The sequence below is a fragment of the Kineococcus vitellinus genome (assembly GCF_009906315.1).
Lineage (GTDB): Bacteria > Actinomycetota > Actinomycetes > Actinomycetales > Kineococcaceae > Kineococcus > Kineococcus vitellinus.
In genome coordinates, this window is record NZ_JAAALL010000001.1 from 1 (window position 1) to 56,314 (window position 56,314).

The following is a 56,314-nucleotide window of genomic DNA, read 5'->3' on the forward strand; positions in this document are numbered from 1 at the left end:
CTACCCCGGTCCCGACGCCCACCACGCCGCCCACCACCGCGCCCACCGGCTCCCTCACGAGCACGCCCACGCCCACGTCCACGCCCACGTCCACGCCGTCCACGAGCGCACCCGCCCCGTGCCCCCCGCGGGGCAACGGCAACGGCAACGGGGGCGTCGGCAACGGCAACGGCAACGGCAACGACCACTGCTGACCCCCCGGCGCGGCACGTCCTCGGGCGACCGCAGCTGGTAGTGCCACTACCAGCACCGGCGCCGTCTTCCCCGCGCGCCGGTCGTCGCCGACAGTGCTCCCGTGCCTCCCCTCAGGTCTCGGACCGTCACGCACGGCCGCAACATGGCCGGCGCCCGCGCGCTGCTGCGCGCCGCCGGTGTGGCGCGCGAGGACTTCGGCAAGCCGATCGTCGCCGTCGCCAACAGCTTCACCGAGTTCGTCCCCGGCCACACCCACCTGCAGCCGGTGGGCCGCATCGTCTCCGCGGCGGTCCAGGCCGCCGGCGGCATCGCGCGCGAGTTCAACACCATCGCGGTCGACGACGGCATCGCGATGGGCCACGACGGGATGCTGTACTCGCTGCCCTCGCGCGACCTCATCGCCGACTCCGTGGAGTACATGGTCGAGGCGCACCGCGCCGACGCCCTGGTCTGCATCAGCAACTGCGACAAGATCACCCCGGGGATGCTCATGGCCGCGCTGCGGCTGGACATCCCCACCGTGTTCGTCTCCGGCGGCCCGATGGAGGGCGGGCGGACCGTCCTCGTCGACGGCACCGTGCGCAGCCGGCTGAACCTCGTCTCCGCGATCGCCGACGCCGTGGCCGACGACGTCTCCGACGAGGACATCGCCCGCATCGAGGAGGCCGCCTGCCCCACCTGCGGCTCGTGCTCGGGCATGTTCACCGCGAACTCGATGAACTGCCTCACCGAGGCGCTCGGCCTGGCGCTGCCCGGCAACGGTTCCGTCCTGGCCACCCACACCGCGCGCCGCGCCCTCTACGAGGACGCCGGGCGCACCGTCGTGCAGATCGCGCAGCGCTGGTACGAGCAGGACGACGCGAGCGTGCTGCCGCGCAACGTCGCCTCCCGCGCCGCGTTCGACAACGCCATGTCGCTGGACATCGCGATGGGCGGGTCCACCAACACGATCCTGCACCTGCTGGCCGCCGCGCAGGAGGCGGGGCTGGACTACACGCTGCACGACGTCGAGCAGCGCTCGCGGCAGGTGCCGTGCCTGACGAAGGTCGCCCCCAACGGCACGTACCTCATGGAGGACGTGCACCGCGCCGGCGGGATCCCCGCGATCCTCGGCGAGCTGGACCGCGCGGGCCTGCTCGACCACGACGTCAGCACCGTGCACTCCGCCTCGATGGCCGAGTGGCTGAAGACGTGGGACGTGCGGGGCGGTTCGCCCTCCCCCGAGGCCGTCGAGCTGTTCCACGCCGCCCCCGGCTGCGTGCGATCGGCGACGGCGTTCTCGCAGTCCGAGCGCTGGGAGTCCCTGGACACCGATGCCGCGGGCGGCTGCATCCGCGACGTCGGGCACGCCCACTCCACCGACGGCGGCCTGGCCGTGCTGCGCGGGAACCTCTCCCCCGACGGCGCGGTGGTCAAGACCGCCGGCGTCGACGAGTCGATCTGGACGTTCTCCGGCCCGGCCGTGGTGGTGGAGTCCCAGGAGGACGCCGTCGAGGCGATCCTCACCGGGCGCATCAGCGCCGGCGACGTGGTGGTCATCCGCTACGAGGGCCCGCGCGGCGGCCCGGGCATGCAGGAGATGCTCTACCCGACCTCCTACCTCAAGGGCCGCGGGCTGGGGAAGGTGTGCGCGCTGGTCACCGACGGGCGCTTCTCCGGGGGCACCTCGGGGCTGTCCATCGGGCACGTCTCCCCCGAGGCGGCCGCCGGCGGCACCATCGCGCTCGTCGAGGACGGCGACACCGTCGTCGTCGACATCCCGAACCGCGTGCTGCGCCTGGACGTGCCGCCGGAGGAGCTGCAGCGCCGGCGCGCCGCCCTCGAGGCCGGCCGCGGCTACCGGCCGGCCGCACCGCGCCCGCGCAGGGTGTCCACGGCGCTGCAGGCCTACGCGGCCCTGGCGCTGTCGGCCGACAAGGGCGCCGTGCGCGACGTCGGCCGCTTCAGCGGCGGGTGAGGCGTCCCGTCAGGTGCACCCTGGAACCGTCGCGGCTGCGCACCGCGGTCTCCCAGCCGCCGGGGACCTGCCGCGCGACGTGCCGCACGGTCGAGGGCAGCAGCAGCGGCGCGCCGAACGCGACCTCGAAGCGGGCCGCGGCCGGGGCCGGGCCGCCGAGGGCGGCCAGGCTGCGCGAGGCGGTCCAGACCCCGTGCGCCAGCGCTCGGCGGAAACCCAGCAGCCGGGCGGTGGGCCGGGACAGGTGGATGGGGTTGACGTCGCCGCTGAGCGCCGCGTACTCACGGCCGGTGTCGGCGGGCACCCGCCACAGCGTCCCCTCGCCCTCGGGCGCCGGCAGCCGCTCCTCGGCCACGGGCGTCCCCGGCATCCGCACCCCGCGCGCCAGGTAGCGGCTGCGCCCGGACCAGACGACCTGCGCGGTGCCGGCCCGGCTGACCTCGGTCAGCAGCTCGACGGTCGCGCCGCGCTGGTGCGCGCGCATGCCGACCGCCCGCACGAACACGTCGAGGGGGGCGTCGACCGGCAGCGGCGCGGACTGCTCGAAGCTCTGGCGCACGTGCACCAGGCCCAGCAGCCGGAAGGGGAACGGCTCGCGCACGAGCAGGTCCACCTGCAACCCGAAACCCAGCAGGTGCGGCACCGGCAGCGGCAGCACGTCGCGCACGGGGAACCCGGTGGCCCGGCAGAACGCCGCCACCCGCTCGACGTCGGCGCGCACGCCCTGCGCGCGCACGGTCGTGCGGGGGAAGTCGACGGCGCGCCGCGGGCGGCGCAGCAGCGAGCGCGCGTACAGCGGCGCCAGCGGCGGCGGGCCGTCGACCGTGCGCACGCCGGCGGCCTGCGAGGAGGCGGGGCCGGTGCCCGCGCGGCCCGTGGAGCGGCCCATCACGCCCCCAGCACGCTCTGGCCGCAGACCCGCAGCACCTGGCCGTCGATCCCGGCCGCGTCCGGCTGGGCGAGCCAGGCGACGGCCTCGGCGACGTCGACCGGCAGCCCGCCCTGCAGCAGGCTGGAGGCGCGCCGGCCCACCTCGCGCGGCACGGGCGGCATCGCGGCCGTCATCGGCGTCTCGACGAACCCGGGGGCGACCGCGTTGACGGCCATCCCGCGCTCGGCCAGCGGGGCGGCCAGCGCCTCGACCATCCCCACCAGCCCCGCCTTGCTCGTGGCGTAGTTCGTCTGGCCCTTGGCCCCGGCCACGCCGTTGATGGAGGACAGGCACACCAGGCGCGCCCCGGGCGCCAGCGCGCCGGTGCGCTCCAGCAGCCCGGCGGTCAGCCGCAGCGGAGCCAGCAGGTTCACGCCCAGGACGGCGTCCCAGGCGGCCGCGTCGAGCTTCACGAACGAGCGGTCGCGGGTGACGCCGGCGTTGTGGACGACGACGTCGGCGCCGTCGAAGCGGACGGCGAGGTGGTCGGCGAGGCGGGCCGGGGCGTCGTCGGCCGTGACGTCCAGGTGCAGCGTCGAGCCGTGGACGCGGTTGGCGACGGCGGCCAGGCGCTCCCCGGCGGCGGCCACGTCGACGCAGACGACGTGGTGGCCCGAGCGGGCCAGGACCTCCGCGCACGCCGCGCCGATCCCCTGCGCCGCACCGGTGACGACGGCCACGCGCCGCTCGCGCGCGGGCACGGGGACCCCCGGGCCGACGACGAGCGGCTGGCCGTCGACGAACGCCGAGCGCGCCGAGCAGAGGAACTCCAGCGCCGAGCGCAGCGCGGTGCCCGCGCCGGTGGCCACGCGCAGCAGGTTCACGGTCGTCCCGCCGCGGGCCTCCTTGCCCAGGGAGCGGGCGAAGCCCTCCAGCCCGCGCTGGACGGCCCGCGCCTCGGGGTCGGGGAACTCCTGCGGCAGGCCGGTCAGCAGGACGACGCGCCCCGAGGGCGCCGTCCGCGCGAACGCCGGGGCCAGCTGCTCGCGCAGCGCCGCCAGCTCGGCGACCCGGCGCACGCCGGTGGCCTCGACGACGACCGCGCCGAGGCGGTCCTCGCCGGCGGCCGCGAGGTCGTCCAGGACCCGCGCACCGGCCTCGCGCAGCCAGCCGGCGACCTGCGCGGAGCGCGTCGCCCCGGCGAGCTCGACGACGAGCGCGGGACCGGTCAGCAGCTCCTGGCCGGGTTCGAAGCGGCGCAGCCGCGGCGGCCGGGGCAGCCCGGCGCGCGCGGCCAGCAGCGCTCCCGGCCCGGAGCGCACGAACGCGCCGTAGGGGTCCTGCCCCAGCGGGTTCGGAACCTTCGGCAGGTTCGGCATCACGCCTCCACCAGGGCCGCGATGCCCTGGCCGCCGGCGGCGCAGATCGAGATCAGCGCCCGGCCGCCGCCGCGCTCGGCGAGCAGCTTGGCCGTCGTGGCGAGGATGCGGGCGCCGGTCGCGGCGAACGGGTGGCCGGTCGCCAGCGAGGAGCCGACGGGGTTCAGCCGGGCGCGGTCGACGCTGCCCAGCGGCTTCTCCAGCCCGAGCCGGTCGCGGCAGAATTCCTCGTCCTCCCAGGCGGCGAGGGTGGCGAGCACGGTGGAGGCGAACGCCTCGTGGACCTCGACCACGTCGAGGTCGTCGAGCGTGAGCCCGTTGCGCTGCAGCAACCGCGGTACCGCCCACACGGGCGCGGTGAGCAGGCCCTCGCCGTGGACGTGGTCGACGGCCGCGGTCTCGGCGTCCACGAGGTGGGCGAGCACCGGCAGCCGGTGCTGCGCGGCCCACTCGTCGCTGGCCAGCAGGACGACCGCGGCGCCGTCGGTGAGCGGGGTGGAGTTCCCGGCGGTCATCGTCGCAGGCTGCTCGAGGTCGCGGCCGAACACCGGCGGCAGCGCCGCGAGCTTCTCCAGCGAGGTGTCCGGGCGCAGCAGGTCGTCGCGGCGCACCCCGAGGTAGGGGGTGAGCAGGTCGTCGAGGAAACCGCGCTCGTAGGCCGCGGCGAGGTTGCGGTGGCTGGCCAGCGCCAGCTCGTCCTGCGCCTGGCGGGAGACCTCCCACGCCGCCGCCGTGCGGGCCGCGTGCTCGCCCATCGACAGCCCCGTGCGGGGCTCGGCGTTGCGCGGCGGCACCGGCCGCAGCTGGCCGGGGCGCAGGCGCGAGAGCGCCGCGAGCCGGGCCGCGGGGGTGCGGGCGCGGCTCAGGTCCAGCAGCACCCGGCGCAGGCGGTCGTCGAGGGCGATGGGCGCGTCGCTGGCCGAGTCCGCGCCGCCGGCGATCCCGGACTCCACCTGCCCCAGGGCGATCTTGTTGGCGAGCAGGACGGCGGTCTCCAGACCCGTCGCGCACGCCTGCTGCACGTCGTAGGCGGGGGTCGCGGCGTCCAGGGCGGTGGACAGCACCGCCTCGCGGGTGAGGTTCAGGTCGCGGCTGTGCTTGAGGACGGCGCCGGCGACGACCTCGCCGAGGCGTTCCCCGGCCAGCCCGCAGCGGGCGACCAGGCCGTCGAGCGCGGCGACGAGCAGGTCCTGCGCGGACACCTGCGCGTAGCGGCGCCCGGCCCGGACGAAGGGGGTGCGGTTGCCGGCGACGATCGCGGCGCGTCTGGTCACGGGACCTCCTCGGACGACGTTGACCTGCTCAGGAGCTGCTCGGAAGCTACCAGGTACTCGGGGTACCGGATACCCGTCGTGCGGGGTACCGTCGAGACGTGGACACCGTCACGGAGGACGGCCGGCGGACCCGGTGGGCCGAGCACCGCCGCCGCCGGCGCGAGGAGCTCGTGACGGCTGCCCTGCGCGCGATCACCACCCACGGCGCGGGGATCGGCATGGACGACCTCGCCGCCGCCGCCGGGACGAGCAAGACCGTGCTCTACCGGCACTTCGCCGACAAGGAGGACCTCTACCTCGCCGTCGCCGACCGGGTGAACTCGACGATCGTGCGGGAGCTGCGCGCGGCCGTCGCGGCGGCCGACGGCCCGCGCGACGCGCTCGCCGCGATCACCTCCGCCTACGTGCACCTCGTGGAGGCCGACCCGGAGGTCTACCGGTTCGTCGTCTCCCACCCGTTCCTGGAACGCCCGCTGACCACCGACCCGGTGCAGCGCATCTCCGGCGCCATCGCCGACGAGGCCGCCCGCACCATCACGGTGCACCTGCGCCTGGCCGGCGCGCGCGACACCTCCGCCGACGCGCTCGCCCACGGGCTCATCGCCCTCATCCGCACCGCCGCCGACCGGTGGACCACGAGCCCGGACCCGGTCCCGGCCGCCACCCTCGTCGACGACCTGATCCAGCTGGCCTGGGGCGGCCTGGACGCCGTGCTCGCCCCCGCTCCCGAGGAGGTCCCGTGACCACGACCACCGAACGCCCCGCCGCCGAGCGGGCCCCGGCCCCGGCGAGCGCCCCCGTCGACCGCGAGGCGCTGCGCGCGCTGGTGGACGGCCGCTTCCGCGCCGAGCGCGAGCAGGCCCGCCGCGACTTCCCCGCCGACCTGTTCGGGGTCACCGACCACCTGAGCACCCGCGAGCACCGCGACCTCACCCGGCGGCGGCTGCGCACCCTCGCCGAGCTCGGCGGGCACGAGCTCGGGTACTCCTCGCGCTGGGGCGGGGGCGACTCCCCCGGCGGGCAGGTCTCGCAGTTCGAGATGCTCGGGTTCGGCGACGCCTCGCTGATGATCAAGTCCGGCGTGCAGTGGGGGCTGTTCGGCGGCGCCGTGCAGGCCCTGGGCACCGAGCGCCACCACGCGGACCTGCTGCCGCGCCTGCTGCGCCTGGAGCTCGTCGGCTGCTTCGCGATGACCGAGACCGGCCACGGCTCCGACGTCGCCTCGATCGGCACCACCGCCGTCTACGACGCGGCGGCGCAGGAGTTCGTCATCACGACCCCGGACCCCTCCTGCCGCAAGGACTACGTCGGCGGCGCGGCCGAGGACGCCGACGTCGCCGTCGTCTTCGCCCAGCTCCTCACCGGCGGCGAGCACCGCGGCGTGCACGCCTTCGTCGTCCCGCTGCGCGTCGACGGCGAGGACGCCCCCGGCGTCCGGCGCGGCGACGACGGGCGCAAGATGGGCCTCAACGGCATCGACAACGGGCGGCTCTCCTTCGAGGGCGTGCGGGTCCCGCGCACCGCGCTGCTGAACCGCTACGCCGACGTCGCCGAGGACGGCACGTACTCCAGCCCCGTGGCCAGCGCGAACTCCCGGTTCTTCACGATGCTCGGCGCGCTCGTCAAGGGCCGGGTCAGCGTCTCCGGCGGCGCCCTCTCGCAGACCAAGACCGCCCTGGAGATCGCCCTGCGCTACGCGCAGCGGCGCACCCAGTTCCAGCGCCCCGGCGGCGACGGCGAGGTCGTCCTGCTCGACTACCTGGCCCACCAGCGCCGGCTGCTCGTGCCGCTGGCGACGACCTACGCGCTGAGCTTCGCCCAGGACGACCTGCTCGGGGAGATGGACGAGCTGCTGAAGGTGCAGCTGGCCGGCGAGGAGGCCGACCCCACCCGCCAGCGCGCCTTCGAGGCGCACGCGGCCGGCATGAAGGTCGCCTCCACCTGGCACGCCACCCGCACCATCCAGACCTGCCGCGAGGCGTGCGGCGGCAACGGCTACCTCTCGGAGTCCCGGCTGCCCCAGCTGAAGGCCGACACCGATGTCTTCACCACCTTCGAGGGCGACAACACCGTCCTGCTGCAGCTGGTCGCCAAGAGCCTGCTGACCTCCTACGCGCAGCAGTTCTCCGACCTGGACACCCTCGGCATGGCCAGGTTCGCCACCCGCGACTTCGTCTCCACCTACGCCGGCCGCAGCCCCGCCCGCTCGCTGGTGGCCGACGTCGTCGAGGCCGGTCGAGTGCCCGAGGACCTGCACGACCGCGCCTGGCAGCTGCGGATGCTCGCCGACCGCGAGCGCCACGTCGTGGAGTCGCTGGCCAAGCGGATGCGCAAGGCGCGCTCGCGCCCCGAGGGCGAGCGGTTCGAGGCCGTCGACGACCTGCAGGACCACCTGCTGCTGGCCGGCCGCGTGCACGTGGACCGCGTCGTGGCCGAGGCGTTCGCCGCGGCCATCGCCCGCTGCGACGACCCGGCGATCGCCGCGCTGCTCTCCGACGTCTGCGACCTGCACCTGCTGGCGCTGCTGGAGGCGGACAAGGGCTGGTACCTGCAGCACCGCCGGATGACGACGCTGCGCGCCAAGGCCATCACCTCGGCGGTCAACGCGCTGTGCCGCCGGCTGCGCCCGCGCACCGACGACCTGCTCGCGGGTTTCGGCATCCCGCGCGAGTGGCTGGCCTCCACGCTCGTCGGCTGACCGGGGCACGACCGGAGCGCCCTGCACCCGGTCGGGGGAACGCGGCCGGGGAAGGCGGCGAAGGCGCTCCGCGGCGCCGGCGCCCGTGCCACGCTCGGAGGGTCCTGCGCACCGCAGGGGTCCACCGAGGTCGCCGGGGGTGCACGCCGTGGTCAGCCCGGCCGCGTCGCCGCCCCGCCGTCCCCGTGCGCTGGCGACGGCGTTCCTGGCGGGGCTGGCGCTGATCTGGGTGTGGGTGCTGCTGACCTCCACGGGCAGCACGGACCGGGCCGTCCTCGTCACCGAGGTCGCCGGCGCCGCGGCCCTGGCCCTGGCCGCCGTCCACGCCCCCACCCCGCAGGGCCGCCGGGTCGTCGGGCTCGTCGGCGGCTGGGCCGCGCTCAGCGCGCTCGGCGACTCCTGGTGGTTGCTGACCGCCGGCTCCCCCGCGGTCAGCTACGCCCGGGGGCAGTACGAGCCGACCTCCACGGTGGTGGTGTTCCTGCTGCGCTACGCGGCGCTCGCGGTGGCCCTCGCCCTCGCCGTGCCGCACCGCACGGGCGCGCCCCGCGGGGCGTGGTCCGCGCTCGGCGACGCGCTGGCACCGCTGCAGGTGGCGGGCGGCGCGGCCGCGCTGGTGGCGCTGACCACGCCGCTGGGCGACCTCCTCGACGACGGGCACCCGTACTCCCTGTTCTTCGCCTGCGACCTGCTCGTGGCGGCCGGCGCCGCCAGCCTGGTGCTGCGCCGCGCGCTCGCCGTCCGCCGGGTCCCCGGGCACCCGGCCCGGCTCGCGGTCGCCACCGCCGTCGGCGTCGCCTGCCTGTGCGCGGCGGACGCCGGCGTGGTGCTCGGCCTCGTGCGCGGTTCGCCGACGGCCGGCGCGCTCGGCTACACGTGCGGGCTGGTCGGTGCGGCCGTGGTCGTCGTCGCGCACCTGCGCGCGGGGCGGGTGCCGGCCCCGGCGGGCAGCTGCCTGCCGCCGGTCCCGGTGGCCGGGCGGGGCACCCGGCTCGCCGCGCTGCTGGCCGCCCGGCTGCTGCTGCCGGCGGCGGTGCTCGTCCTGACCACCGCGGGCGCCGTCCTCGGCTCCACCGGCACCAGCACCGGCACCGGCGCGGGCAGCGGCGCCGGCTGGCCCGCGGCCCTCGGCGGCGACCGGCCCGTGACGACCGGGCTGGCGGTCACCGCCCTGGCCTTCGCCCTCGCCGACGCGGTGCTGCGGCTGGTGCGCGCCGACCGCGCCGAGACCACCGCGGCGAGCGCCGTGACGACGACCGCCGTGACGAGCACCGCCACCTGCGGGCCCAGCTCGACCAGGCCCTGCGCGGGCAGGCCGAGGAAGGTCAGCAGCAGCCCGTCGTCCCCGGACTGGTCCGGGGGGCGCGCCGCCGCCTGCAGCAGCACCCCCAGCGCGGCCAGGCCCTCCAGCGCGCAGGCGGCGGCCACGCCGGCCGCCACCCGGCGGCCCGCCCGGCCGGGCACCAGCCAGCCCGGCCGGCCGGCGAGCACCAGCCCGCACACCACGACCAGCGCGCACGTGCCCGCCAGCAGCACCTGCGGCACCGGCACCAGCGCCCACAGCAGCCCGACGCGGCGGCCGACCGGCACCTCCTGGCCGGCCTCGTCGGCGTAGCCGAAGTACGGCTCGTCGCGCGCGCCCCCGAGCACCTGCCGGGAGACCTCGGCCAGCACCAGCGGGCAGACCGCGGCCGCGGCGATCGGCAGCCACGACACCCAGGCCCAGCGGGCGCCGCCGCCCTCGTCGCCCTCGTCGGCGTCGTCGTCCGGGCCCTCGCCCGCGCCCTCGTCGGGGCCCTCGTCCCGCTCCGCGTCCGCGTCCTCGCGCACGCGCTCCCGCGCACCCCCGCCCGTGCCGTCGCGCCGGGTCGCGAGCTCGTCCTCGTCCACGACCCGACGTTACGGCGCGCAGCGGGTCCCGTCGCCCGATCGGAGCAGCGCGATCGCGCGCGGTGAGCCGGGCGAGGGGGCGCGGCGGGTGCGACACACCCGGACGGCTGACGTCGCCTCGCCACGGGGTTCACGCGGTGTCAGGGTGGGAACACGCCGTCCGACCGGTCGGTGGTGGACCCCGGCGCAGGAGGCGCACCGTGCACTACTCCCTCGTGAGCTCTCCCGTCCTGGGTTTCGACCTCGTCCGGCTGCCCGCCGGCGACTCGGCCGCCGAGGTGCTGCTGCGCGCGCTGGCCAGCGGCCCGCGCGAGCTGGACCTGCTCGCCGCCCGCCACGACCAGGGCACCCGCGCCGGGGCGTGGGACGCCGTGCGCACCGCCGGCGCGAACGTCCCGCAGATCACCGACGTGCTGGCGCAGGTCGCCGACGGCCTGGCCGCCGACGACTTCGGCGACGACGTGGCCGGGGCGCGCCTGGAGAAGGGCGTCGTGCGGGTCCTGCAGGGCAGCACCATCGCCGACGCCGACGCGCTCGTGCGCCTGGTCCACCACGACGTCCTCGACTGGACGTGGTCGACGCCGCTGGACGGCGGCCCGCGCCTGCGCACCGAGACCGCCGCCAAGGCCGCCGACGTCCTCGCCGACGCCGCCGTCTCCGCCTACCTGGGCGACCGCCTGCCCGACGGCGCCCGCCGCGTGCTGGCCCACCCGTACCTGCAGGCCGCCCGCGACATGCCGCCGGTGCCCAGCGCGCCCGAGGACCTCGGCGAGGCGCAGGCCGGGGTGGCGGAGGTGCTCGACCGGCTGCGCCGCCTCGACGGCACCGACCGCGCCTGCCTGCGCGCCGTCGCCGAGGCCAGCCGCCCCGGTGCGGGGGAGTGGGCCTCGGCCGTGCACGACGCCTCGTGGGCCGTGCACCTGTCCGACCGCGTGCGCACGGCCGCCGCCGCGCAGCTGCTCGCCGTGCGCGCCTTCCGCGCCGGCGGCCTCGACGCCGCCGACGGCGCCGCCGGGCTGTGGAACGTCGTCAGCGGCGTCGTGCACGCCGAGGTCGTCGCCGACCTGCTCTCCTCGGACGCGCGCGCGGTGCTGCTGCGCCCGTGGGAAGCGGCCTTCGGCACCGACTGAGCGACCGACTGAGCGACTGGGCGACCGGGCGACCGGGCGGGCGACCGGGCGGGCGATCGGCTGAGCGACCGGCCCGGCGACCGGCGCGGCACCGGCCGGTACCGTTCCCCCGTGCCGACCTCCGCCCCCGCCCCGCGCGGGCCGGGGCACGGCGCCCTGCGGGTGCTGCGGGCCGGTGCCCTCGCGGCCACGGTCGTCGGCCTCGCCGCCGTCGCGCACGTCGCCGCCGGCGGCCTGCTGCCCGGCCCGCTCGTCCTGGGCGCCGTCGGCGTCCTGGCCCTGTCAGCCTGCCTGGCCCTCGCGGGCCGCCGCTTCGGCGCCCGCACCGTGGTCCTGCTGCTCGGCGGCGGGCAGCTGCTGCTGCACGAGGTCCTCGCCGCCTGCTCGGTGCGCACGGTCGACGTCGCCTCCCACGGGCACCACCAGGAGTGGGTGCCGCTGGGTGCCGACGCCGTCGCGGCGACCTCGGCGGGTGCCGCCATGGCCGCCGCCCACGCGGGCGCGACGGTGCTGGCCGCCGTCCTGCTGCTGCACGCCGAGGGGCTGCTGTGGTCGCTGTGGACGTGGCTGCAGCCGCTGCGCCGGGTGCTGCTGGTGCTCCTGCGCTTCGTCGCGCCGCGCCCGCCGCGCACCGCCGAGCCGCCCGTGCGGCCGCGGCCGCGCTCCGTGCTCGCGCGCCGGGTGCGCCGGCGTGGTCCACCGCGGGGGTCCGCCCTCGCCACGACCACGCCCTGACGACACCCCGAGGAAGCACCCCGTGCGATCGACCCTGCGCTCCACCCTGCCCACCAGCCCGACCACGACCCCGACCCGGTCCAGGAGCCGGTCCACCACCCTGACCACCACGCTGCCCGCCGCGGCCGCGACCGCGGCCGCCGCGCTGCTGCTGGCCGCCGCGCCGGCCTCCGCCCACGTGCACGCCGTGCCCGACGCGACCGCCGCCGACGGCTACAGCGTCGTGACCTTCCGGGTGCCCAACGAGTCCGAGGGCGCGGCCACGACGTCGGTGCAGGTCCAGCTGCCCACCGACCACCCCTTCACCTGGGTCGCGGTCAAGCCCGTCGCCGGCTGGAGCGCGACGGTCGCCGAGGGCGACCTGCCCGCCCCCGTGCAGGTCGACGGCGCGACCGTCACGAAGGCGCCGCTGACGATCACCTGGACCGCCGAGGCCGGTGCGTCCGGGATCGGCGTCGGCCAGTTCGAGGAGTTCTCGGCCGACGTCGGCCCGCTGCCCGCCGAGGGCACCCGGGTGGTGCTGCCGACGGTGCAGACCTACGCCGACGGGGAGGTCTCCCGCTGGACCGAGGTCGCCGACCCCGGCGCCGAGGAGCCGGCCGAGCCCGCACCGGAGTTCACCACGACCGCCGCCGAGGACGGGCACGGTGCCGGCGCGCACGCCGAGGAGGCCGCCGGGGCCGCGGGCTCCGGGGGCTCCGGGGGGAGCGCCGCGGGCGCGTCCGGCACCTCGGACGCCCTGGCCCGCGGCCTGGGCGGCGCCGGGCTGCTGCTGGGCCTGGGCGCGCTCGTCGTCGCCCTGCTGCGCCGCGGGGGCACCGCCCGCGCCTGACCCGGGGACCCCGCCCCCTCCGGTCGGTGATCTTCCACGGTGCACCGTGGAAGATCACCGACCGGGAGCCGGGAGCCGCGACGCGCGGTGACTGGGTGTCACTGGCCATCACGGAGCAGAGTGGTCGGTGTCAGGGGGTCGACGTCCGCGACGGCACTCGTGCCGCTCCGCCGTTCAAGGTTCGCCACCGGTGGCCGATGGAGAAGGGAGCCGCCCACCGGGCGGCGGTGGTTCCACGGCGCCGACCTCACCGCGCCGACGGCAGGGAAGGTCAGGTGCGACGTGGGGCAACCCGTCAAGGTGCTCGTGGTCGACGACTCGGTCGTCGTCCGGCGCCTGGTCACCGACGTGCTCGCGTCCGACCCGGCGATCGAGGTCGTGGGGACCGCGGCCAACGGCAGGATCGCCCTCGAGAAGATCGACCAGCTGCAGCCCGACGCGGTGACCCTCGACATCGAGATGCCCGTCATGGACGGCCTGGAGACGATCAAGGAGATCCGCAAGGTCCACCGGAAGCTCCCGGTGATCATGTTCTCCACGCTCACCGAGCGCGGCGCGACCGCGACCCTGGAGGCGCTCTCGTCCGGCGCCTCGGACTACGTGACCAAGCCGGCCAACGTCGGCAGCGTCAGCGAGTCCATGGAGTCCGTCCGCCAGCAGCTCATCCCCAAGATCAAGGCGCTCGTCCCCGGTGCCGGCGCACCGGCCGCGGCACCCGCCCCGGCGGTGCGCGCGGCGGCGACCGCCGCGCCGTCGGCGCCGGTCCCGGCGCGGGTGCGCAGCGGTGCACCGGGCAGCGTCCGCGCGCTCGTCATCGGCTCGTCCACCGGCGGGCCGGAGGCGCTGTCGGCGGTGCTGGAGAAGCTGCCCGCCAACCTCGGCGTCCCGGTCCTGGTGACCCAGCACATGCCGCCGGTCTTCACCCGCCTCTACGCCCAGCGCCTGGACAAGGTGAGCGCGCTGCGCGTCGTGGAGGCGAGCGACGGCGAGCCCGTCGTGCCCGGCACCGTCTACGTGGCCCCCGGCGACCACCACATGGAGGTCGCCCGCCGCGGTCCCCAGATGGTGATCAAGCTGCAGCAGGGACCCGCCGAGAACTTCTGCCGGCCCGCCGTCGACGTCATGCTCCGCTCGGCCGTCGCGGCGTTCGGCGGTGACCTGCTCGCGGTGATCCTCACCGGGATGGGTTCCGACGGCAAGCTCGGCTGCAAGGCGGTGGCCGCCGCCGGCGGCCAGGTCCTCGCCCAGGACGAGGCCACCTCGGTGGTCTGGGGGATGCCCGGCGCGGTCACGCGCGAGGGCATCGCCGACGAGGTCCTGCCGCTGCCCGCGATGGCCGACGCGATCCAGCGCCGGCTGGGGCCGGGCGGCCGCGCGGCCGCCCCGGCGCGCAGCCCGCTGCCGGCGGTGGCGCCGGCGCGCACCACCCCCGCCGCCACCCCCGCCGGTCCGCGGGCCACCGGGAGCACCGGCACCACCCGCTCGACCAGCACGACCCCCCACGCGCCGGCGCGGCCGCCGGCGTCCCGTCCCGCCGCTCCCGCGGCCCGTCCCTCCACAGGCAGGTGGTGACATGGCACTCACGACCGCAGCCTTCGACTGGGTGCGCACGCTGGTGCGCAAGGAGAGCGCGATCGTCCTCGAACCGGGCAAGGAGTACCTCGTCGAGTCCCGGCTCGTGCCCCTGGCACGCGCCGCGGGCGCGACGGACGTCTCCGCGTACGTCGACGGCATCCGGTTGCGCCCCGACCGCCGCGCGACCACCGCGATCGTCGAAGCGCTCACGACCAACGAGACGTCGTGGTTCCGCGACGGCGCGCCCTTCCAGGCGTTCTCGACCTCCGTCGTCCCGGCCCTGAAGCAGGCGCGCGCGGCCACCCGGTCGCTGCGCATCTGGTCCGCGGCCAGCTCCACCGGCCAGGAGGCCTACAGCCTGGCGATGGGCCTCAAGGACGGCGTGGTGAGCGAGGGCTGGCGTGCCGAGATCATCGGCACCGACATCTCCAGCGAGGTGGTGGAGAAGGCCAAGGCCGGCCGCTACTCGCAGCTGGAGATGAACCGCGGCCTGCCCGCCCCGCTGCTGGTCCGGCACTTCACCCGGGTCGGCACGCAGTGGCAGGTGAACGACGACCTGAAGCGGATGGTGCGCTTCCAGCAGCTGAACCTCACGAGCTCGTACGCGGCCCTCGGTCAGTTCGACGTGGTGTTCCTGCGCAACGTGCTCATCTACTTCGACCTGGAGACCAAGCGGGACATCCTGTCCCGGGTCCGCAAGGTCATCAAGCCCGGGGGGTACATGTTCCTCGGGGGTGCAGAAACCACACTGGGTGTCGACGACAACTGGGACCGGGAACTCATCGGACGGGTCTCGGTCCACCGTCCCAAGAACGGAGGTCAGGCATGAGGGCTCTGGTCGTGGATGACTCCCGCGCCATGCGGAAGATCATCGCAGGAGCGTTGCGCAAGCTCGGGTACGAGACGGTCGAGGCGGCCGACGGCGCGGAGGCGCTGAAGGTCCTCGGGGAGGGCCCGCTGCCCGACCTCGCCACGGTCGACTGGAACATGCCGGTCATGGACGGGCTCACGTTCGTGACGCAGGTCCGCGCCAACCGCGAGTACCGCGCGCTGACGCTGATGATGGTCACCACCGAGGCCGAGCACGGGCAGATCGTCCGTGCGCTGGCCGCCGGTGCGCACGAGTACCTCATCAAGCCGTTCACGGTGGAGGCGCTGGAGGAGAAGCTGTCCCTGCTGGGCCTGCTCCCGGAGGTGAGCCAGGCGTGACGGAACTGATCGAGGACCTCGAGCCCGACTACGTCGAGGACGAGGCGCTGGCGCAGATCGTCGAGCAGATGTGGGCGTCCTACTTCGCCCACGTCGAGTTCCTGCTCCCGTCGTTCGAGCCGCACGACATCGACGGCGAGATCCTCTGCGCGTCGGTGACGATCTCGGGCGCCCGCCCGGGCATCGTGACCGTCTCCGTGGAGAAGGGGGTCGCCTCGCCGCTGGCCGCCGCCCTCCTGCAGGAGGACGACGACGCGCTGCCCGCCGAGGACGTCTACGACGCGCTCGGCGAGGTCGCCAACATCGTCGGCGGCAACATCAAGGCGCTCGTGCCCGACGCCGGCCCGCTGGGCCTGCCGGTCGTCTCGACCGCCAAGCCGCTGCACGGTTCCTCCGGGCGCCTCGCCGCCCGTCTCGACGCCAACTGGCGCGGCCAGTGGCTGACCTTCGAGGTGTGGCTGGCCGGCGCCGGCGACACCACCCCCCAGAACACCGGTCAGGAGCACTGAGACAACCATGAAGGCCCTGGTGGTCGACGACAGCCGCGTCATGCGGCAGATCGTCATCCGCACGCTGCGGCAGGCGGGGTACGACTGGGTGGACGTCGTCCAGGCCGAGAACGGCAAGGAGGGCTTCGAGGTCGTCAAGGCGGAGAACCCCGACATCGTCCTCTCGGACTGGAACATGCCCGAGGCCACCGGGTACGAGATGCTGCAGAACCTGCGCGGTTCCGGCCTCGACGTGCCGTTCGGCTTCGTCACCTCGGAGGGCTCGGAGGAGATGCGGGAGAAGGCGGCGGCCGCCGGCGCCCTCTTCCTCATCGCCAAGCCGTTCACGCCGGAGGCGTTCGCCGCGGCGCTCGCCCCCGTCCTGGGCGGCGACGCGGGCCCGGCCGTCACCGAGACCGCGATCGCGCAGGGCGAGGTGAAGTTCGACGTCAACCCGCTGCCGTCCAACCTCGCCCTGCGCAACCTCCTCTCGGACCTGCTGAACCGCGACGTGGAACTGGCCGAGGGCCGTCCCGTCCCGGTCGGCGGCGTGCCCGGCTCCGTGGTCGGCCTCTACGTGGACGACCACCTGAGGTCCAAGGCCGTCGTGGTCTTCGACTTCCCGCTGGCCGCCCACGCCGGCGCGGCGATCGGCCTGCTGCCCCCCGGGGCCAGCGAGGCCGCGATCGAGGACCGGCAGCTGCCGGACAACCTCGTGGTCAACGCCCGCGAGGTGCTCAACATCATGGCGTCGCTGTTCAACGTGGAGGGTGCCGCGCACCTGAAGCTGCACGCGGCGTACGCGCCGGGCGAGGTCCTGCGCCCGGACGTGGTGGACTGGGCGACCCGCACCGGCAGCCGCCTCGACCTGAGCGTCGAGGTCGCCCGCTACGGCAAGGGCTCGCTGAGCATCGTCACCTTCTGAGCCGCCGCGGGCCCGCCCGGCGGACCCGCCCGGAGGAGAGGACCCCCCACCCGCACGGGTGGGGGGTCCTCTCGTTCCCGAGGTCAGGGCAGCACGATCGCCGTCGTCGCGCCCGGCCCGTTCCCCCACGGGGGCGTCGGGCTGGGCCTGCCCAGCAGGTACCCCTGCCCGTGCTCCACGCCCAGGTCGCGCAGCACGCTCAGCTCGCTGCTGCGCTCCACCCCCTCGGCCACCACCGTGGACCCCAGCTCGGAGGCGAACCCCACCAGGGCGCGGGCGACGGCCCGCCGGGCCGGGTCGGTGTCGATGCCCCGCACGAACGCGATGTCCAGCTTCACGATGTCCGGCACCAGGTGCAGGACGTGCTGCAGGCTGGCGAAACCGGCGCCGGCGTCGTCGACGGCCACCCGCACGCCCCGCGCGCGCAGCGCGTCCGTGCACGCGGTGAGCGCGTCGTAGTCGGCCACCGGGTCGTGCTCGGTGATCTCCACCACGAGCCGGTCGGGAGCCGCGGACAGCAGCAGCTCGCGGGTGCCCTCGTCCAGCAGCGCCTCCGCCGAGGCGTTGACCGCCAGGTAGGTCCCGGCGGGCATGCCGCGCAGCAGCGGCAGCGCGGAGGCGATGGCGGCCCGCTCCAGCTCCACCCCGATGCCCGAGGAGCGGGCGTCGGTGAACACCTGCTCGGGGCGCTGCGCCGCCCCCTCGGCGCTGGTGAACCGCGAGAGCGCCTCCGCCCCGACGACGGCCCCGCTGCGCAGGTCGACGACGGGCTGCACCACGGTGCTGCGGCCCGCCCCCGCGAGCAGGGCGTCCAGGGAGGCCATCCGCTCGTCGCGCTCGGCGCGGCGGCGCTCGCGGTGGTGCAGGACCCCGGCCACGAGCGCGGCGACCACGTGCAGCGCCTCCAGCTGGCGCGGTTCCAGCGGTTGCGGCGGGCCGTCGGAGGCGGTGTCGGCGGTGTCGGCGATGCCGAGCAGCCGGCCGCCGGGTCCGCCCTCGGGGCTGACGACGTCGACGGCCAGCGGGCAGGTGGCGAAGTCGGTGGCGGCCAGCAGCCGCACGGTCGACGGCTGGTCCAGGGTGCTGGAGGTCTGCTCCAGGTGGTGCTCCGCGCCGGGGACCGCGCGCGTCAGGGCGGCGACCGGCGTCCCGAAGATGTCACGCGCCAGGGCGAGGAGCTGGGCGACGGCGTCCGCGTCCTCGTCCTGCACCCCTCGACCTCCCGCTGCCCGCTCGTGGACCTGTCGGGCAGCGCGGCCGCGCACGGGCGCAGCGCACCGCACGGGGCGGAGCGGGAGCGTCGGCGTCGTGTCGCTGCTGACGCGCTGACCATCCCAGAACACCGGGCGTCAGGCAATCACGGCTCCCGGCGCGTCACGGCTCCCGGCGCGTCACGGCTCCCGGCGCGTCACGGCTCCCGGCGCGTCACCGCTCCCGGCGCGTCACGGCTCCCGGCGCGGGCGGCCGGTGGGCCCGTGCCGGCGCATCCGCCACACCGCGCCCATGGCCTCGCGGATGATCGCCCGGGACATCTTCGAGGTCCCGTGCGTGCGCTCGGTGAAGAGGATGGGCACCTCGCGCACCCGCGCCCCGCGCTCCAGCGCCGCCAGCGTCGTCTGGATCTGGAAGGCGTAGCCCGCCGCCGTCAGCTGCGTCAGGTCCAGCGAGCGCAGCAGCTCGGCCCGCCACGCCTTGAACCCGCCCGTCAGGTCCGCCACCGGCGCGCGCAGCAGCACGCGCGCGTAGACGTTCGCGCCGCGCGAGAGCGCCTTGCGGTACCAGGGCCAGGCGTCGTCGAGGGCCCCGCCGGGCACGTAGCGGGCGCCCAGGACGAGGTCGGCGCCGGCGGCGACCTCGGCGAGCATGCGCGGCAGCGCCTCCACGGGGTGCGAGCCGTCGGCGTCCATCTGCACGACGACGTCGTGGTCGCCGGTGGCCAGCACGTGCGCGAAGCCCGCCCGGTAGGCCGCGCCCAGGCCGTCCTTGGTGGTGCGCGTCAGCAGCCGCACCCGCCCGTCCGGGTGCCCGGCCGCCACCCGCCGCACGATGTCGCCCGTGCCGTCGGGGGAGGAGTCGTCCACGACGAGGACGTCCGGGGCCGCGGGGCAGGAGAGCACCCGCTCCAGCATCCCGGCGATGTTGCCGGCCTCCTCGTACGTGGGCAGGACGACGACGCAGCGGAGGGCTTCGGCCAACGGGAACTCGCTCGGGACGGGACGGGCGGCGGACGCCCGACGCTACCCCACCGCCGCCCGGCGACCCCGGCGCGCTCCGTCCGTAGACTGGCCGGGCGTGGCGCCGCGGCGCGCCGCGCGGAGGGCTGGCCGAGTGGTTGAAGGCGGCGGTCTTGAAAACCGCTAGGGAGGTACCCACTCCTTCCTCATGGGTTCGAATCCCATGCCCTCCGCTGCAGGCTTCTGACCAGCGGTTTTAGCTATGTTTGGCACGCCTGGCGGGCCGACGGTGGGGTCGTGCGCTCGCCATGGCCGGAGCCTCCGTGCCACTAACCATCCAGATCTTGAATCAGCGGGCCTAGCCGATCTTGGATAGCAGGTCGGCGAGGTCCTTGTCCCGGCTCATGGCGGCGTGCTGGTAGATCGCTGCCGCCCGGGTGGAGCTGTGGCCGGCACGGCGCATGACCTCGGCCTGCGTGGCTCCCAGCTGGGCCGTCAGGGTCAGCCCGGCATGCCGCAGGTCATGGAAGTGCAGGTCGGGCCGACCAAGGCGCTTTCGGGCACTCTCTACGGCGTTCTGGATGTGCAAGGCGCGTAGCTGGGAGCCGTCCCGGCGGGCGAAGACGTAGTCCGTGAGCAGCCCGGGGTGCTCGGCCTGGTGCTTGGCAAGCAACTCCACCGCCTGGGTGGGCAGGTGGAGGGTGCGGACGCTGGCCACCTTGGGTGGCGTCGCCACCGGGCCCTTGCCCTTGATCTCCACGTGCTGGCGCTCCACCCGCAGCGTGCCAGCGTCCAGGTCGATGTCCCGCCACTGGAGGGCCACGACCTCGCCGATGCGCAGGTGAGCCCAGAAGGTCACCAGGGTCAGCGTGCGCAGGTACGCCGGCATCGCGTCGGCCAGAGCCATGACCGTGTCGATGTCCAGCAGCGGGCGCTCGGGGCTGTTGGGCTGCCCGGCGCCCGTGATGCGGCACGGGTTGCGGGCCACGATGTCGTCGGCGACGGCGGTGTTCATGATCGAGCGCAGCAGGGCGTAGGCCTGCCGGGTCGCCGTGGGGCCCGTCGCCTTGATCGTCTCGGCGTGCCAGGACCGCACCACGGTCGGGGTGATCGCGGCCAGCTTGAGCTTGCCGAGCTTGGGCAGCAGCCAGCGGTCCAGGCTGTGGCGGTAGGTCTGCTGGGTGCGCGGCGCCAACGGCTTGCCCTTGACCGTGCGTTGGGTCAGCCAGGCGTCGGCGTAGGAGGCAAAGGTGGCCGTGGCGCTGCGCGGGTCCACCCACTGGCCCGAGGACAGCTCGGTCTCGGTCTTCGACAGCCAGCGGGTGGCGTCCGCCTTGGTCACGAAGGTCATGGGGGCGGTCCGGCTCTGCCCGTCGGCTCCCGTGTAGCGGGCCTGGTAGCGCCCGCTAGTGAGCTGCCTTACCGATCCGAAGGATCGCCGCCCCACGATCGCCTCCTACGTGTCGTCGTCCTCGTCCGGGTCGATGGTGTTGTCCTCGATCCACTGGTCCAGGACCTCGGGCCGGAACCGGACGTACTTGCCGACCTTCACGAAGGCCACCCGGCGCTGGTAGACCAGCCGGTCGATGAAGCGAGGCGGCACGCCCATGTAGACGGCCGCCTCGCCCTTGCTCATCAGTGGCCGGTGCTCACCGGCTACCACCTACGACGCCAGCTTGCGGGCCAGCAGGTGCGAGACCCGGTAGGCCTGGCGTCCCGCCATCGCCGCGAGGGCGTCGACGGTCGACTCGGGCACGGCGTCCCAGTCGATGTAGTCGGCGGTCTTGGTCATCAGGGAAAGGAGGTCCGGGTGATCGCCTCGCTGGGAGCCGGCCGTCTCGCCCCATCCCGACCAAGCGAAGAAGTACCCGTCGAAGGCAGCCGAGTGGCCGACCTTGGCCCACCCTTCACCGTCGATTGTGGGAACGTCCCACTCGGTCTTCGCGTTCACATCCGACATGGTAGGCCCATCCGCATCATGATGCATAGATCATCTTTCCGATCAACGGTCGGGCGCGCCGCGCATGTCGACCAACGGTCGCCTTTCGCTCGGCCCGATGACAATGGTCTTGGCCACGGTGTCGGCGAAGGACTTGCGGTGGTCGTTCACTCCGATCTTCACGAAAGTGACCAGCAACAGGAACAGGTCCACGATCAAGAACCAGGACCGCCAGGTGCACCGCGCCACGCCAGGGAATGTCATGTAGGCCTCGGAGGTGAGGTGTGGGTCCACGATGGGGTAGGTCAGCCGGGTGCCGACGATCAGCTTTCCGATCGACTGTCCGGTGCGGCCCTGCATCCAGGCCACGTTGAACCAGACGATCAGGGTGGTCCAGAAGAGGATCATGTTGCCGGGGTCGATGAGGTTGGCGACGATGCCGCCGAAGACCGCGGCGAAGGCCTGGACGGAGTCCTCGAAACCATACGGACTGATCGGGGTGGGGGTCCGCCACTGCCAGCCGATGATCCACAAGACGATCGCCGGCCCATAATCGATCAGCCCGGAGGCGGCGCGCTGGCCCACGTTGGCCAGCTTGGAGCCGCGGTAGTAGCCGTCACGGTGGACGAAGGAGGACCCGTGCTCGGTCTGGTGGGTCAGCTTTCCGGGTTCGTAGAGGAAGTTGCTCATGCCGCCACCTTCGCTTTCTGTGCGGGAATCTTCAGAAAAGCACCGGCATCGGACAGGTCCTCACTTGCGTCCATGAATTGCTGCCACAGCGGCTCCTCGAAGTGATCCCAGTGCGGGGTCGCGCGGACCCATTCGTAGCCCCGGCCGTGGTGGGGGAGAAAGAGACACAGTCGCCAGTCGACAGGGTGGCCCTCCCGGACGACGTGGGGCGGCATCTGGTCCTGGCGGATGTACTGCAGCGACGAGCTGCGGCGCTCGCCCTCGCCGCTCTCGGAGTGAATAGTGTGCTGCTCGTCGCCGAGCATCGTGGAGATGTCCTTCAGGAATTGCACGTTGGACAGACCTGGCAAGACCACGATGTTCTGGAACAACGAGAGAAAGGTGATCTGTGCATTGGCTCCCCAGCGCTCCCCGATCTGGTTGATGTCCTGGAAAGCGCCCAGGGTGATGTAGCCCTGACGGCCGATGGAGAGCTGCTCGCCGAGGTCCACGATCGGGGCGATGGTCGCCAGTTCGTCCAGGGCGTAGAGCAGGAAAGGGATCGGCTCCTCGCCGCGCTCCTCGCGCTCCTTGTAGAGCTGAGCGACCCGCTTGCGCAGCATCGTCATGAAGACCGCCACCAGCGGTGCACAGACCGTCTGGTCTTCCGGCTCCACATAGATGGTGTCTGCGCGGCGCTCCAGGCCCAGCGGCGGGATGTTCCGCTCGGTCAGCAGCTCATCGAGGCGCGTGCCCCAGGCGCCACCGTCCTCGCCGAGGATGAAGGCGTCCATGTCGAAGTTGGGGTTCTCGGTGACGGCCAGGGCACGGTCGTTCTGGAAGCACTCAAGAGCGACCGAGGCCGTGGTCAAGATGCTCGGCAGGGTGCGGCCGGGGTCGGTTCGCAGCAGCCCACCCAGCACCGCGGCCGGCACATCGTGGTGCAGTTCATGGAACTGTTCTCGCATCTCCTCCAGGGCGTCGATGTTGTGGCCGGCCAAGATCTCCACGACCACGCGCATGCTCATCTTGTTCATGGCAGCGGCGAACATGACGCACGCGATCACCTGCGAGGCGGTCACCTCGAAGAATTGCCCGGACTCACTCTTGGTCGTGATCGACGCATCCCTACCGGCCACGATCAGCTTTCCGACCAGCTGGGCGTTGGACCAGTCCGTGCAGGCCTGCAGCGGCGACCACCGCAGGTAGGTCTGCTCGGACGGGTCTCCGTGCCTCTCGGCTTCGATGATCTCGGCCACGCGCTCGTTGCCGCCGTCCGGCGCCCAGATGAGGACGCGCCCGATGAGGCTGCGGGTGGCAGCGGTGCGCAGACGAACGTCGTTCTTGGGAGTGGTGACGACGACCGGGCCACAGTGGGCCACCACGTTGGGGATGATGATGGCGCTGGTCTTGCCGAGGTCCTGCTGCGGCTTGCCCACCACCATCATGTTGGTGTTGGGCTTGGTCCGCTTGATGCCGTCGCGGTGGAGGCCGACGTACAGGGCGTTGACCATGCCGTGCTCACGATCCCAGCGCCACCACTCGATGGCGGGGAGCTTGGCGTCGTGGAACCAGTGCAGGAGGGTGGGGTACCGGCGCTGGAAGGCGATCTTGACCATGTCGATGTCGTACTTCTTGATCAACTGGGAGTCGGTCCGGAAGTACTTCACGAGCCAGTCCTCGACCACTGCCTTCTGGTGCCGCTCGTAAGTCTTGATCGCGGCATCGAGGTGCGGGTCGCGTCGGCCGATCATCTTGTCCAGGCCGGTCTGCTGCTCCTCCAGCTCATCGATGCGCCACTGCCAGGTGCTGGCGCGGTAGTCGGCGAGCTCTTCGGAGCGGTCCCCGATGCCCTTGGCCAGCCACTCACCGATGTCGGTGAGCCGGCTGAGGGCGATCTGCGGGAAGCGGGTCTTCCAGGTGACGGCGGGGGCCATATCACACCTCCTGCTCAGGCCGACCGGGGGGTCGGCTGATCAGGTTGTAGCCGCAACCAGGCATGAGCCGCTACGTCGGTGCCACCGTGTTCGCTCTCGGCGGAGAGCCTTGCCGGGCAAGCGGATCGGCCTCTCGTTACAGGTCGTAACCGATCTCGCGAGAGCGCTCCCGCACCCGAGGTCGGGCATTTCCACGCCCCATCGCGGCCAGCAGACGATCAGCTCGGCTGCGCTGCTTGGCTTCCGGGGACTCCTGAGGCCGACCGAAGTCCCTACCCTCCGGGGACGGCTGGACACGCTCTGTCGCGTGGTGCATCGACAGAGCTGTGATCTTGTGGACCCGAGTCCGCCACACCTCGGACAGGCGCTCCTTGGCCTGCGGGCCGAAGGACTCCCGGTCGATGTAGACGTGGCTGGCCTCCTCCGAGCGCGTCATGGTGCTGTAGCCGCGCTGCTGGTCGGACTGCGGAGAGGGGAGGACCTGGACCATCTTGGCCTGGCCGCCCTGCATCTTCTGGGCGTGCTGCGCGTAGGCCAGCCCGAGGGCCTGGGTCTTCTCGGACTTGTTGATCCAGATCGGCGGCAGCATCCCCTTGTCGGTCATCAGGTGGGCGAAGGCCCGCTCCCCGCCTTGCTCGGTCTGCAGAGCCATGACGGTGGCGGTCGTGCCGTTGGGAATGGACACCCCGCCCTTCTCAAAGTAGGAGCGCAGGAAGAGGACCTGGTCGCCCTCGCGCAGCGTCCAGCGTCGACCCTGCTCGGAGTCCTCCACGGTGTAGCTGTTGCCACCGACCTCGCCCCGACCCATCCGGTCGCGCTGGACGAAGCGGTTCATGGTGTCCACATCCTGGTTGGAGGTCTCGATGACCTGACGGATGTCAGCCGCCGCGTGCCCCTCATCTCGCCAGGCGCGGTAGTCCGCCATGACCATGGCCATGCGGTCCTTCTCGTCCTCGGTGATGTGGATGCGCCCGCGCTCCGCCAGGTTCTCCAGAGCAATGTCGGCACGGCCCTTGCGAATGAACTCGTAGTCGGCGATGTCGCGCGCGTCGGTCTGACGGTGAACGGCGGTCAAGGTGGCCGACCCGTGCTCGGCTACGGATTCCTGGTACCAGCCGGCCGGGCCGATCGGATTCAGCTGCTCGGGGTCGCCGATGAGGACGACCCGCCCGCGGCCGGTCGCCTTCAACAGCTCGGACAGCCGGTGGGTGTCCACCATGGCCGCCTCGTCGATCATCCACACCGTGCGATCGGTGACCTGGATCTTGCCCCGCTCGATGCGGCTGAGAATGGACTCGATGGACCCCGAGTGGTCCGCGTCGACCTTCTGGCCGAACTCCACGGCGGTCTTGTTGGCGACCGACAGGGCGATCACCTCATCGGCCCGCTTGCCTTCCCGCAGCACCTCGGCAATGGCTCGCGCCGTCGTCGACTTGCCGGCACCCGCGTAACCGTCGATGTGCACCCAGCCCGACGTGGAGACCGCACGGCGCACGGCCTCGATCTGCTCGCCGTCCAGGTCTACCGACTGCTCCGCGATCACCCGCTGGATGACGGCCTCTGGCACACCCAGCAGCTTGTCCTGCACCTTCTGACGGCGCCGGTCGGTGATGTACTGCTCCTTGTCCAGCTGCACCTGGGTGGTGAAGAGCGCGAAGCGGTCGTCGTTCGCCGGCCGCAGCACGATCAGCTCATCGCGCAGCTTTGCCTCGTAAGCCGCCAACTCTTCCTTGGTGATGCCCAGGTCGATGCTGCAGCGGATCAGCGACTCCTTGATGGAGGCCCCCGTGCACGCTGCTACGGTCGGCCCACTCCACTCGTCCTCCGGGCTGTTGAGCCGCGCCTCGGACAGCAGGAGACCCTTCGGGCCCATGAGCCGCTCGTGCAGGATCGCGAAGCGGTCTTCGCGCAGAGGAACACGCTCGCCCCTGGAGTAGAGGGGAGCTTCGAATCCATGACGACGGAAGTGATCGACCCACCGCGCCCGGTCGGGCCGGGCGTCCATGTCCTTGTCCTGCTTCTTCGACCGGGTGACCCGCATCATCTTGGCCACTTCGACTTCGGTCGGCTTGCGGCCGTGCTTGGCCTCGAAGTCGTTGATGAGCTGGTACTTGCGCTCGTGATTGGACGACGCGAAGCGGACCAGCTTCCTCTCGATCCCCTTCACCTCGAAGCTGATGTAGCCCTTGCGCAGCCGGTCGAAGCGGGAGCGGTCGTGCACCTTGCCCTCACGCTCGTAGCGCTTTGCCTCCAGGTCATTGAGGGGAGACCAGTCCGAGGTGTAGTCCAGCTCCACGCCCATGGCCTCCAGGCGCCGGGCGACCTCGGACATGAAGATGTCGTTCCGGTACAGCGCCGTGCGCTTGATGCCAGCTTCGTCGAAGGTGTACCACTTCCCGTCCACCTGGCAGCTGGTGAAGGTGAAGCAGTGGACATGTAGGTGCGGATCCACGACCCCGCCGCGCTCCTCGGTCGCCTTGTTTGGGCGAGCCGCGTGCTGCAGCGTGAAGGTGGACAGCAGGTCGGCCTTCATCGCCACCTGCGGGCTGGGTCCCGGCTTTCCGTTGGGCACTCGCACCCGGGCACCCATGACGTGATTCTGCACGCCCTCGGTCCAGGCGTACTTGGCCGAGTCCATGACGATCTGCGCAATGGCGTCCGCGGTCTCCTGATCCTTTGCGAGGGCAAAGGCCAGGGACACGGACTTGGGCACGGAGAACTCGATGTCGATGCCCGGGGTGGACACGGCCTCGCGGCCGATGACCTTGCCGTCGGCGTCCTTCACGTCCCGGCTACCGGCCTTCTGCCGGACCTTCTCGCCGTTCCACTGGCCCTCGAAGAGGTCCTGGAACTGCGCGTCGGAGATGCCCCCCTGAACCCCCAGGGTCGCCGCCAGAGCGCCCCCCACGTCCGCGAAGCCCGAGGTGGACCCGTCGGCGTAGTAGTGCACGTAGCGCTCCCCGGGCGTCCCCAGGTCGCGCTCGATCGTCACGTCCGGGTCCTTCAGGTACTCGATCCGAGCCGCTGCAGACCCCGCTGCCTTGAAGCTTGTCGTAGCCAACGGGATCACCTCCTGCATTACGGACCGTTACCTCGTGCGATGAGGCTAGACCAGTCCTGGCGGACTGTGAAGGACAGAAGAGAGCAGCCCAGTAGACGCTCAGCGCTTGCGCGCGAGCTTGTGACCAGCGGTTATGTCCCTTATGTGCCTCTAGTCGCCCCTGTTACGCAGTACTGCCCGCTGGATGCCGGAGCACCCGCGGGCAGTGACAGAAAGTAGTTGCACGGAGAGTCCCTCGGCCTAGTCCAGGCCGACCTCGGCGGTGGCCTTCTGAACGGCGGGAGCCACACCAGTGGGCTTCCAAAAGCCGTAGTACGAGGCGGTCGCTGAGACGAAGGCGAACAAGATCGCGTAGGCCGTCTCCACCACGGGGATGCCTGCGGCCGGGCTGGCGAGTGCCGTGCTGACGATGCCGGTGACGACCGACAGGACGGCGGTGCTCACGGCCTTGATCGCTGAGCCGGCACGGAGCTTGGTCACCACGCCGGTCACCAGCGGCAGCAGCAGGGCGACTGCCATCGCAAGAACGGTTACGTCGATGTGTAGTACTGAGTCCATTGTGTCTCCTTGGAATGGGATGACCCATTCTCCCGCAATTTGCCTCTAGTCGGGCGATGCGTTCTCGGAGCGCCCCGGGTGTCGGCCAGCGCCTGGTCCCCATTCCCGCTGACGCAGATACCCGCGGAGGAAAAAGACAGCGGCAATGACCGAGCCGAGAGTCAGCACTCCGCTGATCCAGCGGTCCAGGTTGGTGGTCTCCAGGCCGCCGAGGCGAAGCCCGTAAATGACGGCAACGCGAAGTCCTTGGACCATGAGGCTGCCGGTCAGCAGATACATCGACGTGGCAAGCCACCAGGCGCGAATGGGCGGCGTGAAGAGCTGGATGAAGCGGCCCATGCAGCCGGCGATGACCAGCCCGCTGGTGACCATGAAGACGTAGTAGAGCTGAAGCATGGTCATGGCCGGTGTTGTCCGGGGAACATCATGTCGAAGATGGCCTCGGCAAAGCCATTGCTCTCGCGCAGCTCTGCACTCCTGCGCGCTACCTCGTCGGCTTCGGATGCGATCTCGCGTGAGCGTTCGATCGACGCTTCCGCTTCATTCTTGGCGCGACTGAGGTCTGCCCGGTCCATGGAATCGTCATGCCGCCAGAACAACAGCTTCATCAGCGTGACCTTGGCGCCCGGTCGCGGATGGAGTTCAGCAGATGGTTGCTCGTCTTGACCTGCTCGATCAACGGGTTGACGGATTGCTCCAGCGTCCTGCGGGCCTCTTCGCTCATGCGTGCCACGTCGCGCCACTCGTCGCGCTGCGCCTTCATCTCGTCGTACTGCCTCTTCGTGACCAAGATGCCCGTGAGGACAGCAAAGATCAGGAAGCCCCATCCGCCGAGCGCCACCAGGCTCATGGTGAATGGACTCAACGAGTCCGGCGAGATCATAGGTCCTGCTGGTTGCGTGGCCTGTATTGCTGAGAGCACTCACGAGTACCTGACGGAGGCGGGGTGGCGTGGCCACACGGAATGGGTAGTGACCACATTGTAGATTTCACCTCGCAAGTAGCGCTGGCATGACTAGTTAGCCGAGCGTGCCCTTCGCGCGAAGCTCAGCGGCGCGCTGCGGCGAGAAGTCGTACCAGGAGCCATCGGTGCCCATGATGCGGTACCCCTCACCGTCGGCGTACGAGATGCGCTTGACACTGACAAAGGACCGAACGCCTTGTCGGTCCTTTTCCGGAATGTTCCAGTAGGAGCCATAGAATTGAGCGTCACCGAAGGCGTAGATGCCGCCGTCCTCAGCGAGCAGCCAGTGCCCCTTGCCGCTTGCGGTGCGAGCAATCGATACGAAGCCGTGTGGATTCTGCTGGCCACCCATGGAACCGAAGAAGGCAGCGTCGCCCGAGGTGATGACACCGCCACCCCACTCCACTCGCCACGAGCCGTTCAAGGTCGGCGTGTAGTCGGCGTCCATTACCGTGTTGAAGGCGGGCACGTTGTCCTCCGAGACTGTTGTCGGTACCACGACGGCATTCGCCTTGGTGTTGTTGAGTGGGGCCGATGCGAGCACTGTGCCTTTCGCGACGGCGACATGGATGTGGTCGAAGTGGTCGTTGTAGACGCCACGGTCCAAGTCGGCGATGGGATAGCGCCGACCGTTCTTCACGTAGAAGTCGGCGTGAGAGTGAAACAGCTCGGCAAGACTGGCGCTGTCCTGGGCGAACAGGTTGAAGATCGCCATCTTGCTGGCCGTCTTCGTGTCGCCAGTGTCGTCGCCGAAGTCGACTGCCAGCCCTTTCCCGATCTTGTCCGTCGCCGACGGCGTGGCCTTGCGCTCGTGGTAGGTGCCCACGGCCCGCCCGGGAGCCGACGAGGTGATGCTGGTGACGTGGCCGCCGAGCCCCGAGTTGGCGTGCTTGGCGACGATGCCGTCTGTTTCTTTGGACACTAGGCCTCCAGCCATCGTGCGAGCAGGGACCAGTGATCGAAGGCAGCGGGGCAGGCCATCAGACAGCCCTCGTCATCCACACGACGACTCGGGACTTCGGGATGATCGAGACCGGCTGACCGCCACCCGTCCGTCCGACGGTGCCGCCCGCCGTGGCTGGCTGAATGTCGATGCCGGTCGGCTCGGGCTGGATGATGGTCGGGCTGATGGCCTGGTTGCCGTACTCGGCGCGGGCTGCGTACTGCGTCGAACTCGCGGCCGTGGCCATGACCCGGAGGCCGTAGTCGTTGTTGACCCTGTGAGCGTGCTGGGGGTCGTTGATGCCGTGGTCGTGCGGAGCACCCGTGAAGGGGTGCTCGTGCGGAGCCAGCTGTGCCTCGGTGAGGGTCACATCGTCCCTACCGGTGACCGTGCCGAGCGCGACGCTTTTGCCGCCACGCAAGACCAAGCCGGTGTAGTCGGGCAGGGTGACGGTCGCGCCGCTGCCACCGATGAAGGCGGCCAGGCGGGGGATCAGAGTCCGTTCGAGGGTCTGGCCCTGGTAGGCGATGTAGCCAGGTGGCACCGGTCGCTGGGAGGGCCAAGGGAGCGGGACGCCGACGGGGACGATGGCGTCCATGGCCGCTTCGACTGACTGAGCGAGCGCCTTCAGGTCGCCTTCGATGTCGTTCGACGATGAGCCGTCCGGCCAGAAGAGCTTGAAGATGTTGGTGAAAGGCACTGGCTACTCCTGGTCGCCCGGCGGAAGGGCGGCACTCATATCGTCATAGGTCGGATATACCGTGACCAGCTGCCGGTATGTGAGGCCGGTTGCTTTCAGGTCGTTGTAAGACATTCCCGACGCCACTACGAATTGTAGATTGATGCCTGCCGGTTTTGCTGCCATGACCAATCGGCGGGTGAGGTCCGGGTCTGGCGTCTCGGACGCGAAGACGACCACCCGGATGCGGTAGGCCGAGCCGTCGCGCTCGAAGAGCTGCACGCGCTTGCGGCCGGTGAGGCTCTGACGAGCCGCGCCGCGGATGGCAGCCGGGGTGCCTCGCTGGAAGCCCGAGGCTTCGCGCAGGCGCAGGCGCTGACCTTCCTCGGTGATGCTGCCGGCTGCGGGCTCCACACCGACGAACTGACCGAGCCAGGCGAGTACGCCGAGCGGTGACCGATCAGCGTCGACCAGCGCCGACCAGCCGGGGTGTCCGTCGGCGTCCCGGATCAGGTCGTCGGTCTCCTGCAGGCCGCGGGCCAGCACGTCCACGAAGCGAAGCAAGCTCCAGTTGGTCTCCTCGTCCCGGGCGGTGAAGGGCAGCAGGCCTTCGTAGATCTCTTGGGCCACCGGGCCGACCTGGGGGCGGGCGTAGGTCGGCTTCTGGAAGGACAGCTGGCCGCGGCCCCTGACCGTGGTGAGGCCGTACCCGAAGAGCCTGACCGTCGTGGAGCGGATGTAGCCGATGGCGCTGGTGGTCACCGTGCCCCGACCACGCAGCAGCAGTGCCGCTGCCTGGTCGCCCACCTGCAAGGACCCCCGTGCCCCGACCGTCGTCACGCCCCGTCCCCGCAACTGGACGGGGATGCGCAGCTGACCGCGTCCGCTCATTTTTACGGTGCCAGTGCCGCGCAGGTAGGCCGTGAGGCGCGGGCGCCCCGACCCGGTGAGGGTCACCCTGCCCGTGCCGGCGAGGGCGACGGCGTTGGGCGTGGCCGCCTTGTCGGTGTACCGCTGCATGAGTCCGGCCATGGTGGCCGAGGCCAGCGCGGCCAGGCCGGTGCCGAAGTAGGTCTTGTCGGTGGTGCGCCGTGAGTACAGGTACTCCAGGCACGCCGAGGCGAAAGCCGAGTTGGACGGGTCGGCGAGGGAGGCCACACCGATGGCCTGGACGAAGGCCAGGTTGTTGTAACTCTGCGTCGGCAGACCGTTCAGCTCGTACTCGGCCTTGAAGGCCGCGGGATCCCCGCCGGTCTGGCTGCGGGCGAAGGACGCCAGCTTGTTAGCCGCCTTGCGCGCGAGCTCGTTGGCTACCGAGGGGAAGTTGAGGTACTCCAGCAGGACGCCCCAGGGGTGCCGGATGGCGTTATACGACCACTTGTAGGAGGCGCCGGGCACGACTTGGCCGGTCCGGGTGGACTCGTCGGGCACCATGCCGGTGGCGTAGGTGCGGTCGAAGTAGCCCTGGGCGATGGGGTAGTTGGTCGCGATGAACGTCTCCCAGCGGGGGTCGCTGTCGAGGACCATGTACTCGCGCAGGTGGCCGGGGCGGAAGTAGTCGGCCATGTAGCGGTCGTCGGTCTTGTTCCACTGGTCGCCGTTGAGCATCACGTGGGCCGGTGCCTGGTTGGCGGGCATGAACTCGTACGCCTTGATCGCGGCGGTCATGGCCTTGGCGGCGGCGGCGTAGTTGATCGCACCGTTGCTGCCGAAGATGCGGTCGGCGAAGATCAGACCAAGGGCGATGTCCTTGTCACCGTCGGTCGCTCCTCCCGAGCCGGTGACGTTGCCGTTCTTGTCGACCGACCAGTTCATCAGGCCGCGCACGTTGAGGTAGCGGCGGACGTAGGCCCACAGCGCGTCGAAGCGGCTCTTGGCGAGCGCGTCGTACACACCGGTAGGGAGCTGCGGGTTGCCGTAGATCGCGCAGAGGATGAGCGCGTAGCCCATGCCCTCGGACACCGTGCCCCCCTCGGTGCCTGCTGCTCCAGAGACGGGGTCGCGCTGGTCGGGGCGCTTGATGCGCATCTCACCGGGACGGCAGCCCTCGGTGGTCAGGCACAGGTCCATGAAGGCGTCGTAGATGGCCCGTGAGTACTGCCGTGCCTTGGTGACGCCCATGGACGGCGGGGCGGCGGCGTCGTACCAGTCCTTGACGATGGCTCCGGCGGTGCCCGGAGTGGGTGTCGTCGGGTTGCTCGGAGTGGTGCCCGAGTCCCGTGCGTAGATCGCCGCGGAGTCGATGGTCAGGTTGAAGGGCTGCGGGGTCGATGACGTGCGCGCTGCGATGGGGGAGCCGGTGCCGAGCACCAGGGACATGTCCAGACCGAGCGCTCCCGCTGGCTGCTTCGAGGTGTCGCTCAGCTGCCAGGCCTTGCCTCCGTCGACGTAGAAGACGATGGCGGCGGGGGTCCACTCCACGGTGAGAGTGTGCTGCACGGTGAGGTCCAGCTGCACCGTCGACTGAGTCACCGTGGCATTGGTGTCCCGGACGTAGAAGATCACTTCGTCCGCTCCGCCGTCGCGGTGTGTGAACAGACCGATGGCGCCGTCGGCGTAGCTGGCGCTCTTCAGCTCGATCAGCGGTCCATAGCCCGGTCCCCGGTCGATCTTGGCCTTGACTTCCCAGCGGCCGTACTTCTGCAGGTTGGCTGTCTGGGTGAGGCCGCCGACGAAGTCGCCGGTGCCGATGACCTTGAGGGCGCCGTCGGCGACGATGGCGGCCTGCCCACCGGACACGGCGGGGGTGCTAATTACCGAGTTGCGGATGATGTGCTCCACTTGCGCGGGCCACACGGTGCCCGCGGGTGGCTCGGTGCCCAGGTCGGACGGGATCCAGTCGCCACCCTGGTTGTACGGGCCGTCGGACTCCCCGGGGACCTTGCACCAGATCCAGCCGTGACGGCGGCGGACGCCGTCCAGGCCGTTGGGGTTGTATCGAGATCGCGCGCCCAGGGCGATGCCGGAGGGGTTCTGCCAGTTCTGCGGGTTGGGTGGGGTCTTGGCGCCGTTGCGGGAGGTGTCGATGACGAAGCCGAGCTTGCCCTTGATCACCCCGTACTGGTTCTCCAGGATGTCGATGGTGCCGTTGGCGTGCGCTTCGCAGTCCAGTGTCGGGCGGAAGTTCGAGATGTTTTCGTTGATGCCGTCGCAGTCGGCGACGCCGGCCTGGGCGAGCACGGCGGCCATGTCGGCGGACCCGAGCCACTGCGAGTGTCCGTTGTCGTGGTAGACGCGTGCGTTGATGCACTTCTGGCGAATGCGCGTCACCGTCCAGCGCATGAGGGTCATGCGCGCGTCGAACTCCGCTTGGCTGATGCGGCCCTCGCGGAGCATGCCGAGGACCTGCGGCAGACCGTCGGGCTCCAGCAGGATGACGGTGTAGGCGTTGCCGATGGCGTCCAGCTGCTCGTCGATCCACTGCTTGTACTGCGCCTCGTTGGCGGCCCCGCCGGCCGCCGCGCCCCCGTAGTCGCGGCTGACGATGTTGTAGAAGATGAAGACGTTGCGCTGCCCCAGCGCTGTGGCCGCCTCCACGACGCGCCGCGTGATCCCGGACCCCAGCGGGATCCAGTCGACCGCGAGCCACTTGGCTCCCGGGGTGGCGACGATGTAGTCGACGCCCGACACGATGACGGGATCACTGAACTGACTGCGGATGGTGCCGACGGTGTTGTCCGGGTCCGCCCACAGGTGCCAGCCGTCGGTGGCCGGCTGACTGCTGCCACCCCCGGCGCCGTTGCTGTAGGGGCGCCAGCGGTTGGTGTTGAGCGAAGATCCGGTGAAGTCGTCGAAGTCGACGAGGGAGAAGCCGCTGGGCGCCGTGGGTGTGGTCGGCGTCGGAGTGGTGGGCTGCTCCACCTCCGGAATCGTCGGCGCCGTGGTGGTCCCGGCCAGTCCGGGCTGCATGATGCCCGCTGCCAGCATGGAGGCCATGGCGGCGGTGGAGACGCTGAAGTAGTTCTGCTCGTTGTCGTTGGCCAGCCAGGTCATCCCGTCGGCTGTCCACTGCGACAGGCTTGAGTCGGTCAGCCCACCGATCGTGTACGCCTGCATGTAGGTGGCGTTGATGTACGGGGTGCCGTTGCCGCCGACGTAGGAGTAGTCCATGGCAGGTTCGGCCTGCTGGGCGGCCACGTTGCCGTTGGCGCGCTCCTTCTGCTTCGTCGCCAGGCGCATGGGCATGTTCTTGGCCAGTGCGTCAGTGTTGGGGCCGTTCCAGACATAGTCGGCCGTGATGCGCCAGGGGTAGCGCGTGTTGTTGTAGCCGAACTTGGCCTCGCCGCTGGGGGAGCCGTCTTCCTTGATGTCGGTCTGCAGACCGTAGGGGTTGGACTTCGCGCCGCTGTAGAAGGTGCCCAGCGCGAGCGGGAAGTTCCTGGCGATGATGTCCAGCCAGCGGGAGTCCCCCGTGTGCCGGTAGAACTCGCGGAACCAGCCCGGTGCGAAGTAGTCGGGGTAGTAGCTGTAGCCGACGGACTCGTAGCCCCAGTAGTCACCGTTGACGTAGAGGTTGCCGCGACTGCTGTAGCTGAGCGGGATGATCTCCTTGGCGAGGATGGCGTTGATGTACTTCGTCGCCTCGGCGCCGTAGTCGATGCCCGTCGCGTTGCCCCACAGGCGCGAGGCCCACACGAGCGCGAGGGCGATGTCGAAGTCGCCGTCGCTGGCGCCGCCGCTGCCGCGCTTGGTGCCGTCGGGCCCGATGTACCAGTGCATCAGGCCGTTCTCGTCCAGGTAGTACTTCACGTATCGCCAGAAGCGGTCGAACCAGGTCTTGGCCTCAGGGTCGTAGATGCCGGACCCGAGTTGGGAGTTGCCGAAGCCGACGGTGGCGAGCATGCCGTAGCCCATGCCCTCGGACACCGTGCAGTTACGGACGTTCTCACCCCCGAAGCCCTGATCGGGTGCGTAGACACGAGCCATGCCGGCGGTTGGGACGCCGCTGGTGGTCCAGGTGAAGGCCTTGAACTTGTCGTAGCGGTTGCGGGCCTGCTGGCGCAGCAGCGCGAGGCTGGCGTTGGGTCGGACGCCGTAGGGGTACCAGTCGGCCAGGGTGATCCCGGTGCCCGCTGCCCCGGAGCCTCCCGAAGACCCATCGGTGCTGCCGGTGGACCCGCCGCCAGTAGCGGTCACGGCGTTGTCCCACGTCGACACGCTCGCGTGCCGGGTGCCTGTCCACGCGTACGTGTTGCCCGGGGTGTTGATCGTTGGCGCTACGTCTGGGGTGTCCCCATCGAAGTAAGGCTGCACTGCCGTACCTGCAGAAAGCACGAAGTTGGTGAACCACACGCAGCCGTGGCTGGTGACGCCGTATGACCCGAGGCCGAAGCTGATCTCGATGCTCTGCCGAGACGACAGGGTGAAGGTGAGAGAGTCTCGCGTCCACGGCCGGTTGGCGGTGTAGTGGCGCTGGCCGTAGACGGTGGACGCTGTGTTGCGCACGTACAGGTGGCCGTTCTCCACCAGGCCGTTGGTCTGCGCCTCCCAGCGCAGGGTGTACGTGCCTGCATCAAGCTGGCCGCGGAAGACGAAGGCTCCGGCATCGCCGGACTGGCCGTCGTAGAAGAACAGCTTGTAGGTGGTGCCGCCGTTCGGCCCCTCGGTGGGTTGGCGCTCCAGCTTGAAGTTGTTGTTCCCGCCGTGAGTGACAAGACCGGCGAGGTTCAGGCCCGCCCTCGGGTTGGGGATGAGGTTACGGACAATTGGCACAGCGCCCCAATTACTCCGACTCGAAGATCAGCGCGCCTGCAGGCCAGATCACCGGCTGGTTGGCCGGGATATCGATTCCCCCACCCGGGAAAAGGTGCGCTTCCAGGATGATGCCCGTGCCGGTCTGCGCCGTGTTGGTGCCCCATCCCTTGGCGTTGCCCCAGGAGGCCGTGCTGGTGCCCTGGTTGATGTCGCTGGTGTTAGCAACGAGGCCGGTGCCGTTGGGTGTCGGGAAGGCTGAGCTGACGTTGACGCGGTTGTAGCCGCCGCCGGCAACCTCCACGCCACCCGTTCCGTCTTCGTTGGGCATGACGGTAAAGATCATCAGCCAGGGGGTGATCGGCAGTGTGATGCTGAGCGGTTTTCCGAGGCGGAGCTTCAGGATTTCGTTCTCTAGGAAGTTGAGTGCAGACACGGGCTCAGCCTTGTTCGACGGTGATGTTGACGGTGCCAGCCTGCACAAGTGCGGCGACACCCTCCAGAAAGATGTTATCGGTGGGGTTCACGAGAGCATCGACATAGTCGACGCCCGGGACATTGGAAAGGAGCTGGACCAGCTCGTTGTAACGGACCACCACGTCCCAGTCCCATGAGGCGGGGCTGAGGTAGGAGCGCACAGCAGCAGCGGCGTCCGCGCGCACGGCCTCCACGTCGAAGCCGGGGAAGGCCTTCAGGGTGGCTGTCACATCGACCGTGGTGATCGACGGGTTGATCGCGTAGACGACGAAGTTGGCCTCTCGCTGTGACTCGAGCAGCGCAGTCACGGCATTGCGGACGACCGTGCCGACCGGGTTCCCCGCAGGATCGACCACGGCGACCGAGATGGTCCGCTCGTTGTCCATCCGGCCGTTGGCCGGGCTGTAGCCGTCGATGGCGAAGGCGCGATCCACTCCCGGCACATCGAGCGCGAGCGTGGCGAAGTCTTGCGGAACGATGGGCCGCGGGGCCAGCAGCTTGAGGCGGGCCTGGAGGCGGTTGAGGTACTCGGCGTCGGTCTCCGCGTCCTCACCGCCCACCGGCAGGGTGGTCGATGTGACGGACTTGACGAAGGTCAGGGCGTCCATGAGCTGCAGGGGCCCGATCGGCAGGTTGTTGTACGCCTCGCCCGGCTGGACCGACTCCACGTTGATGTACACCTGCGAGAAGCCCGCCGGCACCGTAGCGGTGCTGAGGGTGCGGAAGAAGGCGAAGGTGTTGTTGCCGAGCGCGTAGCCGATGAGGGTGCCACCGGGGATGGAGTACCCCGAGTCGTCGGTGACCTCCCAGCTGGTCCGCATCCGGGCGTACGCGGCGTCCACGGGCGGGACGTTGAGCATGGTGCGCCCGAAGTCCCGGTAGATGCTCCGCGGGACCCGGCTGGCCACGTCTCGGTTCTCCGCGATGGCGCGGCAGATGACCTCGATCATGGCCACGTCGAGCTGCCCCTCACGGGGTACCCAATCGGGGAAGACCGCAGCCATCGCTTGCAGGGTGCGGGCCGCCAAGGCGCTGGAGTCGGTACTGAGGGCGGTGAAGGCGCCGTCGTCGCCTACGTCGATGTAGCTCACAGCTGGTCCCAGGTCATGCCCATGTCGTTCCAGGTCAGGGTGCCCAACCCGTTCCAGGTGACGCCGACGGGCAGCGAGCCATCGTCTTCGCCGTCATCGGGGACGCTCGGCGTCGGGGTGGTGATGGCGATCCCTCCGCCTGGGGTGTCCAATACCTCGATCAGAGGCCGAACGCTGACGGTCACCCGCCGGATCGACGGGTCGATGGAGTCGACAGCGGAGTCCAGGGTCACCTCCGCCCGCGGCTCCCAGTCGCCGAGCTCGTTGGCGATGGTGTCCAGCGCTTCCTGCGCCGGAGCACCGAAGGCCATGTCGGGAATGCCGAATGTCGGTGCCTCCAGACGGTGCCCCTGGGGAGTGCCCATGTACGTGGCCACGCACTGGCTGATGTCCTCGTAGGAGTCCTGCTCCACCACCGCAGCGCTGCCGCCGAGGCCTATCTGGAAAGGAACGCGCAGGTGAGGGATCGCCATACGGTCACGACTTTACTTGCCAGCCGATCAACCAGGCGGGATTGCTTTCGCTGCCGGTGAAGATGACCAGGCATTGGTCGCCGGGCTGAGGTGGCTGGTCGCTGCGAGTGAAGGGCATCGGGCCGAAGAAGAAGTCGGGAGAGAAGCCATCGAGCGTGACCCGCGCAGTCGTGGCGGTCACGTCCAAGACTGTTCCGGACACCGGGCCGATGGGTCGTGACCGCTTGCTCTTGTTGGCACCGCCGGACAGGTAGGTGGTGAAGGCATCGCCGAGGTCGCTCATTCGCTCCCCAGAAGCAGTAGCGGAAGCGGGTTCACTGGCGACCCCAGCTTGCGGATCTCAAAATGCAAATGCACCCCAGTAGCGGTGCCGGTCTGCCCGGCACCGCCGATGATGTCGCCCTTCTTGACCGCCATGCCGTTGCGGCACCGGATCCGGTTCAGGTGCCCGTACCGGGTCTCGTAGACGAGCGGGCCTGCGGCCTTGGTGCCGTTGTGCTTGATGTAGACGACGTTGCCGTAGCCGCTTTGCTGGCCGGCGAAGGTCACCACGCCATCGTGGCTGGCCGTGACGGCCTGGTTGAGGCTGGCGTTGATGTCGATGCCCTGGTGCTGGGAGCTGGCGCCCTTGGTGGGGCTGGAGCGTGCACCGAAGCCCGAGTTGATGCGGTGGTCACCGCCGATGGGCCAGGCCCAGAAGTTGGAGGTCGGTGCTCCCGCACCCCCGGTGACGGTGGTCCCGGCGCCACCACCGGCCAGGTTGGCGAAGTAGTTGGCATCCAGGCCTGCCTCGGCCGCGCCTGCGGCTGGCTCGGGTGGCGGGTCAGGCTCGGGCAGCTCGGGCTCGGGGAACTTGATGGTGACCGAAGACTGCTCGGCGAACAGGTCGCGCTCGATCTGGGAGACGAACCACTTGCCGTCGGCGGGTCCGAGGTCGAACAGCTCCACGGTCGTGCCGGCGGGGGAGTCCCAGCGGCTGGTGATCAAGTCGTAGGTGCCCTCGGACATGGGCTTGCCCACGTCCCAGTCGAAGTTGACGAAGCCGATGCCTGCGGAGAACTCGCGCACGTCGTAGACGGCGGGACCATTGACGTAGGCGGAGTCCGGGCCGAGGTTGAGGGTGCCCTTGTCGACGTAGCACCGCCAGTTGATCTCGGCGAACCAGCGCTTGATCGCTGTCCAGGTGTCCTCACGGTTGTCGTCGGTGATCTCGGATGCCTTCTCCCGCGACGTGGCGGGTATCCGGGAGGCCCCACCGGAGAAGTAGTCCTCGACGATGCCCGAGGCAGGTTCGGAGCTGCTGGTCTCAGTGGCCACGGCGGTCAAGGTGCCGCGGGCTAGCTCGGTCTTGACCCGCTCGGTGTTGTTGTTCGACACCGCCACGACTGCCCACGGGATCTCGCTCATGAGCTCGCGCGCCGCCTCCACGCGGGTGACGCTGCCCGCGGCGAACTTCCGCGGCTCGTTGTGCCGACGCATCTCGGCAACCAGCAGGTCCTCCATGGTCAAGGTCAGGCTGTCACCGTCCTTGTCCACCCCGGCTAGCTCAAAGGAGTGGTCATCAACCTGCGCTGTGATGCGCTTGGAGAGCATCCCGGACTTCAGCAGCGTCCGCTCCGGGTCGAAGATCCGCAGGCTGAGCGTCGATGCTCCGTCCGTGGTGCGGGTCACCGAGGCGGACTCCACGTTGCGCCCGATGTCGGCGACCTGGCCGCCGTCGGCAATGAGCGTCATGCCGTCGGGTAGGAAGTTGAGGTCCTCCATCAGGCAGGCACCTTGAGGACTTGGCCCACCTTGAGGCTTCGCGGATCACGGACGCCCGACGCGTTGGCAATGTCCTGCCACCGGGCTGAGGAGCCGTACATCTTCTGCGCGATGCCGCTCAGGGTGTCCCCGGCCTTCACGGTGTACGTGCGCTCCCCGCCCGACGATCCGGTCGATGCTGCCGCTGGCGGTGCTGCAGCTGCCGCGGGGGAGCTGTTGTGCACGACGACCTGAGGCGCGTTGTGCTGGCGGAAGGTCAGCGTCATGGACTGACGACACCTTCGCCCGTCGTCGCGGTACTCGTCGTCGTCCTGGTACTCGATGCCCACAAGAATCCAGGCGAGGTCGGTGCGCTTGACGTTGGGGCCGGCGAGGCGCAGCACGTCGGGGATCTTGGGCGTGGGGATGCGCCGGTCCTCGATCAGCTTGATGATCGGCTCGATGTCGCCGTCGGGGTACTGGTCGATGGCCACGTCGATGGTCTGCTCGAACAGCTCCACGCCCGAGAAGTGGGTGTAGGCGTACGTGCGGGGACGGTCGATAGAGTCCCACACGGCGCCGCCAGCACTGATGTACGGCGCTCGCTCGCCCAGGTCCACGGAGATGACGAACGGGCCAGTGGCCAGGAAGATGCCCAGCTTGCTCATGCCCGGGCCAGCTTGCCCTTGATCTGACGGACGATGATGTCTGCCGTCCGCTGCGCGTTGAGCACGTCGGAGCCGGATACCCGGATGGCGCCGTCTTCGAAGATGACCGAGGGACCCATGGGGGACGGGCCCTCGGGCAGGGGGTCGACACGGGCGCCCTTGGGCAGCGAAAGCAGCTCCGGGCCGCGCTCGCCGACCCAGCTCATGCCCGGCTTGCGGGTGATGCCGCCCTTGGCCTGACCCGGGTACAGCGGCTTGGCGCCGAAGAGGCTGCGCAGGTCGTTGCTGATGCCTTGGATAGCCTTGGGTGGCCCGCCGTCCTTGCCGGTAACCGTGTCAACGGGGTTGGCCACGGCGTTGGCGGTGGCGCCGGCGAAGCCGACGACCCCAGAGACGATGTTCAGGATGCCCTTGACTTCGTCGAGGGTGTTGACGACGCTATCCAGCAGCGGGTCGATGACCGGCTGCAAGGCCACAAGCAGGTCGGTGATCCCCCTGATGATGTCGACGGCGCCCACGAAGATGTCGAAGATCTTGGGACCGGCGTCCTGAAGGAAGGGCCAGACCGTGCCCACCCACAGCGTCTTGACGTTGCCGACGATGTCCTGCACGTCCTCCCAGATGGAGACCAGCCGCCCACCTGAGCCGGTCCGGTCGTCCAGCAGGGACACGACGCTGTCGAAGCCGCCCTGGCGGTACATGAAGAGCATCTCGGCGCCGAGACCCTTGATCTGCGGGTAGGCACCCTTGGCGCGGGCGGTCAGCTTGACGATGCTCTTGCCGAGTCGGTCGAAGCCCTTCTCACCGATCCGGTTCACATCGGGCATCACGTCGCGTGCCAGGAAGTCGCGCATGGGTGTGAAGGCGGTCGCCATGCCCAGCTTGGCGCGCTCGCGGAAGTTGGCGATCTGGCCAAGGAAGGTCTTGGACTGGTTGTCCATCGCGTTCTGGAAGCGTGGGTCGTTGGCGAGGCCCTTGGTGATGATGTCGGCGGCCTGGGTGCCGGAGATGAGGCCGTTCTCGGCGTCCTTGCGGATCTGCGCGATGGTCCGACCCGAGGCTTGGGCGAGGTAGCCGTAGGCGTCCACGCTGGCGTCGGCCAGCTGCCCGATCTCCTCCAAGCTGAGGACGCCATTGCGGCGCATCTGCCCTAGGGCTCGCGCCATCGCCTGGATGCCCTCCTCCCCGGTGTTCAGGGCGGCAGCGGCGTTACCGAACGCCGTCAGGGTGGGGATCACGTCCTTGGCGTCGTAGCCCACGGCCATGAGGTACTGCGAGGTCTTCTGCAGGTTCTCTAGGTCGAACGGCGTCCTGAGCGCCATGGCTTGCAGCTGAGCCATGAACGCTTCGCCGGCCTGCGCCGACCCCAGCAGGGTGTTGAAGCCGACCTGCGCCTGCTCCATGGCGCCGGCAGTCTTCAGCCCGAAGACCGACGCGGCGATACCCGCTGCTCCGAGAGCAGTGGCCGCTCCACCGACCGCCTGTGCGCCCGCTACGGCCCATCCGGCGACCTTGCCGAACGCTCCTCGAGCGCGGTCCAGGGCCGATGACGCACCGCCAGCACTGCGTGCGGCCCGGTCCGATTCCTGGCTGATGCGGTGGATGGCGGCGGCTGCGCGCTCGGCGTCGCGGCGGAACCGGGAAGCTTGTTCAAGGGTGAGCCGTACGCCTACTTCGTCGTTTTCAGCCACAGCTAGCCCTTGCGCTTACCTTTGCCCCGGCGACTACCGCCAAAGACCCTGCCTACAGCATTGCCGACAGCGATCCCGATTGCATCGATCTCCTGCTGCCGCCGTTCGGAGTCCATCGCCAAGGCCTGCTCGATCACTTCGTTGAGGACGCGCACCTCATCGGCAGGTGCTTTGAGGTAGGTGAGGGGGTCGGCTCCCAGGATGAGCGCCACCGCTGCGGACTTGACCCCAGGGTGGCTGGCTATTCCCCCTGGTAGTCGTCCTCAAGGTCACGCAGCTCCAGGCCCGACCACTGCAGGAGCTGGGCAGCGTGTGCCATCAGGTCTCCGTCGATGACGAAGAGCGCTCGGCACACCGCGATGGCTCGGCGGTCCGCCACACCCAACATGACGGCCAGCTCCTGGCTGCCGAAGCGCAGCGGCTCGCCGTCCTCGCCCTCGGTCAGCTGGCGGCCGTCGTCAGTGGTGATGGTGATGCCGGTAGCGCAGGACACGAGGACCTGGGCGTTCGCGTCCAGAGCCGCCTCGGAACGCTTCTTCTTGCCCGCCTTGTTGGCCTCGCTGAGGCTGGAGCTGTGCTTGTCGATCTCGCTCCAGTCGGCAGGGCGGTAGGTCACGCTGATGCTCGGCGTACCCTTCTCGCCCCATCCCGGCACGTTGAGGGTCTTCTTCTTGGCTTCGACCAGCTTCTGACGCGCGCCGGCCAGGTCGGCGAAGACCGACGAGTCGGTGCCCATCAGCCGACCGACCCGTCAACGGAGATCATGGCTTCCCACATCTCCACCTCGTTGCTGTCGGAGTCGACCTCGCCGGGAGTGACGCCCGAGAGAATGCCGGTGTAGACCTCAGCGCGTCCGAAGGCGTTGCCATCCAGGTCCAGCGCTTGCTTGCTGATCACCACGCGCGCCTTGCCGACGCGGGAGTACATGTAGCGACGCAGCTCCACGTCGGCGTCCTCGTACGGCTTGCTCACCGTCACGTCCTCGGTCGACGACGGCGCGCCATAGGCGCGCTGGGGGCCCATGCCGCCGCGGCGGCGCTTGACCGGGTCGGAGGTGACGCCACTGCCCGTGAAGGTGTCGAAGGTGATCTGGCGTCCCTCACAGGACATGGTCACGAGGTACTGATCTTGACGGCCTGGCATGCGTGTCCTTGGTGCTACAGCGCGATGTCAGCGCTGGTCTTGACGATCTCAATAACGACCAACTCGGCGGTGGGCGACATGCGCAGGCTGAGCACCGCGTGCAGCTCACCGTTGGCGATGGTGGTGGGGGTGTTGACCTGCTCGCCGACGTTGACCAGGTAGGCCTCGTCTGGCGTCTCGCCGAAGAGGGCGCCTTCGTTGTAGTAGCGCAGCAGGACACCGGAGAGCGCGCTGCCGAACTCGGCGAGCAGCTGGCCGCGGCCGTCGACCTGGCGGAAGAGGAAGGTCTCTGCCACCGTCTCGGCCTCCGCGGTGATGGCCATGCGTAGGCGCTGGTTGGCCAAAAAGCTCCAGGCGTAAGCATCGGTGCCCGGTTTGGCCAGGGTGCGGTAGCCGTACAGCGTGACCCCTGCGGGCAGCTCGCGGAAGACGTTCAAGCCGTTGGTGTTCAGCGCCTCGCGCTCAGCGTCGGACCATCCGGACTGCGTCAGGCCGACGACGTAGCGCGCACGCCCGCTGACGCCGGCCGCAGCGTTGTTGGCCGAGCGGGTCTGGTCGTTGCGGGCCATGAGCGCCGCGGCCATCGCCGTCGGGGGCACCTGGCGGGTGGTGCCACCGAGCAGACCGGGAACGACATGCCAGGGACCGAAGAGGGCTGCGTATTCATCACCCTGCAGGCTCTGCGCCTCGGTGCCCGCCGCGGTCGCCGACGAGGTGTCCGTGTCGTCCAACAAGGCGATGCGGTTGTGCTCCTTGGCGTGCGTGCGCAGGGCACCGCGCGTGTTGGTGGAGGTGGCTCCGGGAATCCAGACTTGCCCCGGACCCAGGCCACGAGTGAAGCGTGCCAGGGCAGTGCCGCGCGTCACGTCGTCAACGGCTGCGTAGTCGTCGGCACCGCCGGTCATGTTGGCGGCTGCGACGACAGCCGGGTCCGCGCCGCTGGCACCGGTGGGCAGGCTGACCGCTGCCCAGCTGGAGCTGTTGGACCAGTTGATGGCGTCGGTCACGCTCGCCAGGGACGGGGAACGCTCCACGCCGAACTCCGGGTTAGCGATGACCAGCGCGAACTCACCCACGGCCGCGCCGGCCGTGACTGCCACAGTGACGCCGTTCCACCATGCTCCGGCGTTCTTGGCATCGACCCGAAGCGACGGGTCACCGTCGGCGTCGTTGAGGGTGATGCCAGCGAGCGCTGCGGCCGGTCCTGCGACGCGCTGCACGTAGGCCGTGCTGCCACCCTCGCGGAAGTAGGTGTCCAGGGCATCCCACAGCAGCGACTCGGTGATGCGCGCCCCGAAGTATGTGCGGAACTCGGTCATGTTCCGGACCAGCTGCGGCGAGGTCAGGGAGCCGCGCTGGGCCGGCCCGACGACGAACGAGGTGCCGGTGTCGACACCGTTGCCGCGACCGGGGGACGAGGCCCGTGAGGTTACTTCGACGCCTGGACGTGGACTCACTTGGCGGCCTCCTTGCTCTTGGCCTTACCCGTGGTCGGTACTTCGACCAGGGCGCCTGCTTCGATCTTGCGCGCGAGCTCGTCGCTGCGGTCGACATCAGCCGTCTGAGCGGTGCCCAACACCGGACCACCAGGGACATCTACTGGATATGGGTGTGGGTTCTGCACCTTCACAGAGGCTTCTTTCGCGTATGGATGTACGTAGCCGTGATGTCGACCAGCGGGTCGGGATCAACGTCGGGTTCTTGCAGGCCGGATCGAATATCGACGATGCCGTCCACGTGTACGCCTAGCGTAACCGTCGCGGCCCCCAAGGTGCGGGAATCCTCTGTCGGTGCATCGTCGTAGCTCTCGTCCAGCAGGTCGATCCCCGAGCTGATGCCTCGCTGGAGCACTCCCTCGCTGAGGTACGGCAGTGATTGGTGCTGCATCATGCATGCCCGCCCGGCGGCGGCGTACAGCTCCGCCAGCTCGCGTGTGGTCTCTCGGTCGTGGGACGCAACGACGAAGCCGACGCGGATGTCGAAGACGGCGTTCAGCGACTTCGACTGGATGGTGGGTGACCCCAGGAAGCCGGGGGAGACCACGACCAGCGCAGGCAGCTGCTCGCCCGCCCAGTTGTCGACGAGGTCGCTCATGTGCCACGACTCGGGCGCCGGCAGGGCGTCCCGGGTACGCCCGGAGGCCTCGGCGATCTCGGCCAGGTAGGAGGGGAAGAAGGTCTGCAGCGTCGCGGTCACGTTGTGGCGGACGTTCGCGCCCGTGACGATGCGGCCGTAGGCGCTACTCATTGGGGTAGGACTCCACGACGTGGCGCTGCACCGTACGCAGCATGGACTGTTGCTGGCGGCGGGTCAGGTCGACCACCTTGCGCTGCGCCATCCGGCGGGTGCCTTCCTGGTGGAAGCGCGCCTTGGGGTCCTTGGTGCCCATGAAGATGGTCTTGCCGGCGTCTTCGACACGCAGGATCCCGTCGCTGCTCCTCTTGTTGGTCAGCGACTTCCTCAGGTCCTGCTTCTCTTGCAGGATGCGCAGCTGGCCGCGGACGCGGCGCTTGGACGCCAACGTCGACGGCTTCAACGGCGACCACCGGCCGCTGGCTCCGCTGGAGCCCTCAGTGTTGAACAGCGAGCGCTCGAAGCCGCGGAACTGATCGTACAGGTCGTCCTTGATCGGCGTCAGATCGAGCGCCACGTCAGGCCAGCGGCGTAGGTGGTACTCCACGTCCTCGATGCCGTCGGCGGAGAAGCGGAGAGCTACCACCGGACTTGGCCGATGGGCTTGCAGTTGACCGGGAAGCCAAAGGCCGGGAGCTTGTAACCGTCCTCGCCGGTCGGGTCCTCCCCGGACTCCTCGGTGACCCGGGGCAGCGCCGCCTTGACGCCCTGGTCGTACAGCTCCTTGAGCCGGTCGTAGGGCGATGAGTCGGTCTGGATCTGCTCGGGGAAGTACGACAGCTCCACGGCCATGGCCGCGCGCAGGGCCACGAGCTCGGCTGCCGCTCCCTCCACGCCAGCCGGCACCGTGCCCCCGAGGGCCGCGCTGACCGTGGCCACTGCCCGGTCGATCAGCTGGGAGACGGCCTCAGCTGTCGGACGCGTGCGTGTCTGGTCTGCGGCCAGCTCGGACGTGAAGGTGCCCTGCTCCCTGCCGTTGCGGTCCTTGGTGCGCGCACGCAGGAGCGCTGCGACATCGGCCACCGTGGGTGCCCAGGTGACCGCCACGGACTAGGCCTCGAGCAGCTTGGTGAGGCCTTCGACGACACCCTTGCGGGCGTCGTCTCCCTTGGCCTGCTCACGCGCCAGCAGGTCGGCTGCCTCGTCCTTGTGGTCCTCGGCGTACGCCAGGACCTGACCGACGTTGCCGTCCAGTGGCTCAATCGTGCGGGTCGTCGGCGAGTCGATCGTCGCGCCTTCAGGGAGTGAGGTCAGCTCAGGACCATGCTCCCCGGTCATGACACCGGAGGGGTACAGCGGGTCGATCACGGGTGGCTCTGCGGCCAGCGGGTCGATCGTGGCCGGCGTGTCGTCGTCGGTGACAAAGGCGCCGAGCTGGTCGCCTCGGGTCAGGTAGCGACCCTCGGGGATGTCGACCGTCTCACCCTTGCGAGCGGTGACGAAGGTGCCGTTCGCGTTGACGTAGCCGAAGTAGATCGACTTGATGGTGCGCTCGGGCATCAGAGGCCGTCCACACCCGTCAACTGCAAGACGGCGTTGGGGTTGGTCACGTAGGCCACCGGACGCGTGTCGGTCTGGAACCAGGTCTCCTGGGTCTCCGGCTCACGCCACGACTCGGTGCTCAGCGCCTTCTCCACGCGGTACTCACCGACCTCGCCCGACGCAACCAGGTAGGGCTTGCCCTGCGGAACGCGCGGGGAGACTCGGTAGCCGTTGGTGAAGCCGACCAGAGACAGCGCGTCACGAAGCTTTGCGGCTTCGTATTGGAAGAAGGCCAGCAGCGACAGCTCTTCGTTCTCGTTGATGAAGAGAGTGTCGTACGTGATGCCGGTCTCGTCGGTGATGGCCTGCTTGCGGGCGAGGGCCAAGTCGGCGATGGGCGTGTCACGCGGGCCCGTGGGGTTGGAGCCGTTCGGAATCGCGGTCGTCCAGTCGTTGCCCGGCACCTGGCGGCTGTGGGCGACAACGGCGGCGTTGAGGATGGCGACGGTGTAGGCGTTGGTCGCACGGACGATGGTGTTGCTGACCTTGCGAGCGTGTCGCGTGATCAGCTGCACGTCGTTGCGCTCGCGCGCCTCGTCCGTGACGAAGAACTTGCCACCCCACTTCTTGGGGACAGCGACCTTGGGCTCGCCGCGGCTGGAGGTGAGGATCGGGAACTCTTCACCGGGGGCGACGGCTTCAGCGTCACGGTCGGTGTAAAGGTCGTTGCCGTCGACTTCGTCGTACACCACAGCGCCACCGGATACGGCACCGGCGCGCGTGAAGACATCGTCGATGAAGAACAGGCTGGCGGTGAGGTCACGGACAAGTGCGGTGACGCGCGTCGGCTGGTTCGAGTAGGTGTCAACGGTGATGGCACCGTTGTTGACGGTCGGCGTACCCAAGGGGTGAGCGACGGTGTTCGGAAGTGTTGCCATGGAAGTTCAGTCCCCCTAGTACAGGCTGATCTGTGCGTCGGTGCCGGAAGCGGCAGCGGTGAGAGCGAAGCCGATGGCTACGCCCGTGTTCTTTGGACCGACCTGACCGTTCGTGGTCACTTCGACTTCCTGGAACGCGGTGATGTTGGCCGAGCAGGTGATGGGTACGACGTTGCCCGGGCCTCGGATGACGCCGACCATGCCGCCCTGGATGTCGGTGAGAGCAGCGTCCCACTTGGCGACGCCGAAGATGCGGCCACCGGCGTCAGCATGGCCGATGGAGACGTTGCCGGTCCCGACGCTGGTGGCGAGGGGGCCTGCGGCGCCGGGCGAGGTCTGGCGGTTGCCGCTGATCTTGACGCATCGCTTGCCGATGACGGCGGTAATGGCGATGGCCGTGAGGTCAGCGCCCGGGCGGTAGAAGGGGATGCACTCGTTCTGGATGGTGGGCATGACCTACGCCTCCTGGGCAGTCTTGAAGCGGTTGATGCGGGCGATCTCGCCAGGGGTGAGGCCCAACGTGGAGTACTGCTCGGCGGATGCGGCGATGTCTTCCTCGCCGGTACCGCCGTGGCCGCTTTCGCTGAGGTTGATCGTCTTGGGTAGCGAGGCGATGGTGGCCTTGGTGATCTCGTAGTTGTCGTCCAGCGCCTTGCGCCAGCCGGCTGAGACGCTGGGACCGAACTTGCCTTCGTTCATGGCTGCTGCGATCAACGCGTCCTTCTCGCCAGCCTCGATCTTCTCGCGCAGCTGGCGGCCACGGGAGACTTCGGCTTGCAACTCGGCGAGCGCGGCGGCGTCGACCGTGACGGTCTGCGGTGCCTCCACGTCGCCGTCCTTCTGCTGCGGGATGGTCACCGGAGCCGAGCCAGGAGCCGACGTGGGTGCCGGGGTGTCCTCGGGCGCCGGGTCGGTGTTGGAGGCGGTGGCGTCCTTGGCGGCAGCGAGAGCGTTCAGCGCCTCAGTGATCTGCTCGTCGGTTGCGCCCTCTTCGAGGCCCAGGGCCTTGAGGTGTTCAGGGTTCACTTGCTTTTCCTCACTGAGGTGAACTGGGTCGTTTGACCTATTGACATTGTTAGCACCCCGCGATTCCTCTTTGGTGGAATACACGACGACTGTGGTAGCTTCCGCTGCCGCGACTGCGCCCGAGTCCACGTCCTCGTAAACGATCCGTACCTTGACGGGATCGGAGAACGTGACCTCGTCACCACTAATGGAGTACGTCACACGGTTGAGCGAGGCGTCGCGCTCGTCGCTGATGATCAGTTGCGGCGGGTCGACGTGCATTTCCCGGATCCAGAGATCCCAGTCGGGGTTCTGCTCGTAGTAGGAGCGGCGTACGTCGTCGGTGGACACCGAGGCAGCCACGTCGTCGGAGTGCTTCTTGCGACCGAACATTGGCTTGTCGGGTCCCTTCTCCTCGCCAGCAGCGAGGTCGTCTGTCACCTGGGCGGCTGCCACAAGGTCGAAGTCGTCGATGGAGTCAGCGGTGGCCAGCAGCTCGATATCGGCGAGCGTGGTCACGGCGGGGTAGGCGGTGCCCAGCAGGGCGACGCCCGTGAGCATGAAGTCGTGGACGGCGCCGGTCTGGGTCTTCGCTCCGAAGCGGCCCTCGATCGAGCGCCGGGGGTACAGGGTGCCCATGGCGTCGGCCAGCCAGGTGGGAACACCGACCAGGTCACCGATCAAGGTCATCCGGTCCTCGGACAGGCGCAGGTTGACGATGCGCCCCAGTGCCGGCTCCCCGTCGTTCAGCGTGGAGACGTGGCCGAGCTTGACGATCGGTGTGCGAACCGCAGAGTCGTCAGCCGCCGCGACAGCCGCAGCGAGGTGCTCGGGCGTGAAGGTGACATCGCCCGTAGAGGCGTGCCACTCCTCGCCCACCTCTACGAGCTCAACGCCCTTGACGACAGATACACCTGGCATGCGTTATTCAGCGTAGGCGAGCCGACGTTGCACCAGGTGGACATGTCGCTACCGTGCGCGCGTGAGCAACACGCAACCCCCGTCTCGGTGGCGAGATGCGTTCAATGACTCCTTCGGCCCACCGATGATGTTCCGGCCCTTGACGCGCGAACAGTACAGAGACCTCGATCGGATTGCGGCTAATCCTGATGTCATGCGCCGCGTAGTGCAGACCTTCGCGTTCTGGCGACCGCGCGCTCGCAGGAGAGTATGGGTCAAGGTTATTGCATGGGGTTCCTTTGCCTTCGGCTACCTCCTATTTCTGGCCGGTGTCCCACTCCACAGTGGAGTCCTGTTACTGCTGGGCCTTGCGATTGTTGTGGCCGCGCTCGTCGCCTTGTTGACACTGTTCAGAACTCGCGAGGTCGCCTGGTATGAAGCCTTGGCCCAAACGCGCTATGCCATAGAGGGGTACGCCATTCTCCGCGACGAGGTTGCGGCTGGGTCAAGGCTGACCTGGGAGAAGAGAAAGGCACTCGCTTCCCGAGCCGCCTGGATCGCGGACTACTTACTCGGCGCGTTCCGTCCATATCGTTTCGGACGCGGTACCCCAACCGAGAAGTTCAATGCTCGCTACTTGAAGCTGGCTCGGGAGGCCGTGCGGTCCCTCGTGCCGATCGGCCTCGCCAGCAGCGACGCTAGCCAGCTGCAGGCTGTCCACGACGACTTGTGGCGGGTGCTCTTGCGTATCCACGAGCATGACCTGCTCAGCATTGCCGACATTCGCCGGCCAACTGACCAGCCACCGCCACCGTTCTCAATTAAGCCAGCGGATCTTGTGACGTTGGTCATTGGCTTGCTGACTATCGTCGCGACTGTCTTTGTCGGATGGCGATGGGGAGGCTGAGTCACCAGCCCATGAAGCGCGCGATCCATCCCCGCTTCGGCGGATTCGCTTTGCAATGATCAAGGGCTACCTTCGTTGACTCCCAGCGCGTCTTGTACTTGCCGCTGTCGTGGAAGGTGTGAGCTGTGCGGTGACACCGCCGGCAGAGCGCTACAAGGTCGCCATCCCACTCGTGCCCGAGGCGTTCGTATGTGCGGTGGTGAAGGTCAAGACGACCCTTGAAGGAGCAGCCGCGGCAGTACGCGCCGTGCTTCTTCATCCACCGGGCTCGCCGCTTCTTCCACTCCTTCGAGCGCAAATAAAGATCCCGATACCAAGCGTTGTACTCGCGGCGTGGGGCCATATTCGGGGAAGGTTAGTCGGTGCGTACCTCTGGGCTTTTCATGCCTTTCCCCGTACCATTGACTTATGGATGCCGGGGACTGGCTGGGGGCCATTGCCGCACTGGTCGGCGCCCTCGTCGGGGGAGGCGCGGCAGTATTCGCCGGCATGTACGCCGCCCGACGGGCCAGCCGCTCCGCGGTGCGTGGTGCCTCGGCAGACCTGATCGCACTCCTGCTGCAGTCCGATGACCCGGCTTTGCGCGCCAGGGGCAAGGAGCTGCTGTTCGGGTCCGTGGAGGACCTGGCCACCAGTCCCGATGTCCCTGAGGCCACCCGGCGGGCCGCAGCCAAGCAGCTGGCCGACGACGCCACCCGAAGCAGCGAGCTGGACCAGCTCTTGGATCGGGCGCGTAGCCTGATGAGTGAGGGAGACAGGATCGTGTTGCGACGACCTCAGGAGGGCCAGAGCGATGAGTGAGACCAGGTACCTCGATGCCGGACCCGAGGTGATCGAGCTGGCCAAGACCCGCCTGGCGGCCTACCTGGCGGCTGGCATCAAGCCGGACCCCGCTCTCGTCGCTCTGGTGGAGGCTGCGAAGGCGAACGCCGAGGCGGATCGCCAGTTGGGCAGCGCGTAGCCGCTCGCGTACGTAGGGTGCCCATGTGGAGCCCAATGCTGCGCTGAAGGCCATCGAGACCTCCCTGCGCCTCGCCATCCGCGACGTGTATGGCAACGAGGGCTGGCTGCAGGTCAAGGGCGCACCGAGCCAGGAGAAGCTGCAGGAACGGCTGGACGCTGAAAGAGAAGCAGCGTGAAGCCGTGGTGGTCTCTCGCAACCTCCTTGATTACACGCACTACTTCGATTTGCAGGAAATCATCCTGAAGAACTGGCCTGACTTCAAGCCGGTCTTCGAAGAAAACGTGCGGATGAAGGGTTACTTCGACATCCTCGCCAGCGTGCGGAACGTCATCGGACACAGCCGCGATCTGGTCCCCTACGAGGCGGACCTGCTGTCGGGTGTGGCAGGGCACATTCGACAGATGGTCGCCATCTACCGGAGCAACGACGTGGCCGATCAGCACTACCCGAAGATCGAGAAGGTGTCAGACAACTTCGGGCGGGAGGGTCACTTGTTCAACGACTCGCCCTACTTCCCCGACAAAGTCCGAGTGGAAGTCGGGCAGGTCATCACCTTCTCCTGCTCCGCTCAGCGCGCGCGAGACAAGGACATTCGGTGGCGGGTCTCAACCGAGAACAGTATGAGTTACAGCAGGGATTCTTGGCCTCACTGGATAGCCAGCAATGAAGAGGACATGGCCGTGATCACCTTCGAAGTGACCGAGGACCACGTCGGTGAGTCACTGCGTCTCTTCGTCGACATGGCATCCACCAGCAAGCACCATCGCTACCAGCAGATCGACGACCAACGCTGGTTCGCCTACGCGGTCAACCCGCCCTACGACGCCTGACCAGTCATGCGGCTAGCCCCCACACTCCCACCGAATCCCACTTGATGATCTGCGTGGCATCCCCTGCTGGTGGCTGAGTCCCAGACTGCAAAGTCTCCGTCTGCAGCGCGCAGCGCATCGGGGTGTTGGGTACCCGACTGGTCGCTCGGCCCACCAGCTGACCGTCGACGAAGACGGCACAGTCGTTCGGCTTCCACTCGAGCACGATGTTGTGGGTCAGACCGTCGTTGACGTTGACGGGGTATGAGAAGACCTGCTGGTCCCCGGGGCCCGTGCCGTCCTGGTTGTGGTGGTTGAAGTGCGGCGCACCGCTGACCAGCTGACCTTCCATCCAGTCGATCTCGCCGTCGCGTGGCCACACCTCGGACTTCGGCCACATGAGCCAAGCCGTGGTCCAGCCGGCCACCAGTGGGTAGACAGCCTGGTAGCCGAGCACCTCGTACCGCCCGTACAGCTGGCTCTTGGTGCCATCTTCCAGGAGCGGCTCGGGAGCCATGGCGACCACCAGGCCCGTCGATGGGTCTCGGTGTAGGCGGCCGGTGAACCGGCCGTTGACGACACTGAGGTTGGTGTTGCCGCCGTAGTGGTCACCATTGTTGACCCCGTACGGACCACCGTGGGTCGTCAGGTAGTTCTCCGGATACGTGCTGTGCGAGCTGCCGTAGGTCTGGAGGAACTGGCCCTCAGGTACGTCGACGTTGTAGTTCTCGTCACGGCGCAACCGCCACCCGGGCAGGTCCGTCCTCGCAGCTGGCGGGAGGATCAGCCGGCGTCCAGCGCTCCCGTACCTCGCGCGCTGGGTGAGTCTCACCGCATGTCCTGGCCGGCGACGAAGCCGAGCCAGTTGACTCCGTCGTAGATCATGGAGATGACATCGACCTTGCCCGCCCCGCTGGACAGAGTCGGCGCTGTCCCTCCTGACCAATCGACCGCGGTGGGCCAGGTGACCGTGCGCCCGCCGATACCGTCTTGGACCAAGACGAGCGTGAAGGACTTGCCAGTGACGGCCGCGGGGTAGGTCAGCGTGACGTTGCCGGTGAGGATGAGTCGGTGCAGGGTGGCGGTACCCACGTCAGGCACCGTGTAGGCGCCGGTGACTGAGGCCTGGGAATTGACCTTCTCAATGGCCGACACGGTGTTGGGGTCGTACGTCATTCGACGAACCAGTTGGTTCCGTCGGTGTACACGGATTTCGACCCGTTCTGCGTCGTAATCACCGCAGTCGCTGCCCCGTCGATGGTTCCACTGGCTGGGGAGAGGGTTACCGTTCCTGTGGTCAGGCTTTTGACCACCAGGGTTTCTCCTGGCGGATACGTCGCAGGCAGTGTGACTGTTCCGGTCGCCGTCATGTTGATCTTCCGGTCCGTAACGAGGGCCGTGTAGTTGCCCCCCTTGGTCTGGACGCCGCCGCCTTCAACCCCGAGGAACTGCTCGGGCCCGGTGGGGAAGCGGAGCACCATCGCGCCCAGACCGGCACCGTTGTCCTTGGCGTACATGCGTGCCTCCCCGGCCGCGGCCACGCCGGGAGCCGCGATCTTGCGCGGGAAGCGAATAAAGCCCTCCGGGGCGAACACGACGTTCTGGTTGTGGACGACGCTGGTGTTGGCTCCACCATCCGTAATGAGGCTGTTCGGGGTGACGTTGCCACCGGTGCCGTAAAGGCCGTAGTCGATCCTCGGGTTCTCTACTAGCAGGTTGCGGCAGTCAGACCCGAGTACCAGTGCCTTGTTGGTCGTCGTGGTGCCATCGCCAGCGAAGTACCCACCACTGATGATCGGACTCTGCACGTATGAGTTGGCGCCAGCAGCGTTGAGTCCAATGCCCATGCTGTGTGCCCCACCTGTGGAGTACCACTCACAGCCGTAGAAGGCGAAGCCGAACCCGGCGTCGATGCGTACGTCGTAGCCGCCGACCGTGGAGTTCTGCTCGAAGCGGCAGTTGACCAGGGTCAGACTGTTGTTCGTCGACAGCGTGTTGGAGTTGCGGACGGACCACAGTCCATAGCCCGTGGTCTTACCGACGCCGTTGCCGATGGCGACGCACTTGTTCATGGTCCAGCCCGAGGGCGCGAGCTTGTATCCGCCCGAGCCGTTACCCGTGGCGTCGCAGTTCGTCATCATTCCGCTGATGGAGTTGGTGCCCGAGTGCTCGAAGCCCCAGCCCGTGTTGGAGATGCTCCGGACGTTGTTGAAGTTCAGCCCGTATGCGTACTCATCGTTGACGCCGCTGACGAAAGTCTCGCGCGCGTTGTAGACGCCGGATTTGCCGCAGTTGCGGATGACGAGGTTGTCGAAGGCGGAGTCCACGACGGACTGTGTGTAAATCCCATGGTCCCCGGTGCTCACCCCGATGAGTTCGAGGTTCCGCATCGAAAAGCCGGATACCTTGTTGTTGTTCGCTGGGCCGGCGCTAGCGCCTATCTTGCCCTTCACGGTCAGCAGGTTGCCCGTTGCGCCGGGCTTCTGCGACAGAATGGCGCGGCGCTTGGAGTCTCCGAAGATCGCTGGAGCTTGGTAGCCGTACGGGGCGCCTGAGACGGGTTGCGCCGCGTCGTTGGAGTAGTCCAGCGACAGGTTGGTCACCGTGAAGGTCGTCGGTGGGATGTAGACGGCTCGTCCGCTGGACTTGGCGTCGTTCAGCGCTTTCTGGATGGCGGCTGTGTCGTCAACGCCGTTGCCCACTGCACCCCAAGCCGGCCACATGACGTTGATTGGTAGATCGGACTGGTTGGCCTTGGCGAGCACGGCTGGGGTCTGGGCGACCTGATCAGCGCTCAGCCCTACGCCTGAGATGACCGAGCGTGAGCCGTCCGTGTTCTTGAAGCTGAGCGAGGTCATCAGGTCTTCCTACTTCTGCATCCAGGTGGTGCCGTCGTAGACGAACTCGTAGACGGTGCGGCCTCCCGCGGCCGGTGCGGTGAACGGCGTGGAGAACCGGAACTTGACGCCCCAGGTCACAGTACCCATGGCTCCCGACGAGCTGTTCGTGATGTCGACGGTCAGCACCGCGCCAGGGAACGCGTTGGACGGGTTGGTGATGGTGAAGGCGTTGCCGTCGGTGACGACGAGCCTCTTGTAGGCGCTGGACGATGCGTCGGGCGTGATCGTGGCGGCGTACACCAGGGTGCCGATGCCGTTCGGGAAGAGGAACGAACTCGTGTCCGAGAGGAGGGAGTATGCGCTGACGCTGGTCCCGGTGATGCGGTTGCCGAAGTACTGGTGGCCGCCAGCGGTGATGCTCTCCTTGATGCCGAACGTCGTCGTCTTGACCGTCTGGTCATCGGTGATGCGGTTGAGGCCGACGACGTTGTTCGTGCAGCCTGACAGGTTGATGCCTGGGTACTGCGGGCCGTCCTTCTGCTTGCCGACATTGCGGATGTTGTTGCCGACGATGACGTTGTCGTTGCCGGCGGACCAGATGCCCGAGTTCCACGCGCCGTCGACGGTGTTGTTGTTGCATGTTGAGTGCGCGCAGCTGACGCTGATGCCGTTGTCTTGGCTGTCGAACACGTCGTTGTGATCGATGGTGGCGTAGTCGCAGCCCGCGGTGAGGCCGATCGCTTCGAAGCCTGTGGTGGACGGCGCCATGCGGATCTTGTTGTTCGTAATGGTGGAGTGCGTCGGGAAGCCGGTACCGGCCGAGCCGTTGAGGCCAACGCCCATGCCACCCTTGATCCCGTCCATCTCGCAACGGTCGACGATGCACCAGGGCGAGTTGTCCTTGATGGTGACCCCGAAGCCCGTCTGCCCGTCATTGAGCCCGGTGTTGTCGATGCGACAGTCGAGCACCCGGCTGTAGGGGGTGCCGCTGATGCCCGTAAGCCCTTGGTAGACGATGCCAGCATCGCCCAGGTCGTGGATGTACAGGTCGCGGCAGGTGATGCGCGAGCCGTTGGTGACCTGGACACCCTTGAGCGATGCCGCCGCCGTGCCGAAGTTGCCGTCCAGTCCAAAGCCTTGGAGCGTCACGTTCTTGACCGCGGCGCCGGATGTGCCGAGGAACACCGCATTCGCTACGCCGGGGCCTGCTTTCACCGAAGTGAGGTAGCGGCCGAGGCTGAGGATCGTGATGTCACTGACGAGCGTCACTGCCGTGT

Annotated in this window: 57 protein-coding genes, 1 tRNA gene and 2 pseudogenes (1 of these 60 cut by a window edge); 19 read left to right on the top strand and 41 right to left on the bottom strand. The window is 69.4% G+C overall.

Going from position 1 to position 56,314, the window contains the following annotated elements; genetic code table 11:
* Both GTQ99_RS00005 and ilvD read left to right on the top strand, forming a co-directional pair.
* A pseudogene (locus GTQ99_RS00005) lies at positions 1-194 on the top strand (hypothetical protein); the annotation flags it as partial.
* Positions 195-295: 101 nt separating this feature from the next.
* Entirely contained in the window at positions 296-2,152 is a 1,857-nt protein-coding gene (ilvD, locus tag GTQ99_RS00010; protein ID WP_166613692.1) for a dihydroxy-acid dehydratase, read from the top strand.
* On the opposite strand, the gene GTQ99_RS00015 is transcribed toward ilvD, so the two are convergent.
* From GTQ99_RS00015 to GTQ99_RS00025, 3 genes are read right to left on the bottom strand one after another with little or no spacing between them, the layout of a single operon-like run.
* Positions 2,139-3,041, bottom strand: coding sequence for a MaoC/PaaZ C-terminal domain-containing protein (locus GTQ99_RS00015; RefSeq protein WP_240896489.1), 903 nt, complete (start codon positions 3,039-3,041; stop codon positions 2,139-2,141). The two genes, ilvD and GTQ99_RS00015, sit on opposite strands and share 14 nt — an antisense overlap.
* Positions 3,041-4,402, bottom strand: coding sequence for a 3-oxoacyl-ACP reductase (locus GTQ99_RS00020; RefSeq protein WP_166613694.1), 1,362 nt, complete (start codon positions 4,400-4,402; stop codon positions 3,041-3,043). Before GTQ99_RS00020 ends, GTQ99_RS00015 begins: the two co-directional genes overlap by 1 nt.
* Positions 4,402-5,676 (bottom strand): acetyl-CoA C-acetyltransferase, encoded by a 1,275-nt coding sequence (locus GTQ99_RS00025; RefSeq protein WP_166613695.1) that lies wholly within the window; start codon positions 5,674-5,676, stop codon positions 4,402-4,404. Before GTQ99_RS00025 ends, GTQ99_RS00020 begins: the two co-directional genes overlap by 1 nt.
* A gap of 98 nt (positions 5,677-5,774) precedes the next feature.
* On the opposite strand from GTQ99_RS00025, the gene GTQ99_RS00030 reads away from it, so the two are divergent.
* The 11 genes and pseudogenes from GTQ99_RS00030 to GTQ99_RS27375 all read left to right on the top strand — a co-directional run.
* Positions 5,775-6,419, top strand: a complete 645-nt coding sequence (locus GTQ99_RS00030; RefSeq protein WP_166613696.1) for a TetR family transcriptional regulator — start codon at positions 5,775-5,777, stop codon at positions 6,417-6,419.
* Positions 6,416-8,374, top strand: a complete 1,959-nt coding sequence (locus GTQ99_RS00035; protein WP_166613697.1) for an acyl-CoA dehydrogenase family protein — start codon at positions 6,416-6,418, stop codon at positions 8,372-8,374. Before GTQ99_RS00030 ends, GTQ99_RS00035 begins: the two co-directional genes overlap by 4 nt.
* Before the next feature lie 139 nt (positions 8,375-8,513).
* The gene (locus GTQ99_RS00040) at positions 8,514-9,989 is read left to right on the top strand and encodes a hypothetical protein (protein ID WP_166613698.1); all 1,476 of its coding nucleotides are present in this window, start codon (positions 8,514-8,516) and stop codon (positions 9,987-9,989) included.
* A 475-nt stretch (positions 9,990-10,464) separates the two neighbouring features.
* Positions 10,465-11,394 (top strand): hypothetical protein, encoded by a 930-nt coding sequence (locus tag GTQ99_RS00045; RefSeq protein ID WP_166613699.1) that lies wholly within the window; start codon positions 10,465-10,467, stop codon positions 11,392-11,394.
* A gap of 111 nt (positions 11,395-11,505) precedes the next feature.
* A complete protein-coding gene (locus GTQ99_RS00050; RefSeq protein WP_166613700.1) occupies positions 11,506-12,129 on the top strand; it encodes a hypothetical protein in 624 nt (207 codons plus the stop codon).
* A gap of 22 nt (positions 12,130-12,151) precedes the next feature.
* On the top strand, positions 12,152-12,961 hold the full coding sequence (locus GTQ99_RS00055; protein ID WP_205706543.1) for a DUF1775 domain-containing protein: 810 nt from the start codon (positions 12,152-12,154) through the stop codon (positions 12,959-12,961).
* Between the two features lie 282 nt (positions 12,962-13,243).
* Positions 13,244-14,533 carry a chemotaxis-specific protein-glutamate methyltransferase CheB gene (locus tag GTQ99_RS00060; RefSeq protein WP_166613701.1) on the top strand — a complete coding sequence of 430 codons (1,290 nt, stop codon included), beginning with the start codon at positions 13,244-13,246 and terminating at the stop codon, positions 14,531-14,533.
* 1 nt (position 14,534) lies between these two features.
* Positions 14,535-15,365, top strand: coding sequence for a CheR family methyltransferase (locus GTQ99_RS00065; protein ID WP_166613702.1), 831 nt, complete (start codon positions 14,535-14,537; stop codon positions 15,363-15,365).
* Entirely contained in the window at positions 15,362-15,745 is a 384-nt protein-coding gene (locus GTQ99_RS00070; RefSeq protein WP_166613703.1) for a response regulator, read from the top strand. Before GTQ99_RS00065 ends, GTQ99_RS00070 begins: the two co-directional genes overlap by 4 nt.
* Positions 15,742-16,254, top strand: a complete 513-nt coding sequence (locus tag GTQ99_RS00075) for a chemotaxis protein CheX (RefSeq protein WP_205706544.1) — start codon at positions 15,742-15,744, stop codon at positions 16,252-16,254. The genes GTQ99_RS00070 and GTQ99_RS00075 overlap by 4 nt, the downstream gene beginning before the upstream one ends.
* Before the next feature lie 7 nt (positions 16,255-16,261).
* Positions 16,262-16,618, top strand: a pseudogene (locus GTQ99_RS27375) (response regulator); the annotation flags it as partial.
* 623 nt (positions 16,619-17,241) lie between these two features.
* On the opposite strand, the gene GTQ99_RS00085 reads toward GTQ99_RS27375, so the two are convergent.
* Positions 17,242-18,369: an EAL domain-containing protein gene (locus GTQ99_RS00085; RefSeq protein ID WP_166613704.1), complete on the bottom strand. Its 1,128-nt coding sequence runs from the start codon at positions 18,367-18,369 to the stop codon at positions 17,242-17,244.
* Positions 18,370-18,600: 231 nt separating this feature from the next.
* Positions 18,601-19,353, bottom strand: coding sequence for a polyprenol monophosphomannose synthase (locus GTQ99_RS00090; RefSeq protein ID WP_166613705.1), 753 nt, complete (start codon positions 19,351-19,353; stop codon positions 18,601-18,603).
* Positions 19,354-19,472: 119 nt separating this feature from the next.
* Between GTQ99_RS00090 and GTQ99_RS00095 the strand changes: the two genes are divergently transcribed.
* Positions 19,473-19,565: transfer RNA gene (locus tag GTQ99_RS00095), tRNA-Ser, on the top strand.
* A gap of 125 nt (positions 19,566-19,690) precedes the next feature.
* On the opposite strand, the gene GTQ99_RS00100 is transcribed toward GTQ99_RS00095, so the two are convergent.
* From GTQ99_RS00100 to GTQ99_RS26480, 32 genes are all read right to left on the bottom strand, one after another.
* Positions 19,691-20,779: a tyrosine-type recombinase/integrase gene (locus GTQ99_RS00100; protein WP_476702856.1), complete on the bottom strand. Its 1,089-nt coding sequence runs from the start codon at positions 20,777-20,779 to the stop codon at positions 19,691-19,693.
* 9 nt (positions 20,780-20,788) lie between these two features.
* Positions 20,789-20,968 (bottom strand): excisionase family DNA-binding protein, encoded by a 180-nt coding sequence (locus tag GTQ99_RS00105; protein ID WP_166613707.1) that lies wholly within the window; start codon positions 20,966-20,968, stop codon positions 20,789-20,791.
* A gap of 27 nt (positions 20,969-20,995) precedes the next feature.
* A complete protein-coding gene (locus GTQ99_RS00110) occupies positions 20,996-21,283 on the bottom strand; it encodes a hypothetical protein (RefSeq protein ID WP_166613708.1) in 288 nt (95 codons plus the stop codon).
* Positions 21,284-21,334: 51 nt separating this feature from the next.
* A complete protein-coding gene (locus GTQ99_RS00115) occupies positions 21,335-21,961 on the bottom strand; it encodes an RDD family protein (protein WP_166613709.1) in 627 nt (208 codons plus the stop codon).
* Entirely contained in the window at positions 21,958-23,877 is a 1,920-nt protein-coding gene (locus GTQ99_RS00120; RefSeq protein WP_166613710.1) for a type IV secretory system conjugative DNA transfer family protein, read from the bottom strand. Before GTQ99_RS00120 ends, GTQ99_RS00115 begins: the two co-directional genes overlap by 4 nt.
* A gap of 136 nt (positions 23,878-24,013) precedes the next feature.
* Positions 24,014-26,869 carry an AAA family ATPase gene (locus tag GTQ99_RS00125; protein ID WP_166613711.1) on the bottom strand — a complete coding sequence of 952 codons (2,856 nt, stop codon included), beginning with the start codon at positions 26,867-26,869 and terminating at the stop codon, positions 24,014-24,016.
* Between the two features lie 309 nt (positions 26,870-27,178).
* On the bottom strand, positions 27,179-27,457 hold the full coding sequence (locus GTQ99_RS00130; protein WP_166613712.1) for a hypothetical protein: 279 nt from the start codon (positions 27,455-27,457) through the stop codon (positions 27,179-27,181).
* 84 nt (positions 27,458-27,541) lie between these two features.
* Entirely contained in the window at positions 27,542-27,898 is a 357-nt protein-coding gene (locus GTQ99_RS00135; protein ID WP_166613713.1) for a hypothetical protein, read from the bottom strand.
* A complete protein-coding gene (locus tag GTQ99_RS00140) occupies positions 27,895-28,104 on the bottom strand; it encodes a DUF7620 family protein (RefSeq protein WP_166613714.1) in 210 nt (69 codons plus the stop codon). Before GTQ99_RS00140 ends, GTQ99_RS00135 begins: the two co-directional genes overlap by 4 nt.
* Entirely contained in the window at positions 28,104-28,379 is a 276-nt protein-coding gene (locus tag GTQ99_RS00145; RefSeq protein ID WP_166613715.1) for a hypothetical protein, read from the bottom strand. Before GTQ99_RS00145 ends, GTQ99_RS00140 begins: the two co-directional genes overlap by 1 nt.
* A 136-nt stretch (positions 28,380-28,515) precedes the next feature.
* The gene (locus GTQ99_RS00150; RefSeq protein ID WP_166613716.1) at positions 28,516-29,382 is read right to left on the bottom strand and encodes a hypothetical protein; all 867 of its coding nucleotides are present in this window, start codon (positions 29,380-29,382) and stop codon (positions 28,516-28,518) included.
* A 58-nt stretch (positions 29,383-29,440) separates the two neighbouring features.
* Positions 29,441-30,103, bottom strand: coding sequence for a tail fiber protein (locus tag GTQ99_RS00155; RefSeq protein ID WP_166613717.1), 663 nt, complete (start codon positions 30,101-30,103; stop codon positions 29,441-29,443).
* 3 nt (positions 30,104-30,106) lie between these two features.
* The gene (locus GTQ99_RS00160) at positions 30,107-35,794 is read right to left on the bottom strand and encodes a glycosyl hydrolase family 8 (RefSeq protein ID WP_166613718.1); all 5,688 of its coding nucleotides are present in this window, start codon (positions 35,792-35,794) and stop codon (positions 30,107-30,109) included.
* Positions 35,795-35,804: 10 nt separating this feature from the next.
* Positions 35,805-36,209, bottom strand: coding sequence for a phage tail fiber protein (locus tag GTQ99_RS00165; RefSeq protein WP_166613719.1), 405 nt, complete (start codon positions 36,207-36,209; stop codon positions 35,805-35,807).
* 4 nt (positions 36,210-36,213) lie between these two features.
* Positions 36,214-37,341, bottom strand: coding sequence for a baseplate J/gp47 family protein (locus tag GTQ99_RS00170; RefSeq protein ID WP_166613720.1), 1,128 nt, complete (start codon positions 37,339-37,341; stop codon positions 36,214-36,216).
* Positions 37,338-37,814 (bottom strand): GPW/gp25 family protein, encoded by a 477-nt coding sequence (locus GTQ99_RS00175; protein WP_166613721.1) that lies wholly within the window; start codon positions 37,812-37,814, stop codon positions 37,338-37,340. The genes GTQ99_RS00170 and GTQ99_RS00175 overlap by 4 nt, the downstream gene beginning before the upstream one ends.
* 4 nt (positions 37,815-37,818) lie before the next feature.
* The gene (locus GTQ99_RS00180) at positions 37,819-38,097 is read right to left on the bottom strand and encodes a hypothetical protein (RefSeq protein WP_166613722.1); all 279 of its coding nucleotides are present in this window, start codon (positions 38,095-38,097) and stop codon (positions 37,819-37,821) included.
* Positions 38,094-39,578: a M23 family metallopeptidase gene (locus GTQ99_RS00185; protein ID WP_166613723.1), complete on the bottom strand. Its 1,485-nt coding sequence runs from the start codon at positions 39,576-39,578 to the stop codon at positions 38,094-38,096. Before GTQ99_RS00185 ends, GTQ99_RS00180 begins: the two co-directional genes overlap by 4 nt.
* Positions 39,578-40,225, bottom strand: coding sequence for a LysM peptidoglycan-binding domain-containing protein (locus GTQ99_RS00190; RefSeq protein WP_166613724.1), 648 nt, complete (start codon positions 40,223-40,225; stop codon positions 39,578-39,580). Before GTQ99_RS00190 ends, GTQ99_RS00185 begins: the two co-directional genes overlap by 1 nt.
* A complete protein-coding gene (locus GTQ99_RS00195; protein ID WP_166613725.1) occupies positions 40,222-41,916 on the bottom strand; it encodes a tape measure protein in 1,695 nt (564 codons plus the stop codon). Before GTQ99_RS00195 ends, GTQ99_RS00190 begins: the two co-directional genes overlap by 4 nt.
* 2 nt (positions 41,917-41,918) lie before the next feature.
* Complete coding sequence (locus GTQ99_RS00200; RefSeq protein WP_166613726.1) at positions 41,919-42,128, bottom strand: hypothetical protein; 210 nt, start codon at positions 42,126-42,128, stop codon at positions 41,919-41,921.
* Positions 42,129-42,157: 29 nt separating this feature from the next.
* Positions 42,158-42,652: a VOC family protein gene (locus GTQ99_RS00205; RefSeq protein ID WP_166613727.1), complete on the bottom strand. Its 495-nt coding sequence runs from the start codon at positions 42,650-42,652 to the stop codon at positions 42,158-42,160.
* A complete protein-coding gene (locus tag GTQ99_RS00210) occupies positions 42,652-43,032 on the bottom strand; it encodes a hypothetical protein (RefSeq protein ID WP_166613728.1) in 381 nt (126 codons plus the stop codon). The genes GTQ99_RS00205 and GTQ99_RS00210 overlap by 1 nt, the downstream gene beginning before the upstream one ends.
* 41 nt (positions 43,033-43,073) lie before the next feature.
* A complete protein-coding gene (locus tag GTQ99_RS00215; protein ID WP_166613729.1) occupies positions 43,074-44,378 on the bottom strand; it encodes a phage tail sheath protein in 1,305 nt (434 codons plus the stop codon).
* Between the two features lie 134 nt (positions 44,379-44,512).
* Positions 44,513-44,689: a hypothetical protein gene (locus tag GTQ99_RS00220; protein WP_166613730.1), complete on the bottom strand. Its 177-nt coding sequence runs from the start codon at positions 44,687-44,689 to the stop codon at positions 44,513-44,515.
* Positions 44,686-45,306: a hypothetical protein gene (locus GTQ99_RS00225; RefSeq protein ID WP_166613731.1), complete on the bottom strand. Its 621-nt coding sequence runs from the start codon at positions 45,304-45,306 to the stop codon at positions 44,686-44,688. Before GTQ99_RS00225 ends, GTQ99_RS00220 begins: the two co-directional genes overlap by 4 nt.
* On the bottom strand, positions 45,299-45,739 hold the full coding sequence (locus GTQ99_RS24545) for a phage virion morphogenesis family protein (protein ID WP_166613732.1): 441 nt from the start codon (positions 45,737-45,739) through the stop codon (positions 45,299-45,301). The genes GTQ99_RS00225 and GTQ99_RS24545 overlap by 8 nt, the downstream gene beginning before the upstream one ends.
* A gap of 32 nt (positions 45,740-45,771) precedes the next feature.
* Positions 45,772-46,026: a hypothetical protein gene (locus GTQ99_RS00235; protein ID WP_166613733.1), complete on the bottom strand. Its 255-nt coding sequence runs from the start codon at positions 46,024-46,026 to the stop codon at positions 45,772-45,774.
* A 216-nt stretch (positions 46,027-46,242) separates the two neighbouring features.
* The gene (locus GTQ99_RS00240; RefSeq protein ID WP_166613734.1) at positions 46,243-46,692 is read right to left on the bottom strand and encodes a hypothetical protein; all 450 of its coding nucleotides are present in this window, start codon (positions 46,690-46,692) and stop codon (positions 46,243-46,245) included.
* Complete coding sequence (locus tag GTQ99_RS00245; protein ID WP_166613735.1) at positions 46,692-47,579, bottom strand: major capsid protein; 888 nt, start codon at positions 47,577-47,579, stop codon at positions 46,692-46,694. Before GTQ99_RS00245 ends, GTQ99_RS00240 begins: the two co-directional genes overlap by 1 nt.
* Before the next feature lie 48 nt (positions 47,580-47,627).
* Positions 47,628-48,065, bottom strand: a complete 438-nt coding sequence (locus GTQ99_RS00250) for a hypothetical protein (RefSeq protein ID WP_205706546.1) — start codon at positions 48,063-48,065, stop codon at positions 47,628-47,630.
* A gap of 3 nt (positions 48,066-48,068) precedes the next feature.
* A complete protein-coding gene (locus tag GTQ99_RS26480; protein WP_166613736.1) occupies positions 48,069-49,496 on the bottom strand; it encodes a phage protease in 1,428 nt (475 codons plus the stop codon).
* Positions 49,497-49,599: 103 nt separating this feature from the next.
* On the opposite strand from GTQ99_RS26480, the gene GTQ99_RS00260 reads away from it, so the two are divergent.
* The 5 genes from GTQ99_RS00260 (at position 49,600) to GTQ99_RS00280 (ending at position 52,218) form a co-directional block, all read left to right on the top strand.
* Entirely contained in the window at positions 49,600-50,424 is an 825-nt protein-coding gene (locus GTQ99_RS00260) for a hypothetical protein (RefSeq protein ID WP_166613737.1), read from the top strand.
* A 408-nt stretch (positions 50,425-50,832) separates the two neighbouring features.
* On the top strand, positions 50,833-51,225 hold the full coding sequence (locus tag GTQ99_RS00265; protein ID WP_166613738.1) for a hypothetical protein: 393 nt from the start codon (positions 50,833-50,835) through the stop codon (positions 51,223-51,225).
* Complete coding sequence (locus GTQ99_RS00270) at positions 51,218-51,385, top strand: hypothetical protein (RefSeq protein ID WP_166613739.1); 168 nt, start codon at positions 51,218-51,220, stop codon at positions 51,383-51,385. The genes GTQ99_RS00265 and GTQ99_RS00270 overlap by 8 nt, the downstream gene beginning before the upstream one ends.
* A gap of 25 nt (positions 51,386-51,410) precedes the next feature.
* A complete protein-coding gene (locus tag GTQ99_RS00275; protein WP_166613740.1) occupies positions 51,411-51,563 on the top strand; it encodes a hypothetical protein in 153 nt (50 codons plus the stop codon).
* 4 nt (positions 51,564-51,567) lie between these two features.
* Complete coding sequence (locus GTQ99_RS00280; RefSeq protein WP_166613741.1) at positions 51,568-52,218, top strand: hypothetical protein; 651 nt, start codon at positions 51,568-51,570, stop codon at positions 52,216-52,218.
* A 4-nt stretch (positions 52,219-52,222) separates the two neighbouring features.
* Here the strand turns inward: GTQ99_RS00280 and GTQ99_RS00285 are convergent, their stop codons facing one another.
* The 4 genes from GTQ99_RS00285 to GTQ99_RS00300 form a co-directional block, all read right to left on the bottom strand.
* Positions 52,223-52,939, bottom strand: coding sequence for a LamG domain-containing protein (locus GTQ99_RS00285; RefSeq protein WP_166613742.1), 717 nt, complete (start codon positions 52,937-52,939; stop codon positions 52,223-52,225).
* Between the two features lie 86 nt (positions 52,940-53,025).
* Positions 53,026-53,373 carry a hypothetical protein gene (locus tag GTQ99_RS00290; protein WP_166613743.1) on the bottom strand — a complete coding sequence of 116 codons (348 nt, stop codon included), beginning with the start codon at positions 53,371-53,373 and terminating at the stop codon, positions 53,026-53,028.
* On the bottom strand, positions 53,370-55,055 hold the full coding sequence (locus GTQ99_RS00295) for a pectate lyase family protein (RefSeq protein ID WP_166613744.1): 1,686 nt from the start codon (positions 55,053-55,055) through the stop codon (positions 53,370-53,372). The genes GTQ99_RS00290 and GTQ99_RS00295 overlap by 4 nt, the downstream gene beginning before the upstream one ends.
* Before the next feature lie 9 nt (positions 55,056-55,064).
* Positions 55,065-56,314, bottom strand: the 3' portion of a protein-coding gene (locus GTQ99_RS00300) for a glycosyl hydrolase family 28-related protein (protein WP_166613745.1). The gene runs 385 nt beyond the window's last position; only the last 1,250 of its 1,635 coding nucleotides appear in the window; its start codon lies off the right edge, out of view — the gene reads right to left on this strand; it ends in the stop codon at positions 55,065-55,067.

Excerpts from the sequence above, each read along its gene's own strand:
- GTQ99_RS00265 (WP_166613738.1), top strand. The coding sequence starts at position 50,833 with ATGGATGCCGGGGACTGGCTGGGGGCCATTGCCGCACTGGTCGGCGCC.
- GTQ99_RS00215 (WP_166613729.1), bottom strand. The coding sequence starts at position 44,378 with ATGACCGAGTTCCGCACATACTTCGGGGCGCGCATCACCGAGTCGCTG.
- GTQ99_RS00295 (WP_166613744.1), bottom strand. The coding sequence starts at position 55,055 with ATGACCTCGCTCAGCTTCAAGAACACGGACGGCTCACGCTCGGTCATC.
- GTQ99_RS00015 (WP_240896489.1), bottom strand. The coding sequence starts at position 3,041 with ATGGGCCGCTCCACGGGCCGCGCGGGCACCGGCCCCGCCTCCTCGCAG.
- GTQ99_RS00270 (WP_166613739.1), top strand. The coding sequence starts at position 51,218 with ATGAGTGAGACCAGGTACCTCGATGCCGGACCCGAGGTGATCGAGCTG.
- GTQ99_RS00105 (WP_166613707.1), bottom strand. The coding sequence starts at position 20,968 with ATGAGCAAGGGCGAGGCGGCCGTCTACATGGGCGTGCCGCCTCGCTTC.
- GTQ99_RS00290 (WP_166613743.1), bottom strand. The coding sequence starts at position 53,373 with ATGACGTACGACCCCAACACCGTGTCGGCCATTGAGAAGGTCAATTCC.
- GTQ99_RS00135 (WP_166613713.1), bottom strand. The coding sequence starts at position 27,898 with ATGACCATGCTTCAGCTCTACTACGTCTTCATGGTCACCAGCGGGCTG.
- GTQ99_RS00190 (WP_166613724.1), bottom strand. The coding sequence starts at position 40,225 with ATGAGCAAGCTGGGCATCTTCCTGGCCACTGGCCCGTTCGTCATCTCC.
- GTQ99_RS00140 (WP_166613714.1), bottom strand. The coding sequence starts at position 28,104 with ATGAAGCTGTTGTTCTGGCGGCATGACGATTCCATGGACCGGGCAGAC.
- GTQ99_RS00065 (WP_166613702.1), top strand. The coding sequence starts at position 14,535 with ATGGCACTCACGACCGCAGCCTTCGACTGGGTGCGCACGCTGGTGCGC.
- GTQ99_RS00070 (WP_166613703.1), top strand. The coding sequence starts at position 15,362 with ATGAGGGCTCTGGTCGTGGATGACTCCCGCGCCATGCGGAAGATCATC.
- GTQ99_RS00145 (WP_166613715.1), bottom strand. The coding sequence starts at position 28,379 with ATGATCTCGCCGGACTCGTTGAGTCCATTCACCATGAGCCTGGTGGCG.
- GTQ99_RS00020 (WP_166613694.1), bottom strand. The coding sequence starts at position 4,402 with ATGCCGAACCTGCCGAAGGTTCCGAACCCGCTGGGGCAGGACCCCTAC.
- GTQ99_RS00250 (WP_205706546.1), bottom strand. The coding sequence starts at position 48,065 with ATGCCCACCATCCAGAACGAGTGCATCCCCTTCTACCGCCCGGGCGCT.
- GTQ99_RS00205 (WP_166613727.1), bottom strand. The coding sequence starts at position 42,652 with ATGGGCACCGACTCGTCGGTCTTCGCCGACCTGGCCGGCGCGCGTCAG.
- GTQ99_RS00180 (WP_166613722.1), bottom strand. The coding sequence starts at position 38,097 with ATGAGCGACCTCGGCGATGCCTTCACCACCTACCTGTCCGGCGGTGCC.
- GTQ99_RS00240 (WP_166613734.1), bottom strand. The coding sequence starts at position 46,692 with ATGCCCGAGCGCACCATCAAGTCGATCTACTTCGGCTACGTCAACGCG.
- GTQ99_RS00130 (WP_166613712.1), bottom strand. The coding sequence starts at position 27,457 with ATGGCAGTCGCCCTGCTGCTGCCGCTGGTGACCGGCGTGGTGACCAAG.
- GTQ99_RS00185 (WP_166613723.1), bottom strand. The coding sequence starts at position 39,578 with ATGGAGGACCTCAACTTCCTACCCGACGGCATGACGCTCATTGCCGAC.
- GTQ99_RS00225 (WP_166613731.1), bottom strand. The coding sequence starts at position 45,306 with ATGAGTAGCGCCTACGGCCGCATCGTCACGGGCGCGAACGTCCGCCAC.
- GTQ99_RS00115 (WP_166613709.1), bottom strand. The coding sequence starts at position 21,961 with ATGAGCAACTTCCTCTACGAACCCGGAAAGCTGACCCACCAGACCGAG.
- GTQ99_RS00175 (WP_166613721.1), bottom strand. The coding sequence starts at position 37,814 with ATGGCGATCCCTCACCTGCGCGTTCCTTTCCAGATAGGCCTCGGCGGC.
- GTQ99_RS00120 (WP_166613710.1), bottom strand. The coding sequence starts at position 23,877 with ATGGCCCCCGCCGTCACCTGGAAGACCCGCTTCCCGCAGATCGCCCTC.